The 56577-nt window shown below is 62.5% G+C and carries 50 protein-coding genes and 2 tRNA genes (2 of these 52 running past the window's edge); 21 read left to right on the top strand and 31 right to left on the bottom strand.

All coding sequences use genetic code 11. The features are described from left to right. From J9893_RS02360 to J9893_RS02340, 5 genes are all read right to left on the bottom strand, one after another. Positions 1-1228, bottom strand: the 5' portion of a protein-coding gene (locus J9893_RS02360; RefSeq protein ID WP_010674088.1) for an inactive transglutaminase family protein. The gene continues 311 nt to the left of window position 1, outside the view; 1228 of the gene's 1539 nt are visible here — the first part of the coding sequence; the start codon lies at positions 1226-1228; its stop codon lies off the left edge, out of view. Between the two features lie 3 nt (positions 1229-1231). Beyond that, the gene (locus J9893_RS02355) at positions 1232-1990 is read right to left on the bottom strand and encodes an ATP-dependent zinc protease (protein ID WP_210600207.1); all 759 of its coding nucleotides are present in this window, start codon (positions 1988-1990) and stop codon (positions 1232-1234) included. Positions 1991-2072: 82 nt separating this feature from the next. Next, positions 2073-3050, bottom strand: coding sequence for a tRNA 5-methoxyuridine(34)/uridine 5-oxyacetic acid(34) synthase CmoB (cmoB, locus tag J9893_RS02350; RefSeq protein WP_210600175.1), 978 nt, complete (start codon positions 3048-3050; stop codon positions 2073-2075). 3 nt (positions 3051-3053) lie between these two features. Next, entirely contained in the window at positions 3054-3791 is a 738-nt protein-coding gene (gene cmoA / locus J9893_RS02345; RefSeq protein WP_167824878.1) for a carboxy-S-adenosyl-L-methionine synthase CmoA, read from the bottom strand. A gap of 333 nt (positions 3792-4124) precedes the next feature. After that, complete coding sequence (locus tag J9893_RS02340) at positions 4125-4973, bottom strand: DUF72 domain-containing protein (RefSeq protein ID WP_109112019.1); 849 nt, start codon at positions 4971-4973, stop codon at positions 4125-4127. 428 nt (positions 4974-5401) lie between these two features. On the opposite strand from J9893_RS02340, the gene aspS reads away from it, so the two are divergent. From aspS to J9893_RS02325, 3 genes are all read left to right on the top strand, one after another. Continuing rightward, complete coding sequence (gene aspS / locus J9893_RS02335) at positions 5402-7168, top strand: aspartate--tRNA ligase (RefSeq protein ID WP_045525291.1); 1767 nt, start codon at positions 5402-5404, stop codon at positions 7166-7168. Between the two features lie 100 nt (positions 7169-7268). Beyond that, positions 7269-8009 carry a YebC/PmpR family DNA-binding transcriptional regulator gene (locus tag J9893_RS02330; protein ID WP_010674094.1) on the top strand — a complete coding sequence of 247 codons (741 nt, stop codon included), beginning with the start codon at positions 7269-7271 and terminating at the stop codon, positions 8007-8009. A gap of 479 nt (positions 8010-8488) precedes the next feature. After that, positions 8489-10114 carry a phosphoethanolamine--lipid A transferase gene (locus J9893_RS02325; RefSeq protein ID WP_041212708.1) on the top strand — a complete coding sequence of 542 codons (1626 nt, stop codon included), beginning with the start codon at positions 8489-8491 and terminating at the stop codon, positions 10112-10114. Between the two features lie 69 nt (positions 10115-10183). Here the strand turns inward: J9893_RS02325 and J9893_RS02320 are convergent, their stop codons facing one another. From J9893_RS02320 to nagB, 3 genes are read right to left on the bottom strand one after another with little or no spacing between them, the layout of a single operon-like run. Next, positions 10184-11398: an ROK family protein gene (locus J9893_RS02320; protein WP_010674096.1), complete on the bottom strand. Its 1215-nt coding sequence runs from the start codon at positions 11396-11398 to the stop codon at positions 10184-10186. A 4-nt stretch (positions 11399-11402) separates the two neighbouring features. After that, positions 11403-12548 carry an N-acetylglucosamine-6-phosphate deacetylase gene (gene nagA, locus J9893_RS02315; protein WP_039039842.1) on the bottom strand — a complete coding sequence of 382 codons (1146 nt, stop codon included), beginning with the start codon at positions 12546-12548 and terminating at the stop codon, positions 11403-11405. Positions 12549-12557: 9 nt separating this feature from the next. Continuing rightward, positions 12558-13358 carry a glucosamine-6-phosphate deaminase gene (gene nagB / locus J9893_RS02310; RefSeq protein WP_010674098.1) on the bottom strand — a complete coding sequence of 267 codons (801 nt, stop codon included), beginning with the start codon at positions 13356-13358 and terminating at the stop codon, positions 12558-12560. Positions 13359-13630: 272 nt separating this feature from the next. Here nagB and nagE point away from each other — a divergent pair, with 272 nt between their 5' ends. The 3 genes from nagE to glnS all read left to right on the top strand — a co-directional run bounded on the left by nagE (position 13631) and on the right by glnS (position 19870). After that, the gene (nagE, locus tag J9893_RS02305; protein ID WP_210600176.1) at positions 13631-15085 is read left to right on the top strand and encodes an N-acetylglucosamine-specific PTS transporter subunit IIBC; all 1455 of its coding nucleotides are present in this window, start codon (positions 13631-13633) and stop codon (positions 15083-15085) included. 121 nt (positions 15086-15206) lie between these two features. Continuing rightward, positions 15207-17870, top strand: a complete 2664-nt coding sequence (locus tag J9893_RS02300) for a beta-N-acetylhexosaminidase (RefSeq protein ID WP_210600177.1) — start codon at positions 15207-15209, stop codon at positions 17868-17870. Positions 17871-18208: 338 nt separating this feature from the next. Beyond that, positions 18209-19870 carry a glutamine--tRNA ligase gene (gene glnS / locus J9893_RS02295; RefSeq protein ID WP_103243438.1) on the top strand — a complete coding sequence of 554 codons (1662 nt, stop codon included), beginning with the start codon at positions 18209-18211 and terminating at the stop codon, positions 19868-19870. Between the two features lie 99 nt (positions 19871-19969). Here glnS and fur read toward each other — a convergent pair whose 3' ends face one another. Further along, a complete protein-coding gene (gene fur, locus J9893_RS02290) occupies positions 19970-20398 on the bottom strand; it encodes a ferric iron uptake transcriptional regulator (RefSeq protein WP_010674102.1) in 429 nt (142 codons plus the stop codon). Positions 20399-20629: 231 nt separating this feature from the next. Between fur and J9893_RS02285 the strand changes: the two genes are divergently transcribed. After that, positions 20630-21103 carry a DUF4442 domain-containing protein gene (locus J9893_RS02285; RefSeq protein ID WP_010674103.1) on the top strand — a complete coding sequence of 158 codons (474 nt, stop codon included), beginning with the start codon at positions 20630-20632 and terminating at the stop codon, positions 21101-21103. A gap of 68 nt (positions 21104-21171) precedes the next feature. Here J9893_RS02285 and fldA read toward each other — a convergent pair whose 3' ends face one another. From fldA to J9893_RS02265, 4 genes are read right to left on the bottom strand one after another with little or no spacing between them, the layout of a single operon-like run. Then, entirely contained in the window at positions 21172-21696 is a 525-nt protein-coding gene (fldA, locus tag J9893_RS02280) for a flavodoxin FldA (RefSeq protein ID WP_010674104.1), read from the bottom strand. 40 nt (positions 21697-21736) lie between these two features. Next, a complete protein-coding gene (ybfE, locus tag J9893_RS02275) occupies positions 21737-22033 on the bottom strand; it encodes a LexA regulated protein (protein ID WP_005325670.1) in 297 nt (98 codons plus the stop codon). A gap of 20 nt (positions 22034-22053) precedes the next feature. Next, on the bottom strand, positions 22054-22275 hold the full coding sequence (locus tag J9893_RS02270; protein WP_010674106.1) for a DUF2788 domain-containing protein: 222 nt from the start codon (positions 22273-22275) through the stop codon (positions 22054-22056). A 55-nt stretch (positions 22276-22330) separates the two neighbouring features. After that, positions 22331-23095 carry an alpha/beta fold hydrolase gene (locus J9893_RS02265; protein ID WP_210600208.1) on the bottom strand — a complete coding sequence of 255 codons (765 nt, stop codon included), beginning with the start codon at positions 23093-23095 and terminating at the stop codon, positions 22331-22333. Positions 23096-23385: 290 nt separating this feature from the next. On the opposite strand from J9893_RS02265, the gene seqA reads away from it, so the two are divergent. Next, the gene (gene seqA / locus J9893_RS02260; protein ID WP_010674108.1) at positions 23386-23895 is read left to right on the top strand and encodes a replication initiation negative regulator SeqA; all 510 of its coding nucleotides are present in this window, start codon (positions 23386-23388) and stop codon (positions 23893-23895) included. A gap of 53 nt (positions 23896-23948) precedes the next feature. Then, positions 23949-25598, top strand: a complete 1650-nt coding sequence (pgm, locus tag J9893_RS02255) for a phosphoglucomutase (alpha-D-glucose-1,6-bisphosphate-dependent) (protein WP_010674109.1) — start codon at positions 23949-23951, stop codon at positions 25596-25598. A 74-nt stretch (positions 25599-25672) separates the two neighbouring features. Here the strand turns inward: pgm and J9893_RS02250 are convergent, their stop codons facing one another. Next, positions 25673-26554 (bottom strand): EamA family transporter, encoded by an 882-nt coding sequence (locus J9893_RS02250; RefSeq protein WP_109112014.1) that lies wholly within the window; start codon positions 26552-26554, stop codon positions 25673-25675. Between the two features lie 94 nt (positions 26555-26648). On the opposite strand from J9893_RS02250, the gene J9893_RS02245 reads away from it, so the two are divergent. Further along, positions 26649-27131, top strand: a complete 483-nt coding sequence (locus tag J9893_RS02245) for a MarR family transcriptional regulator (RefSeq protein ID WP_052815826.1) — start codon at positions 26649-26651, stop codon at positions 27129-27131. Between the two features lie 44 nt (positions 27132-27175). Here the strand turns inward: J9893_RS02245 and mltB are convergent, their stop codons facing one another. From mltB to J9893_RS02195, 10 genes are all read right to left on the bottom strand, one after another. Next, positions 27176-28273 (bottom strand): lytic murein transglycosylase B, encoded by a 1098-nt coding sequence (gene mltB, locus J9893_RS02240; RefSeq protein WP_041212714.1) that lies wholly within the window; start codon positions 28271-28273, stop codon positions 27176-27178. A gap of 94 nt (positions 28274-28367) precedes the next feature. Further along, a complete protein-coding gene (locus J9893_RS02235) occupies positions 28368-28970 on the bottom strand; it encodes a CDP-alcohol phosphatidyltransferase family protein (RefSeq protein ID WP_041212715.1) in 603 nt (200 codons plus the stop codon). Further along, the gene (locus J9893_RS02230) at positions 28963-29625 is read right to left on the bottom strand and encodes an ATP-binding cassette domain-containing protein (RefSeq protein ID WP_182976453.1); all 663 of its coding nucleotides are present in this window, start codon (positions 29623-29625) and stop codon (positions 28963-28965) included. The genes J9893_RS02235 and J9893_RS02230 overlap by 8 nt, the downstream gene beginning before the upstream one ends. Before the next feature lie 4 nt (positions 29626-29629). Beyond that, positions 29630-31240: an ABC transporter permease gene (locus tag J9893_RS02225; protein WP_052815827.1), complete on the bottom strand. Its 1611-nt coding sequence runs from the start codon at positions 31238-31240 to the stop codon at positions 29630-29632. A gap of 48 nt (positions 31241-31288) precedes the next feature. After that, the gene (locus J9893_RS02220; protein WP_223917984.1) at positions 31289-32419 is read right to left on the bottom strand and encodes an ABC transporter substrate-binding protein; all 1131 of its coding nucleotides are present in this window, start codon (positions 32417-32419) and stop codon (positions 31289-31291) included. A 58-nt stretch (positions 32420-32477) separates the two neighbouring features. Continuing rightward, positions 32478-34631, bottom strand: a complete 2154-nt coding sequence (locus tag J9893_RS02215; protein WP_210600178.1) for a bifunctional TVP38/TMEM64 family protein/FAD-dependent oxidoreductase — start codon at positions 34629-34631, stop codon at positions 32478-32480. Next, a complete protein-coding gene (locus J9893_RS02210; protein WP_042865202.1) occupies positions 34628-35203 on the bottom strand; it encodes a carboxymuconolactone decarboxylase family protein in 576 nt (191 codons plus the stop codon). Before J9893_RS02210 ends, J9893_RS02215 begins: the two co-directional genes overlap by 4 nt. After that, on the bottom strand, positions 35193-35903 hold the full coding sequence (locus tag J9893_RS02205) for a DUF1499 domain-containing protein (RefSeq protein WP_210600179.1): 711 nt from the start codon (positions 35901-35903) through the stop codon (positions 35193-35195). Before J9893_RS02205 ends, J9893_RS02210 begins: the two co-directional genes overlap by 11 nt. Before the next feature lie 127 nt (positions 35904-36030). Next, entirely contained in the window at positions 36031-36309 is a 279-nt protein-coding gene (locus tag J9893_RS02200; protein WP_210600180.1) for a peptidylprolyl isomerase, read from the bottom strand. Between the two features lie 59 nt (positions 36310-36368). Further along, on the bottom strand, positions 36369-36764 hold the full coding sequence (locus tag J9893_RS02195; protein ID WP_043154193.1) for a hypothetical protein: 396 nt from the start codon (positions 36762-36764) through the stop codon (positions 36369-36371). Between the two features lie 536 nt (positions 36765-37300). Between J9893_RS02195 and J9893_RS02190 the strand changes: the two genes are divergently transcribed. Both J9893_RS02190 and J9893_RS02185 read left to right on the top strand, forming a co-directional pair. Further along, a complete protein-coding gene (locus J9893_RS02190) occupies positions 37301-39076 on the top strand; it encodes an autotransporter assembly complex family protein (RefSeq protein ID WP_210538555.1) in 1776 nt (591 codons plus the stop codon). Between the two features lie 76 nt (positions 39077-39152). Continuing rightward, on the top strand, positions 39153-42926 hold the full coding sequence (locus J9893_RS02185) for a translocation/assembly module TamB domain-containing protein (RefSeq protein WP_210600181.1): 3774 nt from the start codon (positions 39153-39155) through the stop codon (positions 42924-42926). A 204-nt stretch (positions 42927-43130) separates the two neighbouring features. Here the strand turns inward: J9893_RS02185 and J9893_RS02180 are convergent. Beyond that, positions 43131-43215: transfer RNA gene (locus J9893_RS02180), tRNA-Tyr, on the bottom strand. Between the two features lie 31 nt (positions 43216-43246). Next, positions 43247-43331: transfer RNA gene (locus J9893_RS02175), tRNA-Tyr, on the bottom strand. 126 nt (positions 43332-43457) lie between these two features. On the opposite strand from J9893_RS02175, the gene J9893_RS02170 reads away from it, so the two are divergent. Beyond that, positions 43458-43970, top strand: coding sequence for a VC2046/SO_2500 family protein (locus tag J9893_RS02170; protein ID WP_210600182.1), 513 nt, complete (start codon positions 43458-43460; stop codon positions 43968-43970). Positions 43971-44033: 63 nt separating this feature from the next. Here J9893_RS02170 and raiA read toward each other — a convergent pair whose 3' ends face one another. Further along, entirely contained in the window at positions 44034-44366 is a 333-nt protein-coding gene (raiA, locus tag J9893_RS02165; protein ID WP_010674126.1) for a ribosome-associated translation inhibitor RaiA, read from the bottom strand. A gap of 392 nt (positions 44367-44758) precedes the next feature. On the opposite strand from raiA, the gene J9893_RS02160 reads away from it, so the two are divergent. The 5 genes from J9893_RS02160 (at position 44759) to yciA (ending at position 52052) form a co-directional block, all read left to right on the top strand. Then, positions 44759-47278 carry a GGDEF and EAL domain-containing protein gene (locus tag J9893_RS02160; RefSeq protein ID WP_210600183.1) on the top strand — a complete coding sequence of 840 codons (2520 nt, stop codon included), beginning with the start codon at positions 44759-44761 and terminating at the stop codon, positions 47276-47278. 83 nt (positions 47279-47361) lie between these two features. Further along, on the top strand, positions 47362-49278 hold the full coding sequence (locus J9893_RS02155; protein WP_210600184.1) for a transglycosylase SLT domain-containing protein: 1917 nt from the start codon (positions 47362-47364) through the stop codon (positions 49276-49278). Positions 49279-49455: 177 nt separating this feature from the next. Then, positions 49456-50454: a LacI family DNA-binding transcriptional regulator gene (locus J9893_RS02150; protein ID WP_029314259.1), complete on the top strand. Its 999-nt coding sequence runs from the start codon at positions 49456-49458 to the stop codon at positions 50452-50454. Positions 50455-50701: 247 nt separating this feature from the next. Then, positions 50702-51514 (top strand): NAD-dependent epimerase/dehydratase family protein, encoded by an 813-nt coding sequence (locus tag J9893_RS02145; RefSeq protein ID WP_210600185.1) that lies wholly within the window; start codon positions 50702-50704, stop codon positions 51512-51514. Between the two features lie 139 nt (positions 51515-51653). Beyond that, positions 51654-52052: an acyl-CoA thioester hydrolase YciA gene (gene yciA / locus J9893_RS02140; RefSeq protein WP_029314261.1), complete on the top strand. Its 399-nt coding sequence runs from the start codon at positions 51654-51656 to the stop codon at positions 52050-52052. 6 nt (positions 52053-52058) lie between these two features. Here the strand turns inward: yciA and J9893_RS02135 are convergent, their stop codons facing one another. Beyond that, positions 52059-52283 carry a hypothetical protein gene (locus J9893_RS02135; protein WP_010674132.1) on the bottom strand — a complete coding sequence of 75 codons (225 nt, stop codon included), beginning with the start codon at positions 52281-52283 and terminating at the stop codon, positions 52059-52061. 111 nt (positions 52284-52394) lie between these two features. Between J9893_RS02135 and J9893_RS02130 the strand changes: the two genes are divergently transcribed. After that, positions 52395-53240 (top strand): endonuclease/exonuclease/phosphatase family protein, encoded by an 846-nt coding sequence (locus J9893_RS02130; RefSeq protein WP_029314263.1) that lies wholly within the window; start codon positions 52395-52397, stop codon positions 53238-53240. A 95-nt stretch (positions 53241-53335) separates the two neighbouring features. Here the strand turns inward: J9893_RS02130 and J9893_RS02125 are convergent, their stop codons facing one another. After that, the gene (locus J9893_RS02125) at positions 53336-54586 is read right to left on the bottom strand and encodes a LysM peptidoglycan-binding domain-containing protein (protein WP_246875496.1); all 1251 of its coding nucleotides are present in this window, start codon (positions 54584-54586) and stop codon (positions 53336-53338) included. Here J9893_RS02125 and J9893_RS21515 point away from each other — a divergent pair, their 5' ends adjacent. After that, entirely contained in the window at positions 54587-54859 is a 273-nt protein-coding gene (locus tag J9893_RS21515) for a hypothetical protein (protein ID WP_010674135.1), read from the top strand. Between the two features lie 87 nt (positions 54860-54946). On the opposite strand, the gene gloB is transcribed toward J9893_RS21515, so the two are convergent. Further along, positions 54947-55711 carry a hydroxyacylglutathione hydrolase gene (gloB, locus tag J9893_RS02120; protein ID WP_039038832.1) on the bottom strand — a complete coding sequence of 255 codons (765 nt, stop codon included), beginning with the start codon at positions 55709-55711 and terminating at the stop codon, positions 54947-54949. Between the two features lie 79 nt (positions 55712-55790). Between gloB and J9893_RS02115 the strand changes: the two genes are divergently transcribed. Beyond that, the gene (locus J9893_RS02115; RefSeq protein ID WP_010674137.1) at positions 55791-56513 is read left to right on the top strand and encodes a class I SAM-dependent methyltransferase; all 723 of its coding nucleotides are present in this window, start codon (positions 55791-55793) and stop codon (positions 56511-56513) included. 6 nt (positions 56514-56519) lie between these two features. Here J9893_RS02115 and rnhA read toward each other — a convergent pair whose 3' ends face one another. Beyond that, on the bottom strand, positions 56520-56577 hold the 3' end of the coding sequence (gene rnhA / locus J9893_RS02110) for a ribonuclease HI (protein WP_210600187.1). The gene runs 407 nt beyond the window's last position; 58 of the gene's 465 nt are visible here — the last part of the coding sequence; its start codon lies off the right edge, out of view; the stop codon is at positions 56520-56522.

Genomic DNA, 56577 nt, shown 5'->3' with positions numbered 1-56577 from the left:
TCTTCATGCCGTCGGTCAGCCCCAGCTTGAAGGCGAACGCCGAGAAGATGCCGATCATCGAGATCACCATGATGATGATCGCCGATATTCGGGCGACCAGCAGCAGGTTCAGCCTCGAGAGGTAGGAGCGGATCACCAGGCCGGTGCCGACGATCAGCAGGAAGCCGATGAGGCCGGTGACCAGCGAGGTCTGGATGAAGGCGACCGCGATCAGCACCGGCATGAAGGTGCCGGAGGTCTTGATCCCCACGATGACCCGCAGGAACACCACCATCAGCACGCCGATGGGGATGAGCAGCAGACCCTTGAACAGGGCTTGCTCTTCCAGGGGCAGGCTGTGGATCGAGAAGTTCATCATCTCGGATTTTTCGAACTTCTGGGCCAGGGCCACGTTGACCGGTTGCTCCTGCTCGATCATCGAGAAGGTGACGCGGGAGTTGTGACCGCCGGTGACGTCCAGCAGGGCGCCGGAGTTGTACTCCCACAGCAGCAGGTTGGCCGGTTGACCCTGTTCACCGCTTTGCGGGTTGAACAGCTTGTAGTCGGTCGGGCTGTTGAAGACCTGCAGGTAATCCACCAGCTCCTGACGGCGACGGCCATCTTCCAGGCTGAGGGCGTGAACCACCCGGGCCGGGACGTCCGCGTTGTTGAGCAGCTCGGCAATCAGATTGGCGCGGCTCTTGTGGGACTTGAGCAGCTCGGCGTTCTGTTCCTGCTTCTCGATCTCCTTGATGATCTCGCGGGTCAGGGTGTAGCCGTCGGCGGAGCGCTCCTGGGCGCGCTCCAGGATCTGCTTCATGGCCGTGGCGTAGGGCTCGCTCTCGATCTGCTTCTCGATGGCGGGCGGCTGCGGGTTGGCGGCGGGCTTGGCATGGGCATCGGCCATCATGTCGACCCGGTAGTAGAGCTCCTGACGGCCGGAGGCGGTGCGGATGGACCACTCGGCGCGGGCATCCCCGTCCTTTTCCACGAACGACAGGCCATAGCCCGGGCTCGCGGCGTTCTCGTTCATCAGGGTGAAGCCGGGCTGGGTGCCCGGAATGGCCAGGGAGGCGATCACCGGCTCGCCGGTGGCCTCGAACTCGAGTTTGGCTTCGATGGACCAGATCTGGCGCTTTTCACCCGGCGTGAGCGGGACGTCCAGCGCGATGTGATGATAGAAGGTCATCCCCAGGCCGACGATGTAGAGCAGGGCGACCAGCAGATAGAACGGCTTACGGGAAACCATGGATTATTTCACATCCTTGAGCTTGGGTTTGGGTTGGATATATTCGCGGGCCACGTCGACCACGGCGATGTCTTTGAGGAATTCACGGCCCAGCAGCACGGGGAAGGTCATGTCGCTGCGGTCCTTCAGGGTAAATTCGGCCTTCTCGGTCATGTCGCCGATGCGCACGGCAAGGCGGACCACGGGGCGACGGTCGAGATCGTCGGCGGAAGCCTGACGGACCCGCACGTGACGCACCAGGGGCGCTTCAATCTGGATCTTGTCGTCCATCTCCTGGTGGCTCAGGAAGAAGCGCACCCAGTTCTTGCCGTTGCGCTCGAAGATGGTGATCTCCTGGGCGCTGATGGAGGAGGTGGTGGCGCCGGTGTCGACCCGGGCCTGGAAGGCGTCGTTGGCGGCGTCAACCCAGATCCACTCCGCTTCACCCACCAGCAGCTTGCCATCGATGGTGTGGCCCTGGCTCGGCGCCGGGCACTTCTCGGTGGGAATGGGCATGGCCTTGGGCGGCTCGGGAGGCAGGGTAGCCAGCTTGCTGTCGACTTTCTTTACGGACTCTTTCATGTTGGTGACATCGGTGTTGAGCTGAACCAGCAGGTGCTGTTGCTGCACATACTGCTTCTGTTGCTGTTCCATGGATGTTTGCAGACGTTGCTCGCTCAACGAGATCTCGTTGCGCAGCTCGGCCAGCGTCAGGGTCGGGGCCGGGGGGGCTTTTTCCATACTGACACACCCGCCGAGACTGAGCAGGGAGAGCAGGGTCATTCCTTTTAATTTGCTTTTCATGTCATTCATTTAACTGTGCTTCCTGGAATTGGGTCAGTGTAACTTCCACAGCCGCCATCGGCTAGTCTTTGGCCTTTCTGGCGATCAGTACGGCACGTTTGGGTGCCGGGTATCCTTCGACCGTGAGTGCAGGATTGTGTGGATCCAGATAGTCACTCAGGGACTCGTTAATCATCCAGTCGGTACGACGCTGTTCGTCGGTGCTGGTCATATTCTCGTCGACGATGCGCACCTCGGTGAACCCGCAGCGCTCGACCCAGCGTGTGAGGGCCGCGCTCGAGGGGAGGAACCAGACGTTGCGCATCTTGCCGTAGCGATCGGAAGGCATCAGCACCTGGTTTTCGTCGCCGTCCACCACCAGGGTCTCGAGCACCAGCTCCCCATCGTCTTTGAGCTGGTTGCGCAACTGCTCGATGTGCTCGATGGGGGACTTGCGATGATAGAGCACCCCCATGGAGAAGACGGTGTCAAAGGCGCGCAGCGCCGGCAGCTCCTGGATACCGAGGGGCAGCAGGTGGGCGCGCTGGTCGTTGCCTGCGAAGTGGCGAATGGCTTCGAACTGGCAGAGGAACAGCGGGCTCGGGTCGATGCCGACCGCCAGTTTCGCCCCTTCCCCCACCATGCGCCAGAGGTGGTAGCCGCTGCCGCAGCCCACGTCCAGCACGTAGCGGCCCTGGAGCGGGCTGATGTGGGGCAGCACCCGATCCCACTTCCAGTCGGAGCGCCACTCGGTGTCGATGTGGATGCCGTGCACATGGAAGGGGCCCTTGCGCCAGGGCATGAGCTGGCGCAACAGGCTCTCGGTCTTCTTGCGCTCACCCTCTCCCAGGCTATCGGGGCCGCCGATGGCGACCCGCTCTTTGAGCTCGATCCGGCCGGGGTCCACGACGGGCAGCTTGGCGAGGGCGCGGTTCCAGCGCGGCAGATCCCCGTGCAGGTTGTCGTGCTGCCAGGCGTGCAGCTGGGCGGGCAGGGTGTGCAGCCAGTGGCTCAACCGGTTCTTGGCGATCAGTTGATAAAAATGGGCGAAATCGATCATGGCTTAGTTGGTGTCGCTGGCTTTGATGGCAATCATGGAGCCGAAGTTGAAGCACTGGAACCAGAGGTCCAGGTGGGTGAAGCCGGCGTCCCGCAGGCGCGCCTGATGGACCGCCAGGGTGTCGGTGCGCATCACGTTCTCAAGGGCGGTGCGCTTCTGGCTGATTTCCAGCTCGCTGTAGCCGTTGGCCCGCTTGAAGTCGAGGTGCAAGTCGATGAGCAGCTCGTTGACCTGCTCGTCATCGAAGCGGAACTTCTCGCTCAGGATGAGGATGCCGCCGGGGCGCAGGCCGTCAAAGATGCGCGCGATGAGGGCGGCCCGCTTCTCGGGGGCGACGAACTGCAGGGTGAAGTTGAGCACCACCACGGAGGCGTTCTCGATGGGGATGTCGCAGATGTCCGCCTCCACCAGATCCACCGGTACCTCGGACTTGAAGCCCGAGAGGTGGGCGCGGGCCCGCTCGATCATGGGGTGGGAGAGATCCACCGCCGTGATGTGGCAACCGGGCTGGGTGACGTGGCGGCGCATGGCCTGGGTCGCGGCGCCGAGGGAGCAGCCGAGATCGTAGAGGCGGCTCTGGGGCTGGGCGTAGCGGGCGGCCATCATGCCGATGGCGGAGATGATGTTGCTGTAACCGGGCACCGAGCGCTGGATCATGTCGGGGAAGACGTCGACGACCTGCTCGTCAAAGCAGAAGTCTCCCAGACGGGCGATAGGGGCGGCAAAAATCTGATCGTGCATGCTGACGCAACCTGACAGCCGGTGTGGTGGGCGGCTGTTTTATTCAATTGAATCTTGGGTGGACGGGCATCGAAATGGCGTCGTCACCGGTTGACGAACGGGGTGGCTTGCTCCGGGATCCTTCGGGCTGCCCCTGTTCGCAACGGGCCATGGTCCGGGCCCTCAGGGTGCCGGGCTGGGGTGGGCAACGCATTGCCATGCACCCAGGCCCGGGACCTTACTTGGGGCGCTAGTGTAGAGGAAAGGCGGGCGTTTGTCTTGACGCCAACCCCGGTGGGACCACAAAAAAAGCGGCTTTTTTTGGGGATGGAGAAGGGGCGGGGAGGGGGTCGCTCAAAAGGGCAGCACCCCCTGGCGGGCGCGATCGTTTTCTCCCGGCCAGGGGGCCATCTCCTGGCCGAGCAGGCGGCTGATCTGCCGTGCGAGTTCGGGGGCCCGGGCATTGTCGGCGGTGTGAACAAAGAGGTAGAGATCCTTGCCCTCCTGGAGCCATTGTTTCCAATGTGGCAACCATGGTGGCAAAAAAGGGTGATTGTCCTCGATTTGAGGCAAACCAATCAGGCGCACCACCGGGGCCCCCCCCGTGGCCAGCAGATGGACCGGCAACCTGGGTTTCTTGCCCTGGGCATCGATCATGGCGGCCGTGGTGGCGGGCACCGAGAAGAGCGGGCGGCTGTCGAGCATGATGCGATTGATGCCCCGCGCCATCAGCATCCGGTTGAGGGCCCGTTCCGCCTCCCCCTTGGCGAAGAAATCGGGGTGGCGCACCTCGAGGGCATAGGTGAAATCCTGGGGCAGCCGCGCGAAGAAGGCATCCAGACGGGCCAGCCCCTCTGGCCCGAAGCGGGCGGGCAGTTGCAGCTTGAGCAGCCCCAGCTTGTCATGCAAGGGGGCCAGCAGGCGGATGAAGGCCGTCACCTGTTTGTCCACGCTCACCAGATCGCTCTGGTGGCTGATCTCCTTGGGAAACTTGAAGCTGAAGCGAAAGTGGTCGGGGACAGCATCGGCCCAGCGCTGCACCGTCTCCGGGGTCGGCGAGGCGTAGAAGGTGGTGTTGCCCTCCACGGAGTTGAACACCCTGGCATAGTCGGCGAGGTGCTCGGCGGGCCTGGCATTCATCCCCAGCAACTGGCCGGGCCAGGCCGGGTGTGACCACTGGGGCAGGCCCAAATAGAGGCTCATGATGGTTCCTGTCGGCAGGTTGGCGCACTTTTGCCCTCCTTTTTGCGCCAGAACAACAAAAAACAGGGTAAAGGGGGCTGCGGGCCATTTTACCCAAATGGAGGTTTTCCTCTATAATGCCAACCCTTTTGTTTGCCACATTGTCGTAATGCGCGCGACCGAGCCCCCGGGTGACGATGATCGCGGCCCGGCAGTGGCCAGACAACGACGCCAGCCGATACCCCGGCGCCCACTCGTCATCCCGGTCGGGAGCGGGGGCATGCCTGGGACGGCGGCAAGAATCCGGCTCGGGGAGCCGGATGACCCGAGACAGATTTCAAACCGGGCAAGAAGCAGGATCTGGCCAGCTGTGAGACAGACGGTGCTTGCCAGTCGTGCCCGGCGACCCAGGATGAACCGTCTCTCTACCATTTCGAAGGAAGAAGTCCATGCGCTCTATCTATTGCGGACAGGTCAATGAGGCCCATGCCGGGCAGACCATTACATTGTGCGGTTGGGTCCATCGTCGTCGTGATCTCGGCGGCCTCATCTTTATCGACATGCGCGACCGCGAGGGCATCGTGCAGGTGTTCTTCGATCCGGACAAGCCGGACGCCTTTGCCCTGGCCTCCGAGCTGCGCGGCGAGTTCTGCATCCAGGTGACCGGTGTGGTGCGTACCCGCCCCGACTCCCAGCGCAACAGCGACATGGCCACCGGTGCCATCGAGGTGTTCGCCCACGAGCTGACCATCATCAACCGTGCCGAGCCGCTGCCCCTTGACTTCAACCAGGTCAACAGCGAAGAGGTGAGCCTCAAGTACCGCTACCTGGATCTGCGTCGCCCCGAGATGGCCAAGTACCTGAAGACCCGTGCCAAGGCCAGTGCCTTCGTGCGCCGCTTCATGGACGAGCACGGCTTCCTCGACATCGAGACCCCGATGCTGACCAAGGCGACCCCGGAAGGGGCCCGTGACTACCTGGTGCCGAGCCGTGTGCACAAGGGCAAGTTCTACGCCCTGCCGCAGTCCCCCCAGCTGTTCAAGCAGCTGCTGATGATGTCCGGCTTCGATCGCTACTACCAGATCGTCAAGTGCTTCCGCGACGAAGACCTGCGTGCCGACCGCCAGCCGGAATTCACCCAGATCGACGTGGAGACCTCCTTCATGACCGCGCCCCAGGTGCGTGAAATCATGGAAGAGATGATCCGCAAGCTCTGGCTGCACATCCTGAACGTGGACCTGGGTGACTTCCCCATCATGACCTTCGACGAAGCCATGCGCCGCTTCGGCTCCGACAAGCCGGACCTGCGTCTGCCCATGGAGCTGGTCGATGTGGCAGATCTCTTGACCGAGGTGGAGTTCGCCGTGTTCGCCGGCCCCGCCAAGGATCCGAAAGGCCGTGTGGCGGCCCTGAAGGTACCGGGCGGCGCGGAGCTGTCTCGCAAGCAGATCGACGAGTACACCAAGTTCGTCGGCATCTACGGTGCCAAGGGCCTGGCCTGGATGAAGGTCAACGAAGCCGGGAGCGGCCTCGAAGGGGTGCAGTCCCCGGTGGCCAAGTTCCTCTCTGACGCCATCGTGCGCGAGATCCTGGCCCGCACCGGCGCGATGGATGGCGACATCATCTTCTTCGGCGCCGACTCCAAGAAAGTGGTGTGCGATGCCATGGGCGCCCTGCGCCTGAAGGTGGGCCGCGATCTGGGCCTGGTGGAGAACGTCTGGAAGCCGCTCTGGGTCATCGACTTCCCCATGTTCGAGGAAGATGGCGAAGGCGGCCTGGCGGCCATGCACCACCCCTTCACCGCCCCGAGCAACCTGGGCCCGGCCGAGCTGAAAGCGAACCCGGTGGGCGCTTACGCCAACGCCTACGACATGGTGATCAACGGCTACGAAGTGGGTGGCGGCTCTGTGCGTATCCACAACAGCGAGATGCAGTCCACCGTGTTCGACATCCTGGGGATCACCCCGGACGAGCAGCGCCTGAAGTTCGGCTTCCTGCTGGATGCCCTGAAATACGGCACCCCGCCCCACGCTGGCCTGGCCTTCGGTCTGGACCGCCTCAGCATGCTGCTGACCGGCACCGACAACATCCGGGATGTCATCGCCTTCCCGAAAACCACGGCGGCCGCCTGTCTGATGACGGACGCCCCGAGCTTTGCCAACCCGGCCCAACTGGGCGAGCTGGCGATTGCGACCACCGTCAAGGGTGACGAATAAGCCGTTATCGGCAACAAAGGCCGCAGCGATGCGGCCTTTCCCGTTTCCCCCTGGGCGCAACCAGTGTTACTGAAATTTCCAACTATAACGGAGAGTCCCTATGGCAGGTCACAGTAAATGGGCCAACATCAAACACCGCAAGGCGGCGCAAGACGCCAAGCGCGGCAAGATCTTCACCAAGCTGATCCGCGAAATCACCACCTCCGCGCGTCTGGGTGATGCCGATCCTGCCAACAACCCCCGCCTGCGTGCGGCGGTGGCGGCAGCCCTGACCAGCAACATGACCCGCGACACCATCAACCGCGCCATCGCCCGTGGGGCCGGCGGCGGTGACGGCGAGCAGCTCGAGACCATCGTGTACGAAGGGTACGGCCCGGCCGGTTCCGCCGTCATGGTGGAGTGCCTGACCGACAACCGCAACCGTACCGTGGCCGAAGTGCGCCACGCCTTCAGCAAGTGCGGCGGCAACCTGGGGACCGACGGCTCCGTGGCCTATCTGTTCACCAAGAAGGGGGTGCTGACCTTCGTGGGCGCCGATGAAGACGCCCTGATGGACGCCGCGCTGGAAGCCGGTGCCGACGACGTGGTAACCGAAGAAGATGGCACCATCGAGGTCTACACCACTCCGAACGACTTCGGCACCGTGCTGGACGGTCTGGAAGCCGCCGGCTTCAAGCCCGAGAGCGCCGAAGTGACCATGATCCCCTCCACCGAGGCGGAACTGGATGCCGAGACCGCGCCCAAGCTGATGCGCCTCATCGACATGCTGGAAGATCTGGACGACGTGCAGGAGGTGTACCACAACGGCTCCATCTCCGACGAGATCGCCGCGACCCTGTAATTGCCTCTCGGGAGCGCTGTGATCCCCCAGGGCAAGGGGAGGGCGACCACAACGGTCCTCTCCCCCTGCTCCGACGAGATTGCCGCGACCCTGTGATTGCCTCTCGGGAGCGCTGTGATCCCCCAGGGCAAGGGGAGGGTGACCACAACGGTCCTCTTCCCCGGCTCCGACGAGATTGCCGCGACCCTGTAATTGCCTCTCGCGACCCTGTTCAGGTTCGCGAACACACAGGTGCGACACCTTGTTCACCTTCGCAAAAACGGCAGCCCGGGCTGCCGTTTTTTTATGTGCCAGACCGCGCACCTCCTCCTTGTGGTTCGATTTCCTCTCTTAATGTTCGCTTAAGTTTGCCGTCCTAGGATGACCCCGTATCTGGACCTCCCTGGCTCTTGTCCTGTTTTTCAGGGCCGAGTGTCGGGATGGTCACCACGAAGCCTGCTGGCAGGTTGTTAGTTCCACTGGTTTGTCGGAGTCTCTCTATGCGTCTCACTCTGGGAGTGATGAAGGTCAATCTGTTGCTGGTGCTGCTGTTTGCACTGGTCTTCAACTGGCCCATTTTCCTGCACTTTTATCGCATTCTCAGCGCCCTTGAACACGTCAAGGCGGGGTTTGTCCTCTCCATTCCCCTGGTACTGGTGGCGGCCCTCAACGCGGTGTTCCTGCCCTTTACCTTCCGTTATCTGCTCAAGCCTTTTTTCGCCTTGCTCATCCTGACCGGCTCCCTGGTCAGCTACGCCATGCTCAAGTACGGGGTGATCTTCGACATGGGCATGATGCAGAACATCATCGAGACCAACAGCGGGGAGGCGGGCTCCTACCTCAACGGCTCCGTGGTGCTCTGGTTCCTGCTGACCGGCCTGCTGCCGGTGCTGGTCCTGCTGTGGGTGAAGATTGAGTATCCCCGTCCCTGGTACAAGGGGCTGGGTCTGCGCCTCGGTTCCATCGCCCTCTCCTTGCTGTTTCTGATGGGGGCTGCCGCCCTCTATTACCAGGATTACGCCTCGGTCGGGCGCAACAACAAGTCCCTCGGCAAGGAGATAGTGCCCGCCAACTATGTGCACGGGCTCTACAAGTACGCCCGGGATGTGGTCTTCGCCACTCCCATTCCCTACCAGCAGATCGGCACCGATGCCAGGGTGATCGGCCAGCATGAGAAGCCGACCCTGATGTTCCTGGTGGTGGGGGAGACGGCCCGCAGCCAGAACTACTCCCTCAACGGCTACAAGAAGGAGACCAACGGCTTCACCGAGAAGGAGGCCAATGTGGTCTCGTTCAGGAACGTGCGCTCCTGCGGCACCGCCACTGCGCTCTCCGTGCCCTGCATGTTCTCGAACATGACCCGGCGCGGCTATGACGAGGCCAGGGCCCAGTCCCAGGATGGCTTGCTGGACGTGCTGCAACATGCCGGGATCTCGGTGCTCTGGAAGGAGAACGACGGCGGCTGCAAGGGGGTGTGCAAAAACGTCCCCACCATCGAGATTGAGCCCAAGGCATTCCCCGCATACTGCTCCGGCAATGCCTGTCATGACGAGGTGCTGTTGCAGGGGCTGGATCAGCAGATCGCCGACATGCAGGGCAAGCAGGGCAGCAAGCTGGTGGCCTTCCACCTGATGGGCAGCCACGGTCCGACCTACTATCGCCGCTACCCGGCCGCCGATCGCGTCTTCCTGCCGGACTGCCCGCGCAGCGACATCGAGAACTGCAGCAACGAAGAGCTGGTGAACACCTATGACAACACCATCCGCTACACCGACAAGGTGCTGGCCCAGCTCATCGACAAGCTCAAGAGCCTGGAGAGCCAGTACAACGTGGGGCTGGTCTATCTGTCGGATCACGGTGAATCCCTCGGTGCCATGGGGCTCTATCTGCACGGCACCCCCTACAAGTTCGCACCGGACGATCAGACCCGGGTGCCGCTCCTGACCTGGTTCTCTCCCCAGTTGCAGGCAGACCGTCAGCTCAATCTGGATTGCCTGCAACAGGAGGCAGCCAGCAAGCGCTTCTCCCACGACAACCTGTTCCACTCCATGCTCGGTATCATGGACGTGCAGACCCAGGTCTATGACGGCAAGCTGGATCTGTTCAAGCCGTGCCGGGCGGGGTGAACCGGCGAAAACAGACCATAAAAAAACGGCAGCCACTGGCTGCCGTTTTCGTGTCCGAAGGGGTGGACCTTACTTCTGCTCCATGATGATCTGCAGCAGATCCCCTTCCAGCAGGGAGCGCTTGACCAGGGCGAAGCCGCCGATGGTGGGCTGGTTCTGGAAGCGCGCCTTCACGATAGGCAGGCCGCGATGGAAACTTGGCAGAGACTGGTGCTCGACACAGCGGCGGATGGCCGGGATCAGGATCTCTTCGGCGGCGGTGATTTCACCGGCGATGAGCACCTTCTGGGGGTTGAACAGGTTGACCGTGATGGCGATGGCGCGCCCCAGGTGCTCCCCCACGTTCTCGATCACGCTGCGGGCCAGCTCGTCACCGGCCACCGCCGCCTTGCACACCTCCTGGATGGTGATGTGCTTCTCTTGCAGCGAACTCAGGTGGCCGCGGCTGATGAGTTCCTTCACCTTGTCGACGATGGCCTCGTTGGAGGCGATGGTCTCGAGGCAGCCGAAGTTGCCGCAGTGGCAGCGCTTGCCAAGGGGTTCGACCTGGATGTGGCCTATTTCGCCGACGTTGCGGTTCTGGCCGAGAAACACCTTGCCCTTGGTGATGATGCCCGAGCCCGTCCCCTGGTGGACACTCACCAGGATGGAGTCCATGCAGTCGCGGGACTCGCCGAAGAAGTGCTCGGCCAGCGCCAGCGAACGGGTGTCGTTGCCCACGTAGCAGGGGAGGTTGAAGTGGTGCTCCAGGAGCTTGGCGAGCCCCAGGTTGCGGATCTGGTAGGTGGGGGTGTAGATGACCATGCCGGATTCCGGGTTGACCAGACCCGGCATGGTCAGCGCGATGCTGATGAGGTTGCGGCTGCGATCCTGATTGGCGTCGATGAAGGCGCCAATCTCCCGCAGCAGCATGTCCACCACGGGTTGCTGCTCGATCTCGGTCACCTGGGTGATGTGCTGATCGAGCTCCTTGCCGTCGAGGTCATACAGGGAGAGCTGCAGGTAGCCGCGACCCAGCTTGGCGGACACAAACTGGAAGCGATGCTTGATGGTGGTCAGGGAGATGGCGCGGCGCCCGCCAGTGGAGGCTTGCGGCGAGGTTTCCCTGATGAGGCCGTGCTCGATAAGTTGCCGGGTTATCTTGGTCACGCTGGCCGGGGCCAGCTGACTCAACTCGGCAATTTTGACCCGCGAGATGGGCCCCTGCAGGTCAATGAGGCGATAGACGACCGCACTGTTTACCTGCTTGATAAGATCTACGTTTGCTATTTGTCCGCCAGTCATAGTGTCACTGTGTTGTGTAGTGTCCGTTAACCACGGTCCCGCAGACCGCGAAGGCCTGATCAAAGACGGTGAGGTTGGCAATTTTTCCGACCTGGATACTACCGAGACGCGAGTCCCATCCAATGGCGCGAGCGGGGTAAAGGGTGGCCATTCTCAGTGCTTCGTCGAGCGGCAATCCGACCTGTTTGACCAGATTTTCCACCCCTTCGATCATGGTGAGGGCGGAGCCGCCGAGTGTACCATTCTCATCGACGCACTGACCATCGCGGAAATAGACGGTTGCGCCGCAAAAATCAAATTTCTCAAAGCCTTCCGGTGCACCTGCCGCCGCGGTTGCATCGGTGACCAGCACCAGCCGCTCCCCCAGCATCCTGTGCGCCAGGCGCACGTTGGCCCAGTGTACGTGGTGGCCGTCGACGATGATGCCCGCATAGACATCCTTGCGATCGTAGATGGCGCCGACCACGCCGGGCTCGCGACCATTCAGGGTCGGAGTCATGGCGTTGTAGAGGTGGGTGGCAAAGCGCATGCCGTTGTCAAAGCCCGCCATGGCCTGGTCGTAGTTGGCGGCGGTGTGGCCGGCGGAGACCAGGATGCCGGCTTCCACCAGACGGCGGATGTGTTCGGGCTTGTTGCGCTCCGGCGCCAGGGTGATCTTGGCGATGGCGTCTGCGTTGTCGCAGAAGAAGTCGATCATCTCGTCGGCGGGCTGACGGATCTGTTCGGCCGGGTGGATCCCTTTGCGCTTGAGGTTGGTATAGGGCCCTTCCAGATGGACGCCAAGCACCTCGTTGGGGTGGGCGGCCATGTAGTCGCGGGTGACGGCAACGGCCTGCTTCATGTCCGCATCCGGGCTGGTGATCAGGGTCGGCAGGAAGCTGGTGGTCCCGGATTTCAGGTTGGCCGCCTGCATGGTGGCCAGGGTGTCCGTGGTGATGTGACCGTTGAACATGACGCCACCGCAGCCGTTGAGCTGGACGTCGATGAAGCCGGCGCTGAGGTTGGCGCCCTGGAGGTCAATCTGCTCGATGCCGGCGGGCAGTTCTGCCTGGCGGGAGATGGCGACAATCTTGTCGCCATCGATGACCACGCCATAACCGGTCAGCACGCAGCTGCCGGTGTAGAGAGTGCAATTAGTCAGAGCGTACATGGGGGCTCCTCAGAGGTGTTTGATGTTGTCGGCTTCCAGTTGCTGGAAGTAGCGCACCGTCTTGACCTTCAACTCCATGGTGGAAGGTTCGTCGCACACCACAATCCCTTTCGGATGCAGTTGCAGGGTGGAGATGGTCCACATGTGGTTGACGCTGCCCTCCACGGTGGCCTGCAGGGCCTGGGCCTTGGCGTGACCGACCACCAGGATCAGGATCTCTTCGGCGTCCATCAGGGTGCCGACACCCACGGTCAGGGCCAGCTTGGGCACCTGCTCCATGTCGCCGCCAAAGAAGCGGGAGTTGGCGATGCGGGTGTCTTCGGTCAGGGTCTTGACCCGGGTACGGGAAGCCAGGGAAGAGGCCGGTTCGTTGAAGGCGATGTGGCCGTCATTGCCGACGCCGCCCATGAACAGGTGGATTTTGCCGTAGGACTTGATCTTGTCTTCGTAGCGCTGGCACTCGGCCACCAGATCCTCGGCGTTGCCATTGAGGATGTTGATGTTTTCCGGGCGAATGTCCACGTGATTGAAGAAGTTGTTGTGCATGAAGCTGTGGTAGCTCTCCGGATGTTCCTTGGGCAGCCCCACGTACTCGTCCATGTTGAAGGTGACCACGTTCTGGAAGCTCACCTCGCCGGCTTTATGCAGCTCAATCAGGCGCTTGTAGGTGTTGAGCGGGGTGCCGCCAGTGGGCAGACCCAGCACGAAGGGACGCTCGGCAGTGGGTTTGAACGCATTGATGCGGTCAACGATGTAACGGGCAGACCAGAGACCCACCTGGCTGGCAGACTTCAACGGGATCAGGCGCATTCTATATACCTCAGTACGGTTGCCGCACAGGGAGTGACGGCAAGGGACCAGACACGGATTCAAGTTGTTTTATAGCGTAAATAAAGATTGCGAACTAAGCCACATCTATCGGCTACCTTTATCTCTGTTGAGTGATAATGATCACGAAAGCTGGTTTATTAATTTGCGCAGCGAAATAAAACACATAGACTGCCAATCAAGCCTTGATGGCTTATGCGTCGAACGTGATAAGCACTTAATTTCTAGAAAAACACCAACTAAGGAGAGGAACCGTGAACATTCTCGGTTATTTGCAAAAGATCGGCCGTGCCCTGATGGTGCCGGTAGCGGTATTGCCTGCCGCCGCGATCCTGATGGGGATTGGCTACTGGATTGACCCGAACGGTTGGGGTGGCGGAAGCCCTCTGGCTGCGTTTCTGATCAAGGCGGGCGCCGCCATCATCGACAGTATGCCCATTCTGTTCGCCGTCGGCGTCGCTTACGGCATGTCCAAGGATAAAGACGGTTCCGCCGCGCTGGCCGGTCTGGTCGGCTTCCTGGTGGTCACCACCCTGCTGAGCCCGGGCGCCGTGGCCCAGATCAAGGGTATCCCGGCCGACCAGGTGCCGGCAGCCTTTGCCAAGATCAGCAACCAGTTCGTCGGCATCCTGTGTGGTGTCATCGCCGCCGAGCTGTACAACCGCTTCAGCAGCGTGGAGCTGCACAAGGCGCTGGCCTTCTTCTCCGGTCGTCGTCTGGTGCCGATCGTGACCTCCGTGGTGATGATTGTCGTCTCCTTCATCCTGATGGCCGTCTGGCCGGTCATCTACGGTGGCCTGGTGAGCTTCGGTGAATCCATCGTCAGCATGGGTTCCACCGGCGCCGGCATCTATGCCTTCTTCAACCGTCTGCTGATCCCGGTCGGTCTGCACCACGCCCTGAACTCCGTGTTCTGGTTCGACGTGGCCGGCATCAACGACATCCCGAACTTCCTGGGTGGCCAATCCTCCATCGACGCCGGCAAGGCTGTCGTGGGTGTGACCGGCATGTACCAGGCCGGCTTCTTCCCCATCATGATGTTCGGTCTGCCGGGTGCCGCACTGGCCATCTACCACAGCGCGAAGAAAGAGAACAAAGAGAAGGTTGCGTCCATCATGATCGCTGCCGCCTTTGCCGCCTTCTTCACCGGGGTGACCGAGCCGCTCGAGTTCTCCTTCATGTTCGTGGCGCCGATACTGTACGTCATCCATGCCCTGCTGACCGGTATCTCCGTGTTCATCGCAGCCTCTATGCACTGGATCGCCGGTTTCGGCTTCAGCGCCGGTCTGGTGGATATGGTGCTCTCCAGCCGCAACCCGCTGGCGACCCAGTGGTACATGCTGCTGGTACAGGGTCTGGTCTTCTTCGGCCTCTACTACGTGGTCTTCCGCGCCGTGATCGCCAAGTTCAACCTGAAAACCCCGGGTCGTGAAGATGACGAAGCCGTGCCGGTACAGGCTCAAACCACCGACCGCACCGAGCTGGCCAAGCAGTATCTGGAAGTGCTGGGTGGTCAGGACAATCTGGTGACCATCGATGCTTGCATCACCCGTCTGCGTCTGACCCTGAAAGACCGCAGCATCGTTGACGAGCGCAAGCTCAAAGCCCTGGGCGCGGCCGGTGTGGTCAAGCTCGGTGAGCAGAACCTGCAGGTGATCCTTGGCCCCTTGGCCGAAATCATCGCCGGTGAGATGAAAGCCCTGCGTTAATCGAGCACGAGCTCACCTCAAGTCTAAGTCCATTGTTGACATAACTAAGGGCCCCGCTCTGGGGCCCCATATAAAAAAAGCCAAGAAAATCCAACCTTTACTTCAAACGAGAGCAGCAGTTATGAACCTGAAACATTCTCTGTTAGCCATTGCCATGTCTACCGTTTTCGCCGGTCCCGCACTTGCAGCCGATGCTGCCAGGCAAGCGGTGGTCGACGCCCTCGCCAGCAACCTCGTCGTCAAGTACGAAGTCGTCACCAATGACGGTGCCGGCGCCGGTCTTGACTGCCAGGCGCTGGGCTCCGAGTGGGCGAGCTGCGGCGTTGCCAAGCTGCACCTGACCAATACCGGGGCCGACGTCACCTCCAAGGACTGGAGCATCTATGTCTCCTCCATCCGCCGCATCCAGCGGGTGGACAACGACCAGTTCACCATCACCCACCTGACCGGCGACCTCTATCGTTTGACGCCGACCGAGAAGTTCCAGGGCTTTGCCAAGGACGCCACGGTCGAGGTGCCCCTGGTGGTGGAATACTGGGTATTGTTCGAATCTGACATCATGCCGAACTGGTATGTTGCCAGTGAAGGGGCCGAGCCGAAAGTGCTGGCCAGCATGAACAACATCGACGATGCCAGCACCTACGAGAAGCCTATGCCGGCCGATGGCTGGAAGCGCACCAAGGATGACAACAACATCCTGATGAACAGCGAGACCCGTTTCGCCGCCAACCAGACCAGTACCCTGCTGCCTGCCGGCAAGATTGACGACCGCATCCTGCCAAGCCCGATGAAGCAGGTGGTCAAGGCCGGCCCGCAAGTCGACTTCTCCACCATCAAGCTCAATGCCCTTGACCTGCCGAGCGATCGCGCCGAGGCCCTGAAGGCGCAACTGACCAAGCTGGGTGTTACCCTCTCCGACACCGGCTACCCGGTCACCATCAAGCTCGGCAGCAAGCTCAAGCAGGCCGAAGGCTACGACATGACCATCGGCAAGAAGGGCACCGTCATTCAGGGGCACGACGTTGACGGCGCCTTCTGGGGCGCCCAGTCTCTGATCTCTCTGCTGGGCGTTGACGACAAGCTGGTGAGCCAGATGAGCGTCGAGGATGCGCCGCGCTTTGAATACCGGGGCATGCAGACCGACGTGGCCCGTCACTTCCGAAGCCCGGAGACCATGAAGAAGCTGGTGGATCAGATGTCCGCCATGAAGCTCAACGTGCTGCACCTGGGGCTGACCAACGATGAAGGCTGGCGTCTGGAGATCCCGGGCCTGCCGGAGCTGACCGACGTCGGCAGCCAGCGTTGCCATGACGAGTCCGAAACCAAGTGCCTGATGCCGCAGCTTGGCTCCGGCCCCACCAGCGACAACCAGGGCTCCGGTTTCTACAGCAAGGCCGACTACATCGACCTGGTACGCTATGCCAAGGCCCGCGGTGTGACCGTGATCCCCGAGATCAACATGCCGGCCCACGCCCGTGCCGCCGTGGTCTCCATGGAGGCACGCTACAAGCGTCTGATGAGCGAGGGCAAAGAAGCCGAGGCCAACCAGTTCCGTCTGACTGACCCGGCCGATACCTCCAACGTCACCTCGGTACAGTTCTACGACAAGATGTCCTTCATCAACCCCTGCCAGCCGGGTGCCGCCACCTTCGTTGCCAAGGTGATGGACGAAGTGGCCCAGATGCACCAGGCCGCCGGCCAGCCGCTGACCGCCTGGCACTACGGTGGTGACGAGGCGAAGAACATCATGCAGGGCGGTGGTTACCAGGATCCGGCCGTCACCAAGAAAGAAGATCTGGTGGCCTGGAAGGGCAATGTCGACTCCAGCAAGCAGGACAAGCCGTTCGGCAAGTCTCCCATGTGCCAGAAGATGATCGACGATGGCAAGATCAAGGACGTGGCCGAGCTGCCGGTCTACTTTGCCAAGGAAGTGAGCGAGATGGTCAAGGGCCACGGCTTCTCCACCCTGCAGGCGTGGGAAGATGGCCTGAAGTACGCCACGGATGCCAGCGTATTCGCCACCGACAAGACCCGGGTCAACTTCTGGGAAACCCTCTACTGGGGTGGTTTCAACGAGGCGATGAAGTGGGCGCACAAGGGCTATGACGTGGTGCTCTCCAACCCGGATTACCTCTACTTCGACTTCCCGAACGAGGTACACCCGGCCGAGCGCGGCTACTACTGGGCAACCCGCTTCAACGACACCCGCAAGGTGTTCGCCTTCGCCCCGGAAAACCTGCCGCAGAACGCCGAGACCTCGGTTGACCGCGACGGCAACGCCTTCGTGGCCAAGGGTGACCAGGATCCGGTCAAGTTCAAGGGGATCTCCGGTCAGCAGTGGAGTGAAACCGTGCGCACCGATGCCCAGTACGAGTACATGGTCTATCCGCGTATCTTCTCCGTGGCCGAGCGCGCCTGGCACAAGGGCGGCTTCGAGCTCGATTACGTGAAGGGTCGCGAGTTCTCCGGCACCACCAAGCACGTGAACAAGGCAACCCTTAACAAGGAGTGGAACCAGTTTGCCAACGTGTTGGGCCAGCGAGTGCTGCCGAAACTGGACCAGGCCGGGGTGGAATACCGCCTCTCCGTACCGGGCGCCAAGGTGGTGAACGGCGTGCTGGAAGCGAACGTGGATCTGCCGGGTCTGCCCATCCAGTACAGCCTGGATGGCAAGAGCTGGAGCGCCTATGACGCTGCCGCCAAGCCGACCGTGGATGGCAAGGTCTACCTGCGTACCACCAGCTTCGATGGCAAGCGTACCAGCCGCGTCACCGAGCTGAACTGATAGCTCTCAATCCATAACGCAAGGTGGGTCGCAAGACCCGCCTTTCCCAAGCGCGATGGCCATCGGGTTTGGGAAAGGTTGACTCTGCGTGTGAACCTTTGTTGTGTGTGTTTTGTCTGTTTTTCATCACTTGAGACCCCGCCCCGTGCGGGGCTTTTTTTGGCCAGGAACTCTGCAATTTCTCCCGTTTCGCCGTTTTTGGTGCGCCAATGACCCGAATTGGCCAAATTCAGGTTGAGGCAGGGCGCGTAATGAGGGATCATACCCGGCTTGACGGCGGGGGTATGAGGGTGCCAGCCGGCACAACGTCCGCCAGTGACGCATTTTTGAGGTGAGCCATGAGTCAGGCGAACAGCCCAACTAACTTTATTCGTCAGATCATTGATGAAGATCTGGCCAGCGGTAAGCACAGCAGCGTGCATACCCGTTTCCCGCCGGAGCCGAACGGTTATCTCCATATCGGCCACGCCAAATCCATCTGCCTGAACTTCGGCATCGCCCGCGACTATCAGGGTCAGTGCAACCTGCGTTTCGATGACACCAACCCGGCGAAGGAAGACATCGAGTTCGTGGAGTCCATCAAGCAGGACGTCCAGTGGCTGGGCTTCCAGTGGAGCGGCGAGATCTGCTACTCCTCCGACTATTTCCACAAGCTGCACGGCTACGCCATCGAGCTCATCGAGAAGGGACTGGCCTATGTGGACGAGCTCTCCCCGGAGCAGATGCGCGAATACCGCGGCACCCTGACTGCCCCTGGCAAGAACAGCCCGTTCCGCGATCGTTCGGTGGCCGAGAACCTGGCCCTGTTCGCCAAGATGAAAAACGGTGAGATGGCCGAAGGCTCCGCCTGCCTGCGCGCCAAGATCGACATGGCATCCCCCTTCATGGTGATGCGCGATCCCGTCATCTATCGCATCAAGTTTGCCCACCACCACCAGACCGGTGACGAGTGGTGCATCTACCCGATGTATGACTTCACCCACTGCATCTCGGACGCCCTGGAGGGGATCACCCACTCCCTGTGTACCCTGGAGTTCCAGGACAACCGTCGCCTGTATGACTGGGTGCTGGACAACATCAGCATCGACTGTCACCCCCGTCAGTACGAGTTCTCCCGTCTGAACCTCGAATACACCGTCATGTCCAAGCGCAAGCTGAACCTGCTGGTGACCGAGGGGCACGTGAACGGCTGGGATGATCCGCGCATGCTGACCGTCTCCGGTCTGCGCCGCCGTGGTTATACCCCGGCCTCCATCCGCGAGTTCTGCAAGCGCATCGGTGTGACCAAGCAGGACAACATCGTTGAGATGAGCATGCTGGAAGCCTGCATCCGCGACGATCTCAACGAGAACGCCCCGCGCGCCATGGCCGTGCTGCACCCGGTGAAGGTGGTGATCGAGAACCTGGCGGCCGACGAGGTGCTGACAGCCCCTGCGCACCCGAACAAGCCGGAGATGGGGACCCGTGAGCTGCATTTCTCCCGCGAAATCTTCATCGACGAAGCGGACTTCAAAGAGGAAGCCAACAAGCAGTTCAAGCGTCTGGTGCTGGGCAAGGAAGTGCGCCTGCGCAACGCCTACGTCATCAAGGCCGAACGGGTCGAGAAGGATGAGGACGGCAAGGTCACCTGCATCTACTGCTCTTACGACCCCGAGACCCTGGGCAAGGATCCGGCGGACGGCCGCAAGGTGAAAGGGGTGATCCACTGGGTCAGCGCCACTCACTCCCTGCCGGCCGAAGTGCGTCTCTACGACCGTCTGTTCAAGGTGCCGAACCCGGGCGCCGAGGATGACTTCGAAGCGGCTCTGAATCCGGAATCCCTGGTGATCATCGAAGGGGCCCGGGTGGAAGCTTCCCTGAAGGATGCCAAGCCGGAGTTTGCCTACCAGTTCGAGCGTGAAGGTTACTTCTGCGCCGACAACAAGCTCTCCAGCGCCGAGCGCCTGGTGTTCAACCGCACCGTGGCCCTGCGTGACGTCTGGGGCAAGGCCGAGGTCTGATAGAAGAGGGCAGGGGAAACCCTGCCGCTTCTGGTCCGGATTGCGGACACAAAAAAGCCAGCATGATGCTGGCTTTTTTATTGCGCCGACCCGGCCGAATCAATCGTCGTGCTTGCAGTCACCGTTGGCGCAGTGGCCATACAGGTAAAGGCTGTGGTTGGTCAGGCGGATGTTGTGCGCCTTGGCGATGTCGCGCTGGCGCTGTTCGATCACCTCGTCGGAGAACTCGATCACCTTGCCGCAGTCGAGGCAGACCAGGTGGTCGTGGTGCTCCTGGGTGGCCAGCTCGAACACCGACTTGCCCCCTTCGAAATGGTGACGGGTGACGATACCGGCATCATCAAACTGGTTGAGAACGCGATAAACGGTAGCGAGACCAATCTCCTCGCCCTGATCGATCAGCCGTTTGTACAGATCTTCCGCACTGGTGTGCTGGCAGTCCGGCTGTTGCAGGATTTCCAGGATCTTGACACGGGGCAAGGTGATCTTGAGCCCGGCCTTTTTTAACGCTTGGTTGTTGTCTGCCATTTCTATTTATTCGCATTCTCGAAGGTGTGGTTATTCTGATTGACTGCCGCTGTAATGGCAACCACGAACTCGCTTGGCCTGTCATTATAGGTCGTAGCCAAGTTAAAAATAAACCCAGCAATTCAAGGGCTTTAGCTCATCAAGCCCGTCATGGGAATATTCAGGCCCGCTTGCTCGACCAGAGAATGTTGATACTATGTGACTTCTTTATAGTCTGGTCGGATGAGATCCATGGATTGGCTTTTCGGCAATGCCGCCTGGGTGCGCTGCGCCCTCAACGCCTGGCCCCCCTTCTGGGGCGCAGGCATCAAGATAGAAACCCTGAGCCCCGATTTCCGCTTCTGCCGGGTCACTCTCAAGTCCCGCTGGTGGAACAAGAATGCCAACCGGACCCAGTTCGGCGGCAGCATGTTCGCCATGACGGATCCCATCTACCCGTTGATGCTGATGGGCTATTTCAAGAACCGCTACTACGTGTGGGACAAGGCGGGCAGCATCAATTTCATCAAGCCGGGCAAGGGCAAACTGGTGGCGGAGTTCACCCTGAGCGACGCCAAGCTGGCATCGATCGTGGCGGCGACCGAGGGGGGGGAGAAGCACTTTCCCGAGTTCGAGGTGCAGGTGCAGGATGGCCAGGGCGAGCTGGTGGCCCAGGTGAAGCGCACCCTCTATGTCAGATCCAAGCCCCAGCACAGGGGGGGCTGAATGCCTGCTGCAGATGCAACAAGGGCCCCGTCGGGGCCCTTGTTGCATGAAGAGGGAGGGAGATCAGATCACTCCAGCTCGCCCAGGCACATCTCTTCGTGCAGCTGTTTGCACCAGCCCTTGACGCGCTCGGCAGTCAGCTCGGGTTGGCGATCTTCGTCGATGCCCAGGCCCACGAAGTGCTTGTCATCCACCAGCGCCTTGGAGGCTTCGAACTCGTAGCTCGCGGTCGGCCAGTGGCCGATGATGATGGCGCCCTTGGCTTCGACGATGTCACGCAGGGTGCCCATGGCGTCGAGGAAGTACTCGGCATAGTCTTCCTGATCGCCGCATCCGAAGATGGCCACCAGCTTGTTGTTGAAGTCGATCTCTTCGAGCTCGGGGAAGAAGTCGTCCCAATCGGCCTGGGCTTCGCCGTAGTACCAAGTCGGGATGCCGAACATCAGCAGATCGAAGCTGTCGATGTCGGCCTTGCTGCTCTTGGCAATGTCACGGACTTCAATCAGTTGTTTGCCCAGTTCTTTCTGGATCATCTTGGCGACAGCTTCGGTATTACCGGTATCGCTGCCGAAAAACAGACCTACACTAGCCATAGTGTTTCGTTACCCGTATCTGGTGTTGATGCTTGACGGTTCAGATTGCGATGCCTGCTGCATGAGCAGACTCGATCTGTTGCTTCAGGATAGATTGGATCAGCTCGGCTCGGCTGACGTTCTGTTGCAGCGCAAGTTGGTTCAGGCGCTCCAGCAACTCGGCTTCCACCTTTAACTCGACCCGTTTCAGCCCGTTCTCACGATCGCGCTTAAGCTGGTTGCGCTTGTTGATCTTGAGCTGGGTCTCGCGGGGGAGTGGATTGGTCTTTGGCCTGCCGGGGCGCTTCTCAGTTGCGAACAGATCCAGTGTTGTTCGATCAGTTTGCTGTTTGGCCATACATCACAGATGAAAAGTAGTTAGCCGATCCCTGAGCCTTCCCAGCCCATTTCGATCAGCCCCTTGGCGACAAAACCCGCGCAACCCAGAAACAGCACCAGCCAGACGATGAAGCGGCCGAAGCGGGGCACATTGCCCCGTTTGAGCACGTCCTGAATGGCCAGACCAATCAGCAGGAAGATGGCCACGAAGAACAGTTTCAGGCCCAGACTCTCGATGAGATCGATGTGTTCACTCAGCATGGATTGCGCGCACTCCTTAAGACGGGCGCACTATATCACAAAGGATTTGAAACTGTTAACCGCCTGTCGACAGGAAATCCACAACCAGTTTGTTGAACAAAATCGGCTTTTCCGCGTGCAGCCAGTGACCCGTGCCGGCGATGACGCGGGCCTTGGCGGCCGGGAACTGGGCCATCGCGGCCCCGGTGTATTCGGGCAGCATATAGTCGGAGTCTCCCCCCTTGATGAAGAGTGTCGCGCCTTCGAAGCGGCGTTCATCGTCGGGCCAGCCCATGATGTTGGCGTAGTTGCGCTCAAGGGCCGGCACGTTGAAACGCCACCCCCATCCAGACTCCCCTTTGGCGAAGGATTTGAGCAGGAACTGGCGCACCCCGGCGATCTCGATGTGCTCGGCCAGCATGGCTTCCGCCTCGCTGCGGCTCTGGGGGGGCGTGGCCAGCGTGGCATTGAGCCCGGCAAACACGTTCTTGTGGCGGGCGTGGGGATAGGCCACCGGGGCGATGTCCGCCACTACCAGCTTGCTGACCCTGTGAGGGGCTTGCTTGGCGACCTGCATGGCGACCTTGCCCCCCATGGAGTGACCCACCAGGGCGATCTGTTCAAGTCCAAGATGGTCCAGCAGGGCCAGGATGTCCGCCGTCTGGGCCGGGTAGCTCATCTCGTCCGAGTGAAAGGAGGCGCCGTGATTGCGCAGATCGACGCTGATGACCCGGTATTGTTCGCAGAGGGGGCGCGCCAGCAGGCCGAGGTTGTCCAGGCTGCCAAAGAGGCCATGGATCAGCACGACAGTCGGGCCTTCGCCCTGTTCCTTGAAGTTCAATCGTGGGTATTGTTGCAAAATGACACCTTATCGGTCGTGGGCTCTATCGCCATAATTTTTAACACACTGAAAGAAAAGGATTTCATTCCTGGTGGGGGATTTTTTTGTGGTTTTTTTTCAAAAATATCTCCCCGGGATCGGCTATCAGTGCGGGGGATCACACACTTGGCCCGTCATTATGCCGTATTCTCAAGGAGATTCATGCACATCTGTCCGCCCCTTGCTTGGGCTGCCGGGTCTGCCTATGTATAATCGCCGCATCCGAATTTCGACGAGTCCAGCGCATCCCTATGAAAACCATCGAGCTTGATGACGATCTCTACTTCTTTATCGCGAGCCAGACCCGGCACATCGGCGAGAGTGCGTCCGATATCCTGCGTCGCCTGCTGGAGCAACCCGCCCAGGCTGGCACGGCAACCGTGGCGGCCGCGCCTGCGATGCAACCGCAACCCGTGGCCGATGCCATGGGGCTGGAGGCACTGCTGGATTCCGGCGAGCTTCAGAAAGAAGAGAAGTCCATCAACCGCTTCATGCTGGTATTGAGCACCCTCTATCGGGACAACCCGGAAGGCTTCACCCAGGCGACCGAGATAAAAGGGCGCAAGCGCGTCTATTTTTCCCGTGACCCGGAAGCGCTGCGTGCCAGTGGCAGCACCACCAAGCCCAAGCCGGTACCGGAGACCCCGTTCTGGGTGATCACCAATACCAATACCAGCCGCAAGCAGAACATGGTGGCCCAGCTCATGAACAGCATGGGTTATGACGAGGATCTGACGGCTCGGGTGTGCGGCGCCGTTTAACCCATCAATGACTTCAGGCCTTGCCGGGCAAGGCTCAGCTCAAGGAAAACGCCATGGCACAGCATTCCCACGCCGGTCAGCCGGCTCGTCTTTGCGATCTGACCAACATTCCCCGTCTGGTCAGCGCCTACTACCTCAACAAGCCGGACATGAGCCGCCCTGAGCAGCGGGTCGCCTTCGGCACCTCCGGTCACCGCGGCAGCGCCCTGCACAGCGCCTTCACCGAATCCCACATTCTGGCGGTGACCCAGGCGCTGGTGGAGTACCGCCAGCAGGCCGGTATCACGGGGCCGCTGTTCGTCGGCATGGATACCCATGCCCTGTCTGAATCCGCCTTTGCCAGCGCGGTGGAAGTGCTGGCGGCCAACGGTGTCGAGACCCGCATTCAGGCCGGCCTGGGCTTCACGCCGACCCCGGTCATCTCCCATGCCATCCTGCGCCACAACGCAGGCAAACCCGTGGCGCAGGCGGACGGCGTGGTGATCACCCCGTCCCACAACCCGCCGGAAGACGGTGGCTTCAAATACAACCCACCCCACGGCGGTCCTGCCGAAGGCGAGATCACCAAGTGGGTGGAAGACCGCGCCAACGCGATCTTGGAAGCGGGTCTGGCCGGCGTGAAGCGGATGCCGTTTGCCGAGGCCCTCAAGAGCCCGTTCGTGGTGGAACACGACTATGTCACCCCTTATGTGGATGATCTCGAGAACGTGCTGGATCTGGCCGCCATCAAGCAGGCAGGCATCAAGATCGGCGTGGATCCGCTGGGTGGCTCCGGCGTCGCCTACTGGGACGTCATCGCCAGGCGCTACGGTCTGGACATCGAGGTGGTGAACTACAAGGTCGACCCGACCTTCTCCTTCATGACCCTGGACAAAGACGGCAAGATCCGGATGGACTGTTCCAGCCCGTTCGCCATGGCGAGCCTGATTGCCCTGAAAGACAAGTTCGACATCGCCCTTGGCAATGACCCTGACTACGACCGTCACGGGATCGTCACCAAGGCGGGCCTGATGAATCCGAACCACTATCTGGCGGTGGCCATCCAGTATCTGTTCACCCACAGAACCGGCTGGCCCAAGGGGGCGGCCGTCGGCAAGACGCTGGTCTCCTCTTCCATGATCGACCGGGTGGCCGGCGAGATCGGTCGCACCCTCAAAGAGGTGCCGGTCGGCTTCAAGTGGTTCGTGGACGGTCTCTACAGCGGCGAGTTCGGCTTTGGCGGCGAGGAGAGCGCGGGTGCCTCCTTCCTGCGCAAGGACGGTACCGTCTGGACCACCGACAAGGATGGCTTCATTCTGGCGCTGCTGGCGGCCGAGATCCTGGCGGTGACCGGCAAGGATCCCCAGGCCCACTACGATGCGCTCGAAGCCAGATTCGGCCGCTCCAGCTACCGCCGCATCGATGCCCCGGCCAACAGCGCCCAGAAGGCGGTGCTCTCCAAGCTGGATCCGGCCCTGGTGGAAGCCTCCACCCTGGCTGGTGAGCCCATCCTCGCCAAGCTGACCAAGGCGCCGGGCAACGATGCCGCCATCGGCGGCCTGAAAGTGGTGACCGAGAACGGCTGGTTCGCGGCGCGCCCCTCCGGTACCGAGTCCATCTACAAGATCTACATGGAGAGCTTCAAGGGGGAGGCGCACCTGGACCTCATCCAGCAGGAAGCCCAGCAGATCGTCTCCGCCGCCCTGGCCAAAGCCGGCGTCTGACCCTTACGGCAACAACCCATGCGAAAGAGGAGCCCTGGTGGCTCCTCTTCTTTTTGTGTCGGGTTGACTGCGGATCAGCCGTTGTCGACGCTGCCGGTGGCGGCCTTGCGGTTCTGCCAGCGCTTGAGGAAGGAGCGGGCCGGCAGCTTCATCAGGAAGAGAGAGAGCAGGATGATGCCGATGCCGAGCCACTGACGGCCATCTAGGGTTTCTCCCACCATCAGCACACCGCAGGAGACCGCCACCATGGGGTTGGTGAGGGCCAGCATCCCCATCACCTCCGGGCCATGGCGTTTGAGTCCCCAGAGCCAGGCCCAGTAGGCCAGAGCCGTATTGAGGATCACCAGCCAGATAAGCCCGGGAGTGGCGTCAGCCCGGGGCAGGGGCATGGGGCCGGCCAGCCACCAGGCCAGCGGGATCAGCATCAGGCCGCCCAGCAGCAGCTGCCAGGCGGTCAGGGCCAGCAGATCGTCCACCGGCCAGCGTTGCATCCAGCGGCTCGACTGACCGATGAGCAGGGTGGCGAGCAGGGCGCACGCCACGCCGACGGGATCCAGATTGGCAGAGGGATTGAGCAGCAAGAGCACTCCGACGAGCCCCATCACCCCCAGCAACAGCCACTTGAGCGTCGGTCTGACACCGTCTTGCAGCCAGGCCAGCCCCATCAGGATGAGGGGCAGCGTCGCTCCCAACGTACCCGCCACGGCGCCGGGCAGGCGAAACGCCGCCACGAACAGCAGGGCGAAGAAGGCGGTGATGTTGCAAAACGCCAGCAGGAACTGCCTGCTCCAGACGAGAGGCGGTCTGCGGGGATGGAGCAACAGCAGCAGCACCCCGGCGGGGAGGGCGCGCCACACGGCCACCCAGTAGGGGGAGTAGTCGGTCAGGTAGAGACTGACGACGGCATAGGTGCTGCCCCAGAGCAGGGGGGCGAGCAGGGCGATCAGCAGTGGCATGGTTATCTCGTAACAAAGTATCTTTAAGTAAAGATACATTAGCCGCGAGTTGGTTTATTATCAAGTATCTTCATGCAAAGATAATGGAGCCCGAATGGAGAGTGATCATGTAGATCAGCTGCTGGCCCAGTGGGCCCGGCAGCGCCCGGACCTCGACTGCTCCCCCATGGGGGTGCTGGGGCGGGTGGCGCGCATGGCGGCGATCGCCGGGCGCGAAGTGAGCGAGACCCTCAAGGAGTGCGGTCTGCTGGGGTCTGACTTCGATATCCTGGCGACCCTGCGTCGGGCCGGTGAGTCGCTGACCCCGACCGCGCTCTACCAGTCCGCCATGCTGAGTTCAGGGGCCATGACGGCCCGGCTCGACAAGCTGGAGCAGCGTGGCCTGATAAGACGTGAAGCCTCCCCCGATGACAGGCGCAGCCTGCTGGTCTGCCTGACGGAGCCGGGGCGGGAGCTGGTTGACCATGCGGTGGAACAGCACGTGGCGAACGAGCGCCGCCTGCTGGCCCCATTGAGCCTGGTCGAACAGGAGCAGCTGGCCGCCCTGCTCAAGCGCTGGCTGCTGGAAAACGAATAAAAAAACGGGCCTGTGGGCCCGTTTTCGTTGGCATTGAGGCTGACTCAGTAGCCGCCTCTGGCATCCCTGACGGCAAGGCCAAGCTGCCATACTGCCATGGCGTAGTGGGTGCTGTGGTTGTAGCGGGTGATGGCGTAGAAGTTCGGCAAGCCGTACCAGTACTGGTAACCGGTGCCGACATCCAGACGCAGCAGGCTCGCCTCCTTGTGATTGCCAAGGGAGCCGGTGGGAGCCAGCCCGGCACCGCGTAGGGTGGCTACCGGGTAGCGGGTCTGGAAGCCGTGCTCATAGCCCGGCAGCTGTCCCTGGCCGCGTACTGCCACCGGCTGCCCTTTCTCCCAGCCGTGGGCCTTGAAGTAGTTGGCCACGCTGCCGATTGCATCCACCGGATCCCACAGGTTGGTGTGGCCGTTGCCGTTGAAGTCCACCGCGTAGTTGCGAAAACTCGACGGCATGAACTGGCCGTAGCCCATGGCCCCGGCATAGGAGCCCTTGGGTTCGGTGGGATCCATCCCCTCATCCCGGGTCATCACCAGGAAGGCTTCCAGCTCGCCGGTGAAGAAGTCGGCGCGGCGCGGGTAGTCAAATGCCAGGGTCGCCAGGGCGTCGAGAATGCGGGTCTTGCCCATCACCCGACCCCAGCGGGTCTCCACCCCGATGATGCCGACGATGATCTCGGGTGGCACCCCGTAGATCTGCTGCGCCCGGTTGAGTTCACTCTCGTATTCACGCCAGAAGTTGACGCCGTTCTGTACGTTGTCCGGGGTGATGAACTTGGCGCGGTAGCGGTTCCAGGCGCCGGTCGGACCGGTGGGCGGTCTGGTGGTAGGGGCCTGGGCGTCCATCAGCTTGATGATCCAGTCATAACGCTCGGCCTGGGCCAGTACCCGGTGCAGCTCGGCGCTGTCGAAGCCGTGCTTTTGCACCATCCGCTGCACGAAGTTGTCCACGTTGGAACGATTGGCGAAGTCCCCCTTGCTGACCCCGGGCTGGCTCACCTGTCCGTAGAAGGGTTTGCTCGGCGGCGTCTGGTTGATGAAGGCGCTGTTGGGCTGGGGTTTGACCACGGGCTTGGGCGCCGGCGTGCTGCTGCAGCCGTAGATCAGGGGAAACAGGGAGAGGACACAGACAAGGCGACGCATAGGGTTCTCGTGAGCCTGAAAAAGAGTGCCGTCATGGTAAAACATTGGCGTGCAGGCGCAAGTGCTCCGTGCCGGCGCGCCCCCCGGGATCCCGTCAGCGCAGGGTGTGGTAGCCGCTCCAGATCCGGGTCAGGGTCGTGATGGCACAGAGCAGGGCGAAACCGAAGGCCAGTGGCACGAAGGCGGCGGGCCAGAGGCACATGAGCACGAAGAGGGCGATGGTTTCGCTCCCCTCGGTGAGCCCGCCCAGATAGTAGAGGGATTTGTGGTGGTAGACGGGGCTCTCTATGCCCCGCTTGCCCGCCATGATGGCAAAGGCCAGAAAGCTCGATCCCGTGCCCATGAAGGCGAACAGCAGGGTGGCGGCGGCCAGGGCGTTGGCCGGGTCGGCGAGGGCAAAGCCCAGCACCACGGCGGCGTAGAAGATGAAATCCAGCGTGATGTCGAGAAACCCGCCGCAGTCGGTGATGCCCGTTTCCCGCGCCACGGCGCCATCCAGCCCGTCCAGCAGCCGGTTGAGCAGAATCGCCGCCAACGCCCACTGATAGCAGCCAAAGGCCAGCAGCGGCAGCGCCAGCATGCCGATGAGAAAGCCGGCGAGGCTCACCTGGTTGGCGCTCACCCCGGCCAGGCACAGGGGGCGGGCGAGCGCGGCGAGGGGGCGGCGGATAACCGGGATCAGGTGGCGATCAAACAAGGTGGTGCTCCTCTTCTGGGATGGCTGGGGGGATCAGTTGCAAGATGGTGCCCGGCGCATCCTCTTCGTCGTGGGTCACCAGCAGGGCGGGGATGGCCTGCGTGCGCAGGCGCTCGAACACCAGGGTTCTGAATGCCGCCCGCAGCGGCTTGTCGAGGCGGGAGAAGGGTTCGTCCAGCAGCAATGCCCTGGGCTCGGCCAGCAGGGCACGCAGCAAGCTGACGCGGGCTTTCTGGCCGCCGGAGAGCGCCCCGGGCAGCTTGTCCGCCTGAGCCTCCAGCCCGACCTCGGCCAGCGCCTCGCGGGCCCGGGTCTGCCTTGCCGCCATCCCCTTGAGATGCGCCGGCATGCCGAACATCAGATTTTCGGCCACCGTCAGGTGGGCAAACAGCAGGTCATCCTGAAACAGGATGCCGACGCCTCTCTCCTGGGGGGGCAGCGGGGTGAGGCGATGTGCGCCGAGCAGGATGTCCCCGGTCAGCCGGATGGGCCCCCCGGGTGGCAGCACTCCCGCCAGGGCCGCCAGCAGGGAGCTCTTGCCACAGCCGCTCGGTCCCATCAGGGTGAGCACCTCGCCCGGGGCCACCCTGAGGGGGGGGAGCGTCAGCAGGGGGGCACCGTCGAGGAAGAGGGTGAGTGCGGAGGTGTGCAGCATCGGGTCAGGACCTCAGGGCGGGGTTGATGCGCCGCGGCAGCCAGAGCGCCAGGGCATAGATGAAAAGGGGCAGCAGGAGTTGCAGCAGGCCGTAGAGCCCCGCCAGCCGCCGGTTGAGGCCGCTGCCGATGGCCACCGCCTCCGTGGTGATGGTGATGACCCGCCCGCCCCCGAACAGCAGGGTCGGCAGGTATTGGGCCAGGCTCACCGCCGCTCCGACACCGAAGGCGAACAACAGGGGACGGGCGAGCAGGGGACCCTTGACTCGCCACCAGGCCCCCCAGGGGCTGGCCCCGAGCGTGAGGGCCACCCGGGTGAGGCGCTCGTCGAACTGGCGATAGGGGCCGTGCAGGCAGAGATAGACGTATGGAAAGACGAAGATCAACTGGCTCCAGAGTACCCAGCCAGGGCCTATGCCAGTGAATCCCAGCCCGTCGGTCTGAAGGCGCAATCCAAACAGCAGGCTGGCCTGTGGCAGCAGCAGAGGCAGGCAGACAAGCCAGAGGGTGCGTGCGGCGCGGCGCGCAGGCAACGCCTCGAGACAGAGCACCGCCAGCAGCAGGGAGAGCGCGGCGCAGAGCAGGGCCAGCCACAGACTCTGCCACAGCAGCGGGCCCAGGCTCGGTAGCAGAGCCAGCCAGTGGTGGCTGCTCCATTCACTCGGCCAGAGGGCGGGAAAGGACCAGCGCCGGGTCAGGGACCAGAGCAGCAGGGCGGCGAGCACCAGCAGATTGGTCAGGAGCAGCCCCCACACGCCGATGCGGGCAATGAGTGCGGGCCAGGGCGAGGCGGGGGCGCGTCGCCCATCCAGCCAGCGTGCCTTGCCGAGGGTGAGGTGGGTCCGCTCCAGCAGCCTGAGGACGCCAAGCAGCAGCAGGTTGAGGGCGAGCAGCAAGAGGGCGCCGCTGGCACTGGCGCCGCGCCAGGCGGGGTCGGCATCCTGATACCAGAGCCAGAGTCGCACCGCCAGGGGCGGCGGGGCATCCGGCCCCAGCAGCAGGGCGAGATCCACCACCGCCAGACCATAGGCGGCCACCGCGTAGAGGGGCAGTCGCAGGGCGGGCCAGAGGGCGGGCAGCAGCAGGCGCCACCAGATCCGGGGGGCACTGAAGCCGAGGCTGGCCCCCAGCCACTGCTGGCGCGCCACCTTGGCGGGATCCAGTGCCGCCAGCGCCATCAGCAGCAGGAAGGGGGTCTCCTTGAAGATGAGCACCACGATGAGGCCAAGCCCCCAGGGATCCTTGAGGGTTTGCCAGTCCGGGGGCTGATGGGTGAGGTCAAGCAGGGGAGCGACGAGGCGCAGCAGCCAGCCGGAGGGAGCGAGCAGAAAGGCGATGCCGATGGCAAAGGCGACGTGGGGAAGCGCCAGCAGGGGGGAGAGTAGGCGGCGCAGCCAGCGCATCCAGGGACGCCCGTCCCCCTGGGCGAGCAGCAGGGCGGTGGCGCCGAGGGCCCCCAGGGTGGAGGTGCCCGCTACCCAGAGGCTCAATCCTGCGGAGTGCCAGAGTCCGGGCTGGGGGAGCAAGAGGGCGAGGTTGGCGGGGGTGAGCCCCTCGATGACCAGCAACAGCAGGCCCCCGGCGAGCGGGATCCCCAGCAGCAGGGCTCCCAGCATCAAAAAGGGCAAAAGGAGGAGAAGAGGGGGGCGCGCCTGCATGATGGATCAGTGGCCGTAGCGTTCGGCCCAGGCCGCTTCCAGCCGGGTCTGCCAGCTGGGGTGGGGCTCTGCCACCCCCTTGAAGCGCAATACCGGACGGGTCTGGCCTGGCAGCGCCTCCTGGCGCAGCACGCTGGGATCCCCCCAGAAGGTGGGGTCGCTCTTGCGCGCCTGGGCGGTGGGGCTCAGCAGGAAGTTGACCACCACCTTGGCCCCGGCCCGGGCGTTAGCGTTGAAGGGGATGGCGAGGAAATGGCTGTTGGTGAGCGCCCCTTTCTCCATGGCGATGGCCTTGACGGTGGGGGACAGGGTGCCGTTTTGCACCGAACTCTGGGCTTCCCCCGGGTTGAAGCTGATGGCCATGGCCAGCTCGCCGTCATCGAGCAACTGCCTGGTTTCGGCGGCGCCGGTGGGGAAGAGCCTGCCCTTTCGCCAGAGCGCGGGGTGAAGCTGGTCGAGCCAGGCCCAGAGAGGGGCGGTGATGCGAAGGAAGTCGGCATCGGTCGCCTCTTGATAGAGGGGCGCCGGATCTGGTGTCAGCTCCAGCAGGATCTGCTTGAGAAAGCTAGAGCCGTGAAACTGGGGAGGCTTGGGGTAGGTGAAGCGGCCGGGGTGAGCCTTGGCCCAGGCCAGCAGGGCGGCCGCCGAGGTGGGAGGAACGTCTACCTGGTCGCCATCCACCATCAGATTGAGCTGGCCTATGCCCCAGGGGGCCTCCAGCCCCTCGACCGGCACGGTGAAGTCTTCACTCACCGGCAGGGTGGTGTCCACCAGGGCCATGTTGGGCAGCTCGTCGGTAAAGGGGTCCCCCAGCAGCCCCTGCTCCTTGAGCGCCTTGAAGTTTTCGCCGTTGACCCAGAGCAGGTCGATGGGGCCGTTCGACGTCTTGCCAGCCTGCTTGCCGGCCAGCAACTGGCTCACGCTCTGGGCGATGTCATCCACCTTCACCTGCACCAGCTCGACCTGGTACTGGCGAGCGATCTCCTGCCCCGCCCACACCAGGTAGGCGTTGATCTCGGGGCTGCCCCCCCAGGCGTTGAAGTAGACGGTCTGCCCCCTGGCGGCCAGCAGGGTCTGCTGCCACGACGCGTCATTGGCGTGGAGCGGGGAGGCCAGCAGCAGGGGGACAGCGGCCATCAGGGGACGGAGCAGGGCGCGAAGTCGGGTCGTGAACATGATGGTTGCCTCGTCAGAGTCAGGCGCCGCGGCGCCAGCGGTGATAACGGGCCAGCAGCGCCAGCAGGCGTCCGGGCTGGCGGGCACGGCGCCAGGCGCCAGCCACGTACTTGTTCCCCTCCATCAGGGTGGGGTAGGGGTGAACGGTGGCGAGGATCTTGCCAAGTCCCAGGCGGTGGCGCATGGCGAGGGCAAACTCGGCGATCCGCTCGCCGGCGTGAGCACCCACTATGGTGGCCCCGAGTATCCTGTCACGGCCCGGCACCGTCAGCACCTCGACAAAGCCCCCGGACTCGCCATCGGCGATGGCTCTGTCCAGCTCGGCCATCTCGAAGCGGGTCGACTCGAAGGGGATGCCTCGGGCCCGAGCCTCTTTCTGGTTGAGGCCGACCCGGGCTATCTCCGGACTGGTATAGGTGGCCGCCATGACCCTGTAGTCTGCCCGAAAGCGCCTGAACTGGCCAAAGAGGGCGTTGATGGCGGCATACCAGGCCTGATGGGCGGCAAAATGGGTGAACTGGTAGGGGCCGGCAACGTCCCCCACCGCCAGGATGCTGGGGTAGTTGGTGGCGAGGAAGCCGTCGATGGCCAGGGTGCCGCCGGGGGCCAGTTCAACCCCCAGCGCCTCCAGCCCGAAACCGCTCACGTTGGCCTCCCGGCCAAGGGCCAGCAGCAGCTGGTCCCCCTCAACCACCAGCGTCTCGTCCCCCCGGCGCAGGTACAGCCGGATGGGCAGGTTGGCGCCTTTACCGTCCATATACCCGGCCGAGGTAGCCTGCCAGCCGAGGTGCAGGGTGACACCGTCGTGCTCCAGCTGTGCGGCCAGGGCCCCGGCGACGTCCCTATCTTCCCGGGGCAGCAGCTGAGGGCCTTGCTCCACCAGGGTGACGGGGATACCGAGCAGGGCCAGGCTCTGGGCCAGCTCGCAGCCGATGGGGCCCCCTCCCAGCACCAGCAGATGGCGGGGGGGCTCACGCAGTCGCTGCCAGAGGGTGTCGGAGGTGAGGTAGGGAACCCTGTCCAGCCCCGGCAGTGCGGGCACCCGGGGGCGGGCGCCGGTGGCGATCACGATATGACGGCTGGTCAGGCGCTTGCCGTTGACCTCCACCTCCCAGGGGGAGGTGACCCGCGCCCGCCCCTGGATGCACTCCACCCCGAGTCCTTCATAGCGCGCCACCGAGTCGTGGGGTTCGACCTCCTCGATGACCCGGGCGACCCGCGCCATCACGGCGGCGAAGTCGGCGCGGCTCTGGCTCGGGGTAAAACCAAGCTCCCCGGCCTTGCGCTGTTCAATGGCGAAGCGGGCGCTTCGGATCAGCGCCTTGGAGGGGACGCAGCCGGTATGGAGGCAATCCCCCCCCATCCTGTGCTGCTCGATGAGGGCCACTCTGGCTTTCACCGCGGCGGCGATGTAGCTGGTGACCAGACCTCCGGCGCCGGCGCCTATCACCAGCAGGTTGTAGTCAAAGCGCGCCGGCTTGCTGTAGGGGGCGTGCAACCGGTAGAGGGCTAGACGGCGCTGCAAGGCACGCATCAGCCAGGGCATCAGGCCGAGCAGGGTCAGGGCGGCCAGCAGGCCGGGGGAGAAGAGGTTGCCTGTGCTGGTGAGGGTAGCCAGCTCGCTTCCCGCCAGCACGTAGACGAGGGTGCCCGGCAGCATGCCGAGCTGGCTGACCCAGTAGTAGGTGCTGACTCTGATGGGGGTGAGCCCCATCACCAGGTTGACCAGAAAGAAGGGGAAGAGGGGGATGAGGCGCAGGCTCAGCAGATAGAAGGCCCCCTCCTTTTGCATGCCGGCCTGAACGCTCGCCAGCTTGTCGCCAAAGCGTGTCTCGACCCAGTCCCGCAGCAGTAAGCGGGCGCTGAGAAAGGCCAGGGTGGCGCCAAGGGAGCTGGCAAAGGAGACCAGCAAGAGCCCCCACAGGATGCCGAAGACGGCGCTGCCCGCCAGGGTGAGCAGGGCCGCCCCCGGCAGGGAGAGGGCGGTGGTGAGCACATAGAGCACCAGAAACAGCAGGCTGGCCGCGACAACATGGCGGTCGACCCAAAGGGCCAGGCGCTCCTGATGAGCCTGCAACTGGGTGAGGCTCAGATAGTGGTCAAGGTCGAGGGCAAAGAAGGTGCCGACCAGGGCCCCCATCGCCAGCAACAGCAGCAGGCGTGCCTGGTTCATCCCTGCCCCTTGTCGAGGGGGCGCTCGGGTTGCACCGGCAACTGGCAGAACCCCTGGGGAGCGATGTCGAGAGCGGCATTGAACTTGGCGGACATGTTCTGGAAGGCGATGAGGCCGGTGAGCTCCACCAGGGCGTCGTCATCGAACCAGGGCTTGAGGCGGGCGGCCTGCTCGTCGCTCACGCCATCCAGCCCGGTCATGGCCTCGGCATAGTCCAGCACGGCCCGCTCCCGCTCGTCGAACAAGGGGCTGTCGCGCCACCGGGCCAGCGCCTCCACCTTGTCGCTGGAGCCTGCCCGCTTGACGAGGGTCATGGCGTTGATGTCGACACAGAAACGACACCAGTTGAGCTGGGAGACTCGCACCGTCACCAGGGAGCGCAGCACGGGGTCGATGGGGGAGCGCTGGCGGTTGATGACGCCGTAGAGGGTGGCGACCGCGGCGAACAGCCTGGGGGAGCGCCCCCAGCACTTGCCCGGGATCAGCACCTGACCGTAGTTGCGTTTCTGCAGCCAGAAGAAGGGGCGGATGAACCAGGCGTAGGCCCGGTCCGGTTTGACCTCAATGCGCATCTTGTTCCTCTTTGAGCTTCTCCATCTTGGGCTTGTAGGCCCCGCCCAGGCGCTCGTTCAACCGATTCAGGAAATCGATGATCCGTGCCCGGTTGACCCCCAGATCGCTGCGCCCCAGGCGCGAGGCGGAGCGCATGTCGATACGGGTCTCTTTGGGCCCGGCAAAGACCCGCAGGGCCACGTCATCCTGAAACCCGAACCAGCCGGTGGTGACGACGGCATCGATACCCTCGCTGCCCGGGCGAACCTGCCAGCCCAGCTCCGTCATCAGTTCCTCGGCTTCCGCGAGTACTTCGACCGGGGATGCCCGGGTATAGAGAGGACCGGGGTTGCCTGGAAATAGTTGCAGGGGCGGGGGGGAGACCGGGAGATCCTCCTGGCTTCTGAGCTGCTCGGCCCACTGGAGCCGTGGCGGATGGTAGGGATCCGTGCTGACGTCGTTGGTGAGGGGGGAGCGCAGCGCCTGGACGAGAAACAGCAGGGGCAACAGCAGGGGAGTTATGCCCCAGATATCCGGCCAGAGGTTGGTGGTGCGGCGATAACGCCAGGGCAGGCGCAGCAGCAGCACGAGGCTGAGGAGGGCGCTGGCGAGACAGAGGATGAAGCCGAGCCACCAGGGCCAGAGATGGGCGCGGCTGCCAAGGGCCCCGCAAAGGGGCAATAGCCAGGTCAGCAGCGGCCACCACAAAGAGCTGTGCATATGAGGGATCCACGGGACAGGATGGAACTATGCCCAGAAGGATAAACTTAATTGCCTGATAACGTTAGTAAATGATCATCAATCTCAGGCGTGCGGCTCAGAGAGCCGATGGCCTCGTCGCCCTGGATCAGTTGCGATAGAGCACCTTGATGAGGTGGAAGCCGAACTTGGTGCGCACCGGCCCCAGCACGGTCAGCAGCTCCCCCTTGAACACGGCATCGTCGAAGGACTTGACCATGTCCCCCTTGGAGAACTCTCCCAGATCGCCGCCACGCTTGCCGGAAGGGCAGGTGGAGAAACGCTTGGCCATCTGGTTGAAATCGGCGCCCTTGGCGAGCTTCTCCTTGATCTCCAGACACTGTTTCTCGGTCTTGACCAGGATGTGCTGGGCACAGGCTTTTTTCATCGGAATGCTCCTCGGCGAGGGGAAAGGGGGCGCAAGATTACTGCAATTGCGCCTCCACGTCAGCCCCTCGGGCGCGAGACCCGGCTCCGGGGGCCGGCGGCCAGGGGGACCCTGGCCCGGGATTGCCAGAGGATCTCCAGCCCCAGCAGGGCATAGAGGCTCCAGATGGCCAGGGGGTTGAGCCAGTTGCCCCCCATCTGCAGGGTGGCCAGGGCTGCGCTCACCAGCAGCAGAACTATGCCGGGCAGGCGCCAGTGGGCAGACAGGGGAGCGAGCAGGGCCATGCCCAGCAGCAGGGCCAGGCCAAAGGGCAGATTGAGCGCGGTGAAGGCGAGGGCCTGCTGGCCGTTCATGCCGGTCAGCAGGGCCAGCAGGGCGCTGCAGCAGGCCAGGAAGGTGATGAACTCGAGTCGGTCGGCGATGTAGTCAGCCAGTTGTTCGCTACGTAGGTGCATGGGGTCTCTCCTGCGATGATTGGGATCAGTGTGGGACAGGCAGGAGCGCAGGGGCAGCGGGATAAATCGATTGAATTGAACGAAGCTTTAGTGCCATCTATTCAAGTGATTGATTTAAACTTATTTTCCTGTTCAATAGCAGGCAGGATGGGGAAGAGGGCGCGGAGCAAGTCGAGGGGGACGGGTTGACGAAACCCGCCGGATGCGGGGTGTCCGACAAGGGTTGTCGCGACGAGCCGGACCCTGCTGCCAGCCCAAGGCCGCCAGGGGAGATCCGGCGTGGCGGGGTCGGTGATGGCGTTTTGTTCGCCCCTTGCCCGGATTGTGCGCAGTTTGGCTCCTCACACCCGGCTGGCTCCTTGCAGGGCCGAAGCGATCCCCGCACCGGGGGTGGCAGAGCGGCACGCAAAGGGGCCCCGAGCGTGGGATTTCGCCGTCGCGATTATGCTAGGATGAGCGGCACTCGCCCGGGATGAGTCTCGGTATCGTACTAAATAACACAATCTTTAAATCATGTTATTCGGGGAAAATGACGTTTGACAGGATGCTATCCTACTTTTCTCATCGGGAGCACTTCATCCGGGCGATCCCGTCGCCCCGGGCCCGGTCTCTTGCTGTTCGCCCTCGCTCTCTGGCTGATGGCGATGCCCGCCATGGCGGCCAAGTTGACCTACCAGATCAAGGGGGTCAGGGGAGAGCAGAAAGACAACGTCGAGGCCTACCTCAACGCCCTGCCCGTCTACCAGGAACGCCAGTACCGCCCCGCCCGCGCCAAGATCACCGAGAGCGTACAGAAGGCGCTGCAGGTCTATGGCTACTACCAGCCCAAGATCACTCTGAACCGCGACAAGAAGACGCCCGCCAAGGTGGTGATCGAGATTGAGCGGGGGGAACCCGTGATCATCTCGCGCCTCGACATCCTGCTGGAAGGGGATGCGGGGAGCGACGAGGTGTACAGCGAGCTGCTGGACAAGCTGCCCCTGAAGGAGGGAGATCCCCTCAACCACGGCAAATATGAATCCATCAAGGCGGATCTCGGCAGTCTGGGGCTGGCCCGCGGCTATTTTGACGCCAAGATCAGCAAGAGCCAGGTCAAGGTTTTCCCGGAACAGGGCAAGGCGGAGATCTACATCCTGTTTCGCTCTGGCCCGCGCTACCATTTCGGCGAGATCCGCTATGACGCGACGCCGGAGGCACTGCACCTGATCCGCCCGCTCATCAACATCAAGAGCGGCGACCCCTATCTGGCGATCCGTCTGGCGGAGATGTCCCAGGATGTCTCCTCCACCAAGCTGTTCAAGCAGGTGGACATCAAACCCCTGATCAGCCAGGCCGAGGGCAACCGGGTGCCGGTGCAGGTGACCCTCTCCAACCGGGTCGATCACGAGATTGAGACCGGTATCGGTTATGCCACGGACGTGGGGCCGCGCCTGAGTGCCACCTGGGAGAAACCCTGGGTGAACCGCTATGGTCACCGCCTCTCCAGCACCGCCAAGATCTCGGCGCCGGAAGCGGAGCTCAGCTTCGACTACCAGATCCCGGTGGGCAACCCGCTGCGGGATTACTACTCCCTGCAGGCGGGCTATCAATACACCGACAACAACGACACCCGCTCCGATCTGGCCACCTTCGGGGTGCACCGCTGGACACGCCGACCGGAGAGCTGGGACAGAGACGTCTTTGTGCGCCTGGAGAACGAGCGCTACGTCCAGGGTCAGGACGAGGGGAACAGCCTGCTGCTGATCCCCGGCGTCTCCTGGTCACGGCTGCGGGTGCGCGGCGGTCTGGTGCCGGATTGGGGGGATCGCCAGCAACTGACGATGGAGTTCTCGAGCCCCTACTGGGGGTCCGACATCAGCTTCATGCGGGTGTGGGGGCGCAGCAAGTGGCTGCGCACCCTGGGCGAAGATCACCGTTTCCTGATGCGGGCCGAGCAGGGGGCCATCGTCGGGGATGATTTCTCCCTGGTCCCGCCCTCCCTGCGCTTCTTCACCGGCGGCGATCAGACGGTCCGGGGCTACGGTTACGAGACCATTTCGCCACGGGGGGACGATGGCAAGCTGACCGGCGGACGCTACGCCAGCGTTGGCAGCCTGGAGTACAACTACCGCTTCAGCGAGAAGTGGCTCGGCGCCCTGTTCGTGGACGCCGGGACCGCCACCGTCGACTACAGCGAGGCCTGGAAGATAGGCACCGGGGTCGGGGTGCGCTGGGTCACCCCCATCGGTCAGGTCAGGCTCGATCTGGCGGTGGGCATCTCCGAGGAGGACAAGCCGCTGCGGCTGCACTTCGCACTGGGGCCGGAACTATGACCCGGCAACCAGGCGCATATCCTCTTCTTTCTCTTTTCTGGCCGCTGCGGCTGCTTTCCTTGCAGGGGTCTGCATCGTGATCTGGGTAAAACGCATTTTCTTGTGGCTCATGGGCCTCTTCTTCCTGCTGCTCATCGGCGTCAGCCTGCTGGGCTTCACCCATCAGGGCAACAAGTGGCTGTGGCAACAGGCCAGAGCCGCGCTGCCCTCCCTCAAGGGGGAGCTGGTGGCGGGGCAACTCGGGTATGGCTGGACCTTCGAAGGGGTTGGCTGGCAGGACGAGCTGGTGGATGTCACCGTGGAGCGGGCCGTGCTGGACTGGGATCTGGGCAAGCTCCTGCAGGGCAAGCTCTGGATCAAGTCTCTGGCGGTGACTCGCCCCGTGGTCCGGGTGGCGGAGTCCGAGCCGGTGCCGGAAGAGCCGTCGGAGCCCTTCGTCTGGCATCCGTTGCCGCTCAAAATCCAGGTCGACAGCCTCAAGGTTGCCGATCTCGATGTGGCGGTGCCCGGTGTGACGATCACCCTCAAGGATCTGGACATTGGCGCCGCCCTGGATCGCGCCGGGCTCATCGTGCGCGGCCCCGTGCTCGATGGCCTGAACGTGGTGCTGGCACCGTCCCCGGTGGAGGCGGCCAGTGACAAGGGCGCCAAACCGGCGGATGAGAAAAGCGCCACCCTGGCGGCCGGCGAGGGCAAGGCTGCCCCCGGTGACAAGACGCAGGCCGCAAGCAAGCCCGAGCCCATGGTGCTGCCGGCCGTGCGCCTGCCTTTCCCCATCCAGCTGGAAGGATTGCAGGTCACGGCGTTTCGCTATCAGCAAGGTGAGCTGGTGGAGGGGCTCGACAACCTCTTGCTGTCGGCCACCGCCGAGGAGGAGCGCATCGACATCCGGGAGCTCTCCTTGCGCCATGCCATGGCGGATCTGGCCTTGCGTGGTCAGGTGCGCCTGCACGAGGATTACCCCCTCGCCCTGACTCTGGATGCCAAGGCGCGTCAAGGGCTGCTGGACGGGGAGCTCAAGGGGGAGCAGGTCAATCTCGTCCTGGACGGTTCTGTGGGCAAGCTTGGGCTGGCACTCAAGGCCAAGGGGCCGGTGGGCGCCAATCTCAAAGGATCCCTCGCGGCCCTCGACCCGGATCTGCCCTTCGATCTGGCGCTGGACTGGAAGAGCCTCTCCTGGCCCCTGCACAAGCCTGCCAAGGATGAGCCCAGCTATCGGCTGGACAAGGGTACCCTGAGCGCCAAGGGCAAGCTCTCCGGTTACCAGTTTGCGCTCAACACCGCCGGCAAGGGGACCGATGTGCCCCCCTTCAAGGTGGCGCTCTCGGGCAAGGGGGATCTCAACCAGCTGAGCCGTATCGAGCTGCTGCTGGGGGCCCTCAAGGGGGAGCTCAAGCTCGACGGCAAGCTGGCCTGGAGCAAGGGGGTCCAGTGGCAGGGGACGACCGAATTCAAGGGGATCAACCCGGCGGAGCTGGTGCCCGAGATCAAGGGGGCACTGGCGGGCAAGATCACCAGCCGCTTCGATCTGGATGAGGCGGGCCACTGGCAGCTGGCCCTGCCCGAGCTCAAGGTGGATGGCAAGCTCAACCAGTATCCCCTGGCCTTGCAGGGCAGGCTCAGCGGCAACGACAAGATGGAGTGGACCATCCCGGCCCTGGCGCTGCAAAGCGGCCCCAACCGGCTGCAGGCCAAAGGCTCGCTCACGACCCAGGCCTGGAAGCTGGATGCGGATCTGGATGCGCCCAAGCTTGGGGGTATCTACCCGGGTCTGGGAGGGGACATCAAGGGCCAGGTGCGCGTCACCGGCAACCAGCAGGCGCCGCGCGTGAATGCCGATCTGGTGTCGGGCCGACTCGCCTACGCGGGCACCGTCCTCAAGGAGACCGTCATCAAGGCCAACGCCCTGGTCGGGGAGAAGCCCGCCGGTGAGGTGGCGGTGACGGTGGCGAGCCTGGCGCAGGGGGAGACCAAGCTCTCGCAAATCGCCCTGAACCTGAGCGGCGATCTCGAGCGCCACGGGCTCACCTTGACCATGAAGGGGGATCCCCTGGCGGCAGACCTCAGCCTGAATGGCAGCCTGCGCGGTGACCACTGGCGTGGCGCCCTTGCCGAGCTGAAGCTCAAGACCCCCCTCAAGCGCTGGGCGCTGGCCGCCCCCTGGTCTCTGGACCTGGATCTGCCGAAACAGCAGTTGACCATGGGGGATCTCTGCCTCGCGTCCCAGAAGGCCAGTCTCTGCGTCAAGGGGAGCCGGATAGCCCAGTCCCAGGGCAATCTGGAATTTGCCCTGAACGAATTTGATCTCAAGCGGCTGCGCCCCTGGTTGCCGGACAATTTCCGCTGGCAGGCGGTGCTGTCGGCCGACGGGCGCGCCAGCTGGCGCGGCAACCAGCCGACCCTGCACGCCACCGTGCGCACCACGCCTGGGACCTTCGTCGCCGACGAACTCAAGACCGACTACCAGCGTCTCGAGCTCGGGATCGATTTCGAGCGCCAGCAGGCCGCCATCCGGGTCGATTTCGCTTCCGAGCAGATCGGCAACATCGACACCGATCTGCTGATCCGGGATCCCGCCGGCCGCGGCAACCTCGGCGGTCAACTCAGGTTTGACGATCTGAAGCTGGCGACCTTTGCGCCCCTCATTCCCGAAGTGCGCTCCCTGCAAGGGGTCATCTCGGCGGATGCCCGCTTCGACGGTACCCTGGCTGCCCCCCTGCTGTATGGCGAGCTGAACCTGAAGGAGGGGGAGGTTCAGACCCACTCCGACATGGTGACCCTCTCCAAGCTGGTGACCCGCCTCAAGATAGAAGGCAACCGGGCCGAACTCGACGGCTCCATGATGGTGGGCAAGGGCCCCCTGGTGCTGGGGGGCTGGCTGAGCTGGGCCCAGCAGCCGGTGACCGGCAGCCTCACCATTCAGGGCAAGGAGCTGGAAGCCCAGTACCCGGGCATGGGTCGGGTCAGGGTGACACCTGACATCGCCATCTCTCTCGGGGAGGAGACCAGGGTGACCGGGCAGGTGGACATCCCCTGGTCGCGCATCCTGGTCAAGAGCCTGCCAGACAGCGCGGTAGCGGTCTCCGATGATGTCACCGTCATCTACGACGATCTGCCGCCGGTCCCCAAGGCGGCACCGCTGCCCATGGAGATCAGGCTCGCCATCCGGCTCGGGGACGACGTCCGCCTCGAAGCCATGGGACTCAAGACCAAGGTGGGAGGGGCCCTCAACATTCGCCAGGATCCCTCCAAGCCGCTCTCGGGCAACGGGCAACTGGAGCTCAGGGACGGGCGCTTCAAGGCCTATGGCCAGAACCTCATCATCAAGGAGGGGCGGATCCTCTTCTCCGGCCCCATCGATCAGCCCTATCTCAACATCGAGACCTATCGGGATCCGGATACCATCGAGGACAACGTGACCGTCGGGGTGCGGGTGACGGGGCCGGCCACCAAGCCGAAGATCACCGTCTATTCCGAGCCGCAGATGGCGCAGTCCGAACAGCTCTCCTATCTGTTGCGGGGCAAGGGATTGCAGACCAGCGGCGAGGATGGCGGCTTCAACGGCCTGCTGGTGGCGGGGGCCGTGAGCCAGGCGAGCGGCGTGGTCTCCAGCATCGGGGAGTCCCTCGGCATGAGCGACGTGGCCCTCGATACCGCAGGCAGTGGTGATGACACCCAGGTGACCCTGTCGGCCTACCTGCTGCCCGGCTTGCAGTTCCAGTACGGGGTCGGGGTGTTCAGCCCCATCGCCGAATTCAAGCTGCGCTACGAGCTGATGCCAAGGCTCTATCTGCAGGCCATGAGCGGGGTGGCCCAGGCGGTGGATATCTTCTATCGCTTCACCCTGTAAGGGGCGCGGATGACAAGACAGATGCCTGGGGAGACGTTTATCCCCCTCTGCCCGACCTGCTGATGACAGCTGTCGCCAGCAGGTTCGGGGTGAGAGCGTGCATATATTGACGGGAGGCCTGGCCTCCCGTTTTTTTGTAGAAGAAGGGGATTTGTGGAAGGCAGAAAAGCGAAAACCCGGCACAAGGCCGGGTTCTCTGAAAGATGGTGGAGGGAGAAGGATTCGAACCTTCGAAGGCAGAGCCGTCAGATTTACAGTCTGATCCCTTTGGCCGCTCGGGAACCCCTCCACGGGGCATGACCTGATTGTGCGCACTTGAATGGTGGAGGGAGAAGGATTCGAACCTTCGAAGGCAGAGCCGTCAGATTTACAGTCTGATCCCTTTGGCCGCTCGGGAACCCCTCCCCAAGTGCGAGGCGCATACTAACAGATCTGTCGCGCTTGTGAACCCCTCTGCCGGGATTTTTAATGCTTAAAGGATCGGGTTGATGGCCGATAAGCAATGAAACCTTCATTTCCAAGATTTATCTCATGCTGCCCAGTGCGATTCGTGACCGCTTGCTCGTGGATGAGGCCCAGTTGGGCCAACGGCTCAACCAGGATCTCCGTGCGGGGGACCGTGCCGACTTCAGGCTGCACCTGGCGCTGCTGACCGATGCGGTGGAAGAGCAGCCCTGGTTTGATGCCCCGCCCAAGCCTGCGTCGGGTGAGATGGATTGGCGCTCCCGTTTCGGTCTGATGCCCCGGGCGTCCCTGCAAGGCGGGGTGGAAGAGAGCGATGCCACCAGCCTCAACGAGCGTCTGCAACAGGGCGGGTGCATGACGGATGTGAGACTCTGGCTGGCGCTGCGCTCTCCGCCACTGGTGAGCCGAACGCCCGCGCTGGATCCCGCAGTGTACGACAACCTCTCGGCACTGGGTCGCGAGCGCTGGCAGACCCGCCCTATGGGCGCTGACCCCAGGGAGGAGGCTCCGCTGATGATGCTGCCGCTGCTCGAGGAGCTTGCGCAAGGGGTGGATGCCAGGCTGCGCTGGCTGGGATGACGGCACGGTAGAATGCAAAAAGGCGGGATAACCCGCCTTTTGCTTTATGAGTGGTGAACCTTGTCAGGCGTCTGCTTCGTCCGGTTGGGGCACTTCCTTGCCGGCGGCACGACGGGCGATGGGTTTTTCCGTGTGACGGTTGAGCTGGCGTTCCAGCTTCTGGCCCAGGTCCGTGATGGCAGCATAGAGATCCTCGTGCTCTGCCTGCGCAAACAGTTTGCCGTTGGGAATGCCGATAGTGGCTTCGACGATATACATCAAACGCTCTTTGGAGATGATCACATGGGGTGTGATAAGAGGCACCTGAAGACGCTCGAGCTTTTCAAAACGGGATTCAATGCGCTCGCGGATGGCTGGGGTGATGTCGATGATTTTACTGGTCATTTCGATTTTCATAATGGCCCCCTTCGGGTCGTCTTGCTTGTGTCTTCACCTCCAGATTACCCATGTCGCCAAATCAAAATGTGATCTGTGTCACGAAAAATCCCCTTGGGAATCCCGCTGTCCATAAATTGTGAGCTTTTCCCGTTTCATGCCAAAAACCGCTTGAGCTCAGTGAAACAGGCAGGCAGTATCAGCAAATAGGATCGTTTCTGTCCCCCCTCGGCAGCGCCTTGTGTCGACCCGATGTTTGGTTTTTGCCGCATAGTCTCGAATTTTCTCCACCCACATCGCCTCATCGCATCGCAACATCATTGCCATGCGCCGGTGGAGATATGCGCGCAAACGGATATGCTTTTCTGCAGGAGTCGGGGTGGATAACGTGGTTGTAGTGGTTGGAGTCGTAGATGAAGCAGCAAGCCACCCAGATGATGTGGTTTTATGATCGGCAGCATGGGCAATGGAGCCTGTCTGATCATGTCTCTTGTGAACCCTGGGCAGGGGAGGGAGCCCACCCCTGGGCCACCCAACTTGAGCGGGAAGATGAAGCGGGTTTCGCCGATTTTCTTGCAAGACTCCACGATTCCGGCCAGCCTGGTCAGTTCATCGGTCACCTGCGCGATGAGGACGGCAAGGTACACCATGCGCTCTGGTACGGTCAGTATGTGCCTGCACAGGGGCTCTGTTGTGGCTGGCTTGCCCCCCTCGAAATGATGCATCGCGAGATGGATCGCGCCGATTCCCCCGCAGGCGTGACACCGCCGCTTCCCATGTTGCAGGCCCCCTTGCTGGCCAAGCTGGCGCAGGCGCTCTCCGCCAAGACGGGGCTCGATTTTTGCCAGACCCTGGTCAACGAGCTGGCCCATATCCTGGGAGCCACTGCCGTCTGGCTGACGGAGCGGGTTGGTCTCGACAGGCTCAGGGTGCTGGCGAGCCACGGCATCGACGTCAAGGAGTATGCCCTCTGTGACATGCCCTGCCAGCAGCTCTATCGCCAGGGGGCCTCCAGCGCGGTCCCCGTGAGTGAACCCCTGACCGGGTATTCCAACCTGCCCCCGGGCCAGCACTATTACGCCCAGCCGCTGCTCGATCGCAACGGTCAGATCCTGGGCCATCTCGCCCTGCTGTTCCCGAGCCAGACCCGGACAACGGATCTGGACTCCGTCCTGACCATCTTCTCGGTGCGCATGGTGGCCGAGCTGGAGCGCCTGCAGAGCGATGCCCTGATGCGGCTGTCTGCGGTGGCCTTTGAAACTCACGAAGGGATCATCATCACGGATCCCGAGTTCAAGATCCTGCGGGTCAATTACGCCTTCAGCCAGATCACCGGCTTTGACAACCAGGGGGTGATTGGTCTGCATCTTGGCAACGATCTCTGGTCGGGGCTGGGAGGGCTGGGTTACGAGCTCAACGCCCTGGATCGCTGGCAGGGGGAAACCCTGCGCCTGCACGCCGACGGTCACGCCTATCCCCAGTGGGAGATCGTCACGCCGGTGCAGGATGAGAAGGGGGGGATCAGCCACTATGTCATCTTCTTCGAGGATATTTCCGAGCGCAAGGCGGCGGAGCGCCGCATCCAGGATCTCGCCTTCTATGACGAGCTGACCGGCCTGCCCAATCGCCGTCAGCTGCACGAAACTCTGACCCAGGCGTTCACCGATGCAAATCGCAGTCACCTCATCGGGGCCCTGCTGTTCATCGATCTCGACCACTTCAAGACCATCAATGATTCCCTGGGTCACGCCACCGGCGACTGGCTGCTCAAGGAGGTGGCCAGCCGTCTCAAGCGGCTGGTGCGCCAGGGGGATTGTTTGGCCCGTCTCGGCGGCGACGAGTTCGTGTTGTTGCTGCCAGCGCTCTCCATCAGCCCGCCCCAGGCGGAGATGCAGGCCGACCTCATCGCGGAGCGGCTGATCGGGGAGATCGCCGCCCCCTATGATTTCAGAGGCCAGGTGCTGCACATCGGCGCCAGTGTCGGCATCACCCTCTTCCCCGGTCGGGAGCAGGAGGCGGGGGATCTGCTCAAGCAGGCTGACACCGCCATGTATCAGGCGAAATCGGCGGGCCGCAAGACCCGGCGCTTCTTCGATGCCTCTATGCAGTTGCAGGCCGACCGGCGTCTGCACATTCACAACGAGCTGCGCAGTGCCCTCGACAATGGGGAGCTGACTCTCCACTACCAGCCCCAGCACATGGTGGCGGGGGGGGAGATCATCGGTGTCGAGGCACTGATCCGCTGGCAACCCCCCGGGCGTGCCCTGGTGTCGCCTGCCGAGTTCATCCCCATTGCCGAGGAGACGGATCTCATTGTCGACATCGGCAACTGGGTATTGCACGAAGCCTGTACCCAGTACGTCTCCTGGGAGGAGAGCGGGATCCACGTCCCCCAGCTGTCGGTCAACGTGAGCGCCAAACAGTTCCATGCTCCCGACTTTGTCGATCGCATTCACGACGTGCTGGCGGCCACCGGCATGGATCCCGCCTGCCTCAACCTGGAGATCACCGAGTCGGTGGTGCTGGGTCATGCGGAAGACACCATCAGCAAGATGGCGGAACTCAAGACCCTGGGCATCAGCTTTGCCATCGACGACTTCGGGGCGGGGTACTCTTCCCTGAGCTACCTCAAGCGGCTGCCGGCTGACGAGCTCAAGATCGACCGCTCTTTCATCCAGGACATTCCGAAGGATGGTGACAACATGGCCATCGTCGAGGCCGTGATCGCCATGGCCCGCCACATGGGGTTCAACGTGACGGCGGAGGGGGTGGAGTCCCGCCAGCAACTGGAGTTTCTGCAGGCACAGGGCTGCCATTTCTTCCAGGGATACCTCGCCTCCAAGCCGCTCCCTGTTCCCTACCTTGAACGCTATGTCAGCCGCCAGGTACGCGGTGATCGCCCCGTCTGCACCGATAAAAATAGTGTGGCGTAGCGCCCATATTTAACGGGTAGAATGAAGGTATCTCACCACCGCCAGCGGGCGGTGGTTATGCCTCTCAAGGGAGAATACCTTTCGTGAAAGCCGTGCAGGGAATCATCTTTTCGGCGCTGTGCGTGCCAGGGCTAGTGGCACCCGCCTTTGCGCAGACCATGGAGCAGTCTCTCTATCGCCAGGCCCATGAGGCCGTGCGTGCCAATGATCAGGTCAAATTCAGCCAGCTTCGGGCACGCCTGATCCACTATCCGCTGCTGCCCTATCTGGATTACTACCAGCTTGCGTTCCGTCCCGGGGCGGCAGACTACAACGATGTGACCCGCTTCATCCGCCAGCACGGGGACACCCCCCAGTCCAACCGGCTCGAGCGCAGCTATCTCACCTATCTTGCCCAGAGCCAGCAGTGGTCCCAGTTCCTGCGCTTCTATCCGGCCAAGCCAAGCTCCACCGATCTGCTCTGTCAGCACTATCAGGCCCGCTACTACACGGGGCACAAAAGTGAAGCCCTGCAGGAGGCAGGCAAGCTCTGGTTGAGCGGTCAGTCCAGGCCTGATGCCTGCGATCCCCTGTTCCAGCTCTGGCAGCAAGCGGGTCTGCGCACCCAGGAGAAGATCTGGGAGCGCATGAACCTGGCTTTCGAGGCCCAGAACCCCAACCTCATTCGCCACCTCGGGGCCCAGCTCGGCAGCGGCATGAAGGGGTATGGCGATCAGATGATCGCCCTGTATGACCAACCCGTGCGGGCGATGAATCCGGCCAACTTCACGGCGGCGCCCCCGTCGCGGCATCTGCTCTCACTGGGGCTGGCTCGCTACGCCAACCAGGAGCCCGACGCGGTTCTGCGCCAGCTGGGGGAGATGACCCGTCGCTTCGGCCTGAACCATGCTGAGGTGAGTCGGGTGGAGAAGGCGGCCGCCCGCCGCCTGTTGCTGGACCGCTCTTCTGACCAGCGCGCCTGGCTGGATACGGCTCTGGTGCGGCTCAAGGATCCGGAGCTGGTGGAGCTGCGGGCCCGTCTTGCCATCTGGGAGCAGGATTGGCGCGGCCTCGAAGGCTGGGTCAAGCGGATGCCCATGGGGCTGCAAAAAGAGGATCGCTGGCGTTACTGGATGGCGCGCTCGCTGGAGAAACAGGGGCGGCAGAAACCGGCGCGGGACCTCTATCTCGAGACTGCGAGTCTGCGCGGCTTCTATGGCTTCATGGCGGCCCAGCGCACCGGTGTGCCCTATCGCATGAAGAACCAGAGCGTGGCGCAAAAGGTGCCGGACTGGCAAAGTGCCAGCCGCCGCTGGCCCTTCCTGCTGCGGGTGCGTGAGCTGCTGGCGATGAACGAGATCACGGCGGCCCGCTCTGAGTGGATCCACAACATGGATCGCAACAGCGTGGCCCAGCGCCTGGAGTTTGGCCACATCGCCCTCAACCAGGGCTGGCACGAGCTGGCGATCCTCTCCAGCATCCGTGCCGAGGCCTGGGATGCGCTGGACCTGCGCTTCCCACTGCCCCTCAAGCGCACCTTCTCCCAGATGGCACAAGAGCGCACCATGAACACCAGTCTGCTCTACGCGATCTCCCGTCAGGAGAGCGCACTCTATCCCCTGGCCCAGTCACCGGTCGGGGCGAGGGGGTTGATGCAGCTGATGCCTGCCACCGCGAGAGAGACGGCCGGCAAGCTTGGGGTGCCCTATCGCAACGAGCAGCAACTGTTCGACCCGGCCATGAACATTCGTCTTGGCAGCGCCTACCTCAAGCGCCTGCTGGATGTGTATGACGGCAACCGGATCCTGGCGGCGGCGGCCTACAATGCGGGTCCTGGCCGGGTCAAGCGCTGGCGCGAGCAGAGCGACAACAAGCCAATGGATGTCTGGGTGGAGAGCATCCCCTATCGGGAGACGCGCAACTATGTCCAGAACGTGCTCTCTTTCGATCTCATCTATCAACACAAGCTGCAGCAGCCTTTGCGTTTCATGTCGGAACGCGAGCTGAATCACGCTTATTGAGTTCGGGGGCAGTCGTTGTCGCGGCTGCCTCCCATTCTTGCCCCAGAATGGTTATCATCCCTTAAGCTTTGTTACAAAAGGAAACCTGTCAGGTGATCGGGCGCCGCGTCTTGGTCTGTCAGGTTCGATACAATGCTCGATCATCACTGACAGGCTTTTCCAACAAAGGAATCGAGAGTGGCAACGATCAAAGATGTGTCTCAGCTGGCGAATGTCTCCATTTCGACAGTGTCTCGAGTGATCAACAACACGGCGCAGGTGGCGCCCGAGAAGCGCGAGGCTGTCCTCGCGGCCATGAAGGAGCTCAGCTTTCGTCCAAACAGCTTCGCCCAGGCCCTGGTGAGCAAACGCTCCAACTGTATCGGTGTGCTGGTGGGGGATCTGTGTGGCGGCCCCTTCTTCGCTCAGATGATGCGCGGCATCGAAAGCATGGTAGACAAGGCGAACAAGTTCACCATCGTGGTGTCCGGCAACCACGACGCGGCCCGTGAGCGGCACGCCATCCAGGCGCTGCTGCAGCGCCAGTGCGATGCCCTGATCCTGCACAGCAAGGCGCTGCCTGACGAAGAGCTCAGCGAGCTGGCGTCGGGCACGACCCCCATCGTCTTCATCAACCGTCAGGTGCCAGGCTGCGAGGATCGCTGCGTCTGGCTGGACAACCAGGCCGGTATCACCACGGCTTGCCAGCATCTGCTGGACGCGGGACATCGCAAGATTGCCTTCGTCACCTCCGATGACGAGGAGTTTGTGGATGGTCAGCAGCGGATGGCCGGCTATCGCTTCGCCCTGCAACGGGCAGGTATCGAGCTGGATCCTGCCCTCATCGGCCGTGCCTATGCCGATGAAAAAGGTGGCTATGTGGCCATGAGCGAGCTGCTGGCGCGCGGCGTCGAGTTCAGCGCTGTGCTTGGTTTCAACGATGCCATGGTGGCGGGGGCTATCTCCTGTCTGCTGGAGCGGGGTTACAAGATCCCCCAGCAGGTCTCTGTGGTCGGTTTTGATGACATCCCCTATGCCCGATACATCTATCCCAAGCTCACCACGGTACGTTACCCCATCGAGGAGATGGGAGAGCGTGCCGCTGAGCTGGCCCTGAGGCTGCTGGATCACAAGCCGGTAGAGGGATTGGCGCTCAAATTCGAAGCCGAACTGGTACGGCGGGAATCTGTGGCCTGAGTCATGAAGTTGGCCCCGTGCGGGTCGACTTTTTTGCAAAACAGTGAAAGCGCTTTCAGAAATCCTTTTCAACTGTGATCCGCTTCAAAGCTTTTTGACCGCGCTGCCACTAGGATAGGCCCACGAATTAGGAGCGTGCGCTCCCGATTTTCCCGCTGTGGGAGGTAACCGGTTAATCCGGCTATTTCCTTCGTTACTTTCGACGGTCATCATTGGATGGCCGTTTTTTTTTTGTCAGGATCCGGGTATGACGAACGAATTTGAGTATCAGACGGGTATCGTGGGCGCCGGCTGGCTGGGGTTGCCCCTGGCCAGGGCATTGCAAGAGCAGGGGCAATCTGTCGCGGTGACGGTCAGTACGGCCGAAAAGGCTGAATGGCTGCGGAGGGAGGGTATTGCCGCCTGGCCGCTGTTGCTTACCCCTGACATGGGATCACTGCCTTTTCGCTGTCATGACCTGGTGATCTGCGTGCCCCCCAGCAAGACCGGTGATTACCCGGCGTCCGTGGCCAGCCTGTGCCGGCAGGCGAGGGAGGCGGGTGTTCAGAGGGTTCTGTTTATCAGCGCGACTTCGGTCTGGGGGGCCGGACAGGGGGAGGAGGATACGCCCGCTCCAGCCCATGACAGAGGCTCGCGTATGCGGGCGGCCGAGCTTGCCGTGCTGGAAGGGCATGTTGACTGCGCCATGATCTTGCGCCCGGCCGGACTCTATGGTCCTGACCGTCACCCCGGCCGTTTTCTGGCGGGTAAGACGCTGGCCGGGGGAGGCCAGGCTGTGAACCTGGTGCATCTGGACGACGTGGTGGCCGCCTGTGAGCTGATGCTGGCCCGGGGGCAGGATGGGGATGCCTACAATCTGAGTGCCCCCGTTCACCCGCGCCGGGAGCAGCTCTACCCCTTCGCGAGCCGCCTGCTCGGGCTGGTGCCGCCGCAGTTCGTTGAGCCGGCGGGGGAGTTTACTCCCATCGAAGGTCAGCGCATCTGCCAGCAGCTTGGTTTCGTCTATCGCTGGCCGGATCCGGCCCACTGGTTTGCGGACGGGGCGGCCTTGAAGGGTTGAACGGGTCGTCGCCATCCGGGCCCCGGAGTCGGTCATCTGGCGTGCAAACCAGATACGGCGCGCGCTCCGGGACAATTGAGGTTTGCCAAGGGGGGGATCGCCCCCTATCATGCCGCCATCCATGATAAAGAGAGCGGTAATGATGGAAGAGACCAAGCGCCACCCCGATGGGGAGCTGTTGCTGAGAACCCTGGCAATGCCAGCCGATACCAACCCCAATGGCGATATCTTCGGCGGGTGGATCATGTCCCAGATGGATATAGGTGGGGGCATCATGGCCAAGGAGCTGGCAAAAGGGCGCATCTGTACCGTCTCGGTGGAGGGGATGACCTTCCACAGCCCGGTCAAGGTGGGTGACGTGGTGTGCTGTTACGGTCGCTGCCTCAAGATTGGTCGCAGCTCCATGCGACTCAAGCTGGAGGTCTGGGTCAAGCCGGTATTGCGGGAGAACGAAGCCCAGCGGTACTGCGTGACCGAGGGCGTCTTCACCTATGTGGCCATCGACGATCAGGGCAAATCCCGCCCCGTCCCGGTCTGAGTCTGCTCAGATGAGCCGGGCATTGATGATGGATATTTCCTGCTCAAGCCCGGTTTTTTGCCGTATCATGCGCTCCAGCATCTCTTCCGACCCCACGCACTGCCGGGTGTCGAACAGACAGAGATCACATTGGGGATCCCGCCTGATTTGATAGACGGTGGAAAGCTCCACTTGATGACAGGTTCCCTGTTGATCGTAAAATGTCACGCGGTACTGGTGCTGTCTCGCCATCGTTGAATTCCTTCTGGATGAGTCGGGCCGGACACGAATAATGAGACTAGTCGGCGACCGTGGCCTGTGTGAGGGCCATGTCGTCTTGCAGAGGCAGGTGATTGTTAGCCAATGAAAAATAGTTATCGGATTCTGGGAACGTCCCTGCTGACGTTGGGGCTGGTCGGTTGCTTCGAGGTACCGGATCAAGATCATCTGGTGACTGCGGCAGGCATCATACCTGGCGCAAGCTGTGACAGACCGCCTCTGGTGGCGCTCGCCTCCACGGCCTTGCCGAGGGAGTTTGGCATCACCGTCTGGAACCTCTACAAGGGACAACGCAAGAACTGGCGGGAAGGGCTGGATGAGTATGCCAAGTCCCAGGATCTGGTGCTGCTGCAAGAGTCGGCGACCCGGCCCGAGATGCTGGACTGGCTGAAGAGAGGGGATTTCCAGTGGCAGCAGTTGCAGGCCTTCACCCAGGGAGGTGTCTCCTTTGGCGTGATGACAGTGGCGAAAACGCCGCAGGCGTTTGTCTGTGGCGTCCGTTCCCCCGAACCCCTGCTGCGCATCCCCAAGTCAGGTCTGGTCAGTCTCTATCCCTTGCAAGGGGATCCTGACGGCGTGCTGGTGGTGAATCTCCACGCGGTCAATTTCGAACTGGGCATGGCGACCTTCCGCGAGCAGCTCAACGATCTGACTGCATTGATCCATCGCCACCAGGGGCCGGTCATCCTGGGCGGCGATTTCAACACCTGGAGCGACAAGCGCGCGTTCTGGTTGAACAAGCTGGTGGGCGAGCTTGGCCTGCAGGAGGCCATACCTGTGCCTGATCTGCGTCGCACCGCTTTTGGCCGCCCGCTGGATCACCTCTACTATCGCAATCTGGATCTGGTGGAGGTGAGTTCACCGGCTACCGATGCCTCTGACCACAACCCCATTCTGGCGCGCTTTGCGGCCCAGGCCATCACTCCCTGAGTCATCCCTCAGGGGAGAGCGGCGTCGCCGCTGGTTCATGCAGACAAAAAAATACCCCGCATCAAGCGGGGTATTTTTTGGATTGCGACGAGCGATCAGCTGTTGTTCTTCACGAACAGAGTCAACTCCTGACCCGGCTTGAGATAGTCACTCTTGCCGAGCTGGTTCCAGCGCATCACATCGTTGACGGCGACCTGGAAGCGGGCTGCGATGGAGGAGAGGGAATCACCGCGGCGCACCTGATAGACCATGGACTTGTTGCTGCTCTTGCCCTGCTTGGGCCAGACCACCAGCTTCATGCCAGGCTTGAGGGCCGACTTGGCGTTCAGGCCGTTCCACTTGGCCAGGTCGGCGTGGGTGACCCCGTGTGCCTGGCTGATGCTCCACAGGTTGTCACCGGAGCGCACCTGATAGTTCACCTTGCCACCACTGCGGCTGGTGAGCTGCTGCGGCTTGCTCTGGGCAACCTGGGTTGCGCGCCCACCATTGGGGATGATCAGGCTCTGGCCACGGCGCAGGTTGTTGCCGCGCATGTTGTTGGCCAGCTTGAGCTGTTGCACGGTCACCCCGTGATTCTGGGCGATCCGTGACAGCGTATCACCACTGGTGACCTGATAGGAGCGCACACCACGGGTACGTTCACGCTGGGGCAGATCGGCCAGGGCCAGCTCCAGGGTGTCGGCGTACTCGACGGGGACCAGCAGGTTGTAAGGGCCCTGCGGCGAGGTCATGCCACGCTTGAGCGCAGGATTGAGCGCCTTGAGCTGGGAGGCGGAAACGCCAGCCAGCTGGGCGGCCACGTTCAAGTCAATCTGGCCACCGGTATTGATGGTTCTCAATTGTGGCTTATTGGCCAGCACCGGCAGGGTGACATTGTATTTGTCCGCATTGCGGATCATGTCTGCCATGGCCAGGATCTTGGGCACATACATCCGGGTTTCGCGGGGCAGGTCCAGCGACCAGTAGTCGGTCGGACGACCAGCCCGTTCGTTGCGGGTGATGGCGTTGCGCACCCGACCTTCACCGGCATTGTAAGCGGCCAGGGTCTGCAGCCAGTCGCCGTCGAAGAACCGGTTCAGGTACTCCAGGTAATCCAGTGCGGCATTGGTGGATGCCAGGACATCGCGTCGACCGTCGTACCAGTTGTCGTGGCGCAGGCCGAAATTCTTGCCGGTTGCAGGAACGAACTGCCAAAGACCGACCGCATTGCTGCGGGAGCGGGCATTGGGATCGAACATGCTCTCGATCATGGGGATGGTAATAAGCTCCATTGGCAGCTCACGCCGTTCGATTTCCTCTACCATCAGATACAGGTAGGGCTCAGCCCGGCTGGCAATGGTCGCCATATGCTTATCATTGCGCAACAACCAATCACGCTGTTGGCGAACCCGGGCATTATCGTGCGAGTCCAGCTGCATATCATCGCTGATACGCACCCACAGGTTATCAGTGTCATCCAGCTCTTCTATCTGTTCGTCGCCGAACAGCATCCGCGAAGAGTGTTTTTTGTACGTTTTCTTGCTGACTTGGGGGGATTTGATCGGCTCGATTGCCGTTACCGCCCGGTCATCCTGATGGCTCAGGTTTTGACAGCCGCTGAGAAACAGCGCTGCCAATAAGGCCGTTCGTAGCTTCATCTCGCTCAGGTCATCTGTGGAAAAACAGCTCGCATCATAAGGGGCAATGCCCCCCTGATCAAGGTTTGTTCAAAAAACGTCCTTCCAGGCCCGCAGAACAGCGAAGGTATCCTCTGGATTTTCCAAGCATTTAAGGGCGTATTTCTCAGCAGAAAATTTTACCGAGTCCTGCTCGCAGCGCAGAAAAACATTGAAATTCCGCTCATCTCCCAGCCGGGAGGGCAGACTCGGGAGGCCCTGCTGACGCAGTTTGCTGATCACGCCGATCTGCCGCTGGATCGCCAGGTTGTCGGGCTCGACCGCATGGGCGAAACGCAGGTTGGAGAGCGTGTATTCATGGGCACAATAAAGGAGGGTCTCATCGGGCAATGCCGCGAGCCGTTGCAGGGAAGTGTGCATCTGTGCCGGGGTACCTTCGAACAGACGGCCGCAACCGGCGCTGAAGAGGGTATCGCCACAAAACAGCATGCCCTGGCCGTAATAGGCGATGTGCCCCAGGGTATGACCGGGCACATGGAGGACATCCAGACTCAGGCCATGCCAGTTGATCTGATCCCCGTCGTCGAGCCATTGGCCGTGATGGTCCGGCATGGGGTCATGCTTGGGGCCATAGAGACGAGCGTGGGGGAAGTGTTGCAGCAACTCGGATACGCCCCCGACGTGGTCGCGGTGGTGATGGGTCAGGAGGATGGCATCCAGCACCAGATCCAGCGCAGCCAGCCGTTCCAGCACGGGAGCGGCCTCGCCCGGATCGACGACCAGGCAGTGATTTTCATGACGGATCAACCAGATGTAGTTGTCGCTGAAGGCGGGAACTGTGATGACGGTATACATGGGTCGAGGTCTCTTGTGTTCTCTTTAAGGAAGGGATCTTATATAACTGGATGGCATTCGCCCCCGAGTTGGTCCCATTATGCAACTGGCACGTACCGAACAACAGATCGCGCTTCCGACCAGTTGGTCCGCACTGCCCATGGGGGACTGGGTGGCCGCCGAGCTTCAGGAGCGCCTCGACAACTGGTGCCCCCACCTCTTTGGCTATCACTTGCTCAAGATAGGTGCCCTGAGCGCCGAACTCTCCTGCGGCTGTTCCACCATTCGTCATCAAATCGGTGTCGCCCCCGGCGGACGGCTGCTGGACATCCAGGGGGATCCGCTCGCCTTGCCGGTGCGATCGGGGAGCGTGGATGCCTGCCTGCTGGCTCACTGCCTCGATTTCTCGCCGGATCCTCATCAGGTGCTGCGGGAGGCAGAACGGGTGCTGACCGACGATGGCTGGCTCATTGTCAGCGGTTACAACCCGCTCAGCCTGGTGGGGCTGGGTCACTATCTGCCCTTCATGCGGCGGCATCTGCCCTGGTCTGCCCGCATGTTCACGCCCGCACGGGTGACCGACTGGCTGCAACTGCTCGGCTGCGAGGTGATGTTCGACGAGCGGTTCGGTTTCTCCTTCATGGGCAGGCAGAGCAAGATCGGCTGGTGGCGGGAGAGTCTGGGGCGGGACTATTGCCGCTCCCTGGCGTCTGTTTACGTGATTGCCGCCCGCAAGCGGCGTTTCCCCGTCACACCGGTGCGTCGCCGTTGGCGGCTGCCGGAGTCGATGGCCGCGCCAGGAATGGCGCGCCAGGGCGGCTAGCGGGCATCAGGGCTGGTAGCCGCTGTCTTCGGCAAGCTGCTTGTCGCTGGCGGCCTCACGGGCC

Origin of the sequence: Aeromonas sp. MaB10011B (assembly GCF_017939325.1) — a bacterium.
GTDB lineage: Bacteria > Pseudomonadota > Gammaproteobacteria > Enterobacterales > Aeromonadaceae > Aeromonas > Aeromonas caviae.
The sequence above is the reverse complement of the archived record's forward strand: the minus strand, read 5'-3'. Positions and strand labels throughout refer to the sequence as shown.

Coding starts and splice junctions, on each gene's coding strand:
- fur (WP_010674102.1), bottom strand. CDS start 20,398: ATGGCAGACAACAACCAAGCGTTAAAAAAGGCCGGGCTCAAGATCACC.
- glnS (WP_103243438.1), top strand. CDS start 18,209: ATGAGTCAGGCGAACAGCCCAACTAACTTTATTCGTCAGATCATTGAT.
- J9893_RS02145 (WP_210600185.1), top strand. CDS start 50,702: ATGACGAACGAATTTGAGTATCAGACGGGTATCGTGGGCGCCGGCTGG.
- aspS (WP_045525291.1), top strand. CDS start 5,402: ATGCGCTCTATCTATTGCGGACAGGTCAATGAGGCCCATGCCGGGCAG.
- nagA (WP_039039842.1), bottom strand. CDS start 12,548: ATGTACGCTCTGACTAATTGCACTCTCTACACCGGCAGCTGCGTGCTG.
- J9893_RS02270 (WP_010674106.1), bottom strand. CDS start 22,275: ATGCTGAGTGAACACATCGATCTCATCGAGAGTCTGGGCCTGAAACTG.
- fldA (WP_010674104.1), bottom strand. CDS start 21,696: ATGGCTAGTGTAGGTCTGTTTTTCGGCAGCGATACCGGTAATACCGAA.
- J9893_RS02245 (WP_052815826.1), top strand. CDS start 26,649: ATGGAGAGTGATCATGTAGATCAGCTGCTGGCCCAGTGGGCCCGGCAG.
- J9893_RS02200 (WP_210600180.1), bottom strand. CDS start 36,309: ATGAAAAAAGCCTGTGCCCAGCACATCCTGGTCAAGACCGAGAAACAG.
- J9893_RS02225 (WP_052815827.1), bottom strand. CDS start 31,240: ATGCTGGGAGCCCTGCTGCTGGGGATCCCGCTCGCCGGGGGCCTGCTG.
- J9893_RS02220 (WP_223917984.1), bottom strand. CDS start 32,419: ATGGCCGCTGTCCCCCTGCTGCTGGCCTCCCCGCTCCACGCCAATGAC.
- J9893_RS02320 (WP_010674096.1), bottom strand. CDS start 11,398: ATGACTGGCGGACAAATAGCAAACGTAGATCTTATCAAGCAGGTAAAC.
- J9893_RS02325 (WP_041212708.1), top strand. CDS start 8,489: ATGCGTCTCACTCTGGGAGTGATGAAGGTCAATCTGTTGCTGGTGCTG.
- yciA (WP_029314261.1), top strand. CDS start 51,654: ATGATGGAAGAGACCAAGCGCCACCCCGATGGGGAGCTGTTGCTGAGA.
- J9893_RS02215 (WP_210600178.1), bottom strand. CDS start 34,631: ATGAACCAGGCACGCCTGCTGCTGTTGCTGGCGATGGGGGCCCTGGTC.
- J9893_RS21515 (WP_010674135.1), top strand. CDS start 54,587: ATGCTTATCATTGCGCAACAACCAATCACGCTGTTGGCGAACCCGGGC.
- J9893_RS02125 (WP_246875496.1), bottom strand. CDS start 54,586: ATGGCGACCATTGCCAGCCGGGCTGAGCCCTACCTGTATCTGATGGTA.
- J9893_RS02205 (WP_210600179.1), bottom strand. CDS start 35,903: ATGCACAGCTCTTTGTGGTGGCCGCTGCTGACCTGGCTATTGCCCCTT.
- cmoA (WP_167824878.1), bottom strand. CDS start 3,791: ATGCACGATCAGATTTTTGCCGCCCCTATCGCCCGTCTGGGAGACTTC.
- raiA (WP_010674126.1), bottom strand. CDS start 44,366: ATGAAAATCGAAATGACCAGTAAAATCATCGACATCACCCCAGCCATC.
- J9893_RS02135 (WP_010674132.1), bottom strand. CDS start 52,283: ATGGCGAGACAGCACCAGTACCGCGTGACATTTTACGATCAACAGGGA.
- J9893_RS02210 (WP_042865202.1), bottom strand. CDS start 35,203: ATGCGCATTGAGGTCAAACCGGACCGGGCCTACGCCTGGTTCATCCGC.
- J9893_RS02285 (WP_010674103.1), top strand. CDS start 20,630: ATGGATTGGCTTTTCGGCAATGCCGCCTGGGTGCGCTGCGCCCTCAAC.
- J9893_RS02170 (WP_210600182.1), top strand. CDS start 43,458: ATGCTGCCCAGTGCGATTCGTGACCGCTTGCTCGTGGATGAGGCCCAG.
- cmoB (WP_210600175.1), bottom strand. CDS start 3,050: ATGATCGATTTCGCCCATTTTTATCAACTGATCGCCAAGAACCGGTTG.
- J9893_RS02195 (WP_043154193.1), bottom strand. CDS start 36,764: ATGCACCTACGTAGCGAACAACTGGCTGACTACATCGCCGACCGACTC.
- seqA (WP_010674108.1), top strand. CDS start 23,386: ATGAAAACCATCGAGCTTGATGACGATCTCTACTTCTTTATCGCGAGC.
- gloB (WP_039038832.1), bottom strand. CDS start 55,711: ATGTATACCGTCATCACAGTTCCCGCCTTCAGCGACAACTACATCTGG.
- ybfE (WP_005325670.1), bottom strand. CDS start 22,033: ATGGCCAAACAGCAAACTGATCGAACAACACTGGATCTGTTCGCAACT.
- J9893_RS02115 (WP_010674137.1), top strand. CDS start 55,791: ATGCAACTGGCACGTACCGAACAACAGATCGCGCTTCCGACCAGTTGG.
- J9893_RS02250 (WP_109112014.1), bottom strand. CDS start 26,554: ATGCCACTGCTGATCGCCCTGCTCGCCCCCCTGCTCTGGGGCAGCACC.
- mltB (WP_041212714.1), bottom strand. CDS start 28,273: ATGCGTCGCCTTGTCTGTGTCCTCTCCCTGTTTCCCCTGATCTACGGC.
- J9893_RS02330 (WP_010674094.1), top strand. CDS start 7,269: ATGGCAGGTCACAGTAAATGGGCCAACATCAAACACCGCAAGGCGGCG.
- nagB (WP_010674098.1), bottom strand. CDS start 13,358: ATGCGCCTGATCCCGTTGAAGTCTGCCAGCCAGGTGGGTCTCTGGTCT.
- J9893_RS02160 (WP_210600183.1), top strand. CDS start 44,759: ATGAAGCAGCAAGCCACCCAGATGATGTGGTTTTATGATCGGCAGCAT.
- J9893_RS02355 (WP_210600207.1), bottom strand. CDS start 1,990: ATGACCCTGCTCTCCCTGCTCAGTCTCGGCGGGTGTGTCAGTATGGAA.
- pgm (WP_010674109.1), top strand. CDS start 23,949: ATGGCACAGCATTCCCACGCCGGTCAGCCGGCTCGTCTTTGCGATCTG.
- J9893_RS02340 (WP_109112019.1), bottom strand. CDS start 4,973: ATGAGCCTCTATTTGGGCCTGCCCCAGTGGTCACACCCGGCCTGGCCC.
- J9893_RS02230 (WP_182976453.1), bottom strand. CDS start 29,625: ATGCTGCACACCTCCGCACTCACCCTCTTCCTCGACGGTGCCCCCCTG.
- J9893_RS02130 (WP_029314263.1), top strand. CDS start 52,395: ATGAAAAATAGTTATCGGATTCTGGGAACGTCCCTGCTGACGTTGGGG.
- J9893_RS02300 (WP_210600177.1), top strand. CDS start 15,207: ATGAACCTGAAACATTCTCTGTTAGCCATTGCCATGTCTACCGTTTTC.